The sequence below is a fragment of the Flavobacterium sp. GW821-FHT11G01 genome (assembly GCF_058808175.1).
Genome location: NZ_JBXARK010000006.1, coordinates 1 through 57,671, shown reverse-complemented (window position 1 = coordinate 57,671; position 57,671 = coordinate 1). Strand labels below are relative to the sequence as shown.

Below are 57,671 nucleotides of genomic sequence, written 5' to 3'. Positions count from 1 at the left end.
ACCCAAACGGAGCTAAAAATCCTTTTTCATCTTTAATTTGTTCCCAGGCTTTTTCAAAACCTTTGTCTTTTTGTGGCAAATTAAAATACCACGGAATAAATCCGATAGCTTCTCGCACTTGTGCCAAAGTATCTTTCTCTGTAAACGTTTCAAAGAATTCACTTTTGGTATTCCAAAGTTTTGTTTCTACTAATTTTTGCAATGTATCGGCTTTTGCTTCAAAATAATTTTCTTGTTTCGTATCGCCTTTTAGCTTTGCTATTTTTGCCAAAGCGGTTGCATTTCCAAACATATAACTATTTATTGTCGGACGCGCATTTCTAAATTTTCTGGCACCGCTTAACGATTCTTCCATTCCGTCTTTTACATCAAACTGCCAGAACAAACCATCTTTGCGTTTTCTGTCTCCTTCCCAGGCTGCATATTCTGCTGCCAAATCAGGAAACATATCCACTAAAAACTTATCATCTTTATTTACCAAATAACGATTGTACAACGCATCCGCCGTCCAGCTGCTAAAAGTTCTGAGCTTTTTCATTGGCTTGCCATCATTACCTCTAAACCATAAATGAACGTCTTCCTCTAAATATTGCGGATTGTGAATCCATCTGAACTCATTAATATGATGTCCCAAAGCACAACTAATCATATTGTATTTATCGGCATAAGAACGATCTACTAAAAATTCTGTAATCGCATATCCCTGTGGTGTTTTCTTGATATGTTTACGCGCACTCCACCAACGGAAATAATAGATTTCCTCAAAATTTTGCTGCGGACATTCAAACAACGGGATATTTTTTTCCATCCAAGTCCACGCTGAATCATTCGGAATTGCAAATTTTAAATTCTCATCTTCCATCGTGTTGAAATAATCAACATAATGTTTGTAGTTTTCTTGTTTTAAAATGGCAGCTGTACTTTTAGAATTTGGCATTCCTGATTTGCAACCATTTAAAGTTGTAATCAGGATTATGAAAACTATTATTTTGTATTTGAAATTTTGTAACATGTTTAGAATTATTATTCAAATTTTATTTTTTTACTCTGTTTTTGAATTACCTCCTGCTTTAGCTGGAGGTTCAAATAAATGCATCTTTAAATGGCTTTAGCCAAAATATTTAGTTCGGCTAAAGCCAAAAACTTTTCTCATTTATTTCTCCAGCTAAAGCAGGAGGCTATTCAAATATTATTTTTAGAATTACAAGGTTTTGAAAACTTTACAGGAAACTTTTCTAATTCCCATAAAAAGTATAAGTCTGCCCCGCCTTCATCTGCACATCATATTCATTATACTTTGGCAATACTACTTCCTTCAAATTCGCTTTTTCTGAAATAATCGGCTTTTTCACTTCAACATCATAAAACAACGGATTTAAATTTTTCCCTTTTGCTTTTTTAATTGCTGTTCCTTTTCCGGCAGTTAACGTATTATCCACTTTTAATCTGCAGTTTCCTCCTAATTTTGAATAAATTTTCAACTCAGAAACTTTATTGTTTTTCCACGTCATATCAATCACGAATCCTCCTCTGGATATCAAACCTTTAATACTTCCGTCTTTCCAAACGCTTGGTAAAGCAGGTAATAAATGAATTGCATCTTCCTGGCTTTGCATCAACATTTCGGCAATTCCAGCCGTACATCCAAAGTTACCATCAATTTGAAATGGCTGATGCGCGTCTAACATATTCGGATACGTTCCTCCACCTTTTCTTTGTTCAGCCGTAACCAAATGCAATTGATCCTGCAACAATTTATAAGCGTGATTTCCATCTAATAATCTGGACCACCAACACACTTTCCATCCCATTGACCAACCTGTAGATTCGTCACCTCTATAATTTAATGAGTTCTTTGCGGCTTCAAACAATTCCGGTGTTTTTGTTGGTGAAATTTGGTTACTCGGAAACAAACCGTACAAATGCGAAACGTGTCTGTGTTTGTCTTCAGGGTTGTCCCAATCGGTTTGCCATTCTTGCAACTGACTGTATTTTCCAATTTTCATTGGCGGCATTTTAGCCAAAGCATCTGTTAGTTTTTTATTGAAATTTTCGTCCGGAGCAACCAATTTTGAAGCTTCGATAACATGTGTAAACAAATCAAAAACCAATTGATTGTCCATTGTAGTTCCGGAAGCAATAGTTGCTTTTCCGCTTCCGCCTGCATGTGTGTTTTCAGGTGAAACTGAAGGCACAACTACCAAATAACCTGTGTTTGGATCGACAATCATAAAGTCTAAAAAGAATTCTGCCGCACCTTTCATGATTGGGTAAATTTCTTTTAAATAATTTTTATCACCGGTATATAAATATCTTTCCCATAAATCCTGAGAAACCCACGCACCACCCGTTGGCCACATTCCTGAAGTGGCATTGTCTACGGGAGCTGTAACGCGCCAAATATCTGTGTTATGATGCAAAACCCAACCGTTTGCATTGTACATCGTTTTTGCGGTTTCATGACCCGTAACACTCAACTCTTTTGCCATTTGAATAAAAGGCTCGTGCATTTCTGAAAGATTGGTGACTTCCGCCGGCCAATAATTCATCTCGGCATTAATATTTGTGGTGTATTTACTGTCCCAAGGCGGAGTTACCATATCGTTCCAAATTCCTTGCAAATTGGCTGGTTGTCCGCCAGGCTGTGAACTTGAGATTAAAAGATAACGTCCAAACTGAAAATACAAACTCGCTAACTGCGGATCGAATTGTTTCGAGAAATCCCTGATGCGTTCATTAGTTGGTTTCTTCGCCTCTTCGTTTGTTCCTAAATCAAAAGAAACTCTGTTGAAGAATTTTTGATAATAATCAATGTGATCTTTTTTGATGCTTTCGAAATCTTTAGTTTCGGCTTTCGCCAAATAGCCTTTGCTTTTCGCTACTTCATCTTCTGAAATATCCTGATAATTTTTGAAATTCGTTGCTATCGAAATATAAAGCGTTACCTCATCGGCTTTGTTGATGCTGATGATTCCGTTGCTTGAAGAAACTTCTCCGCCTTTATTTTTCGCTGTTAATCTTCCCTGAAATTTAACTTTCCCTTTTTGATTTTCAAAATTAGTTCCGATTCCCGAAAGCAAGATTTGTTCGCCATCTGAAGCAGCAACTGTTTTATCAATCGGACTATTCATGAAAACATTACAAGTAATTTGTCCCGGTTTATTAGCAGATAATTTCACTGCAATTACCTGATCTGAAAATGCGGTCAAAATTTCTCTCGTAAATTCTACACCATTAACCGTGTATTTTACTTTCGCTGTAGCATTTGCAATATCTAAATCTCTGTAATAATTAGTATATTTTTGATGCCCCGGAAACGAAATATAAACGCTCCCAAAAGTTTGGTATGGCATTCCGTCATTGGTTTGCGACATAATATCCTGCGTCGCCAATTCCTGTGCTTCATCAAATTTTCCATCAAAAATTAATTGACGAACAATTGGTAAAGCTTTTATCGATTTCGAATGTGCATTGCTGTTTGGTGAACCTGCCCAAATGGTTTCTTCATTTAATTGCAAACGTTCTACTGCCGGATCTCCAAAAACCATCGCCCCCAAACGACCATTTCCTAAAGGAAGTGCTTCGTTCCAGATAGCAGCGGGTTTATCGTACCAAAGTTTTAATTCATTATTGGTTTGCGCCATTGCTGTAAGCGAAAAAAGCCCAACACAAATCGCCGTAATTTTAATTTTTAATCTCATGCTTATATTTTTTTTTCGCCACGAATTCACGAATTAACTCTAATTTATCTTTGTGTTTAATTTTTCAAATTTATTTTGTCAATTGTTGAAAATCTGCTCGATCTGCTAAATCTGCTTGAAAAATTACTCTCGCAGATTTAGCAGATTATGGAGATAAAAATCCTTCTAATCATTTTAATCTGTGACAAAATAATTCGTGAATTCGTGGCTATTTTTTAACCTCGTAAATCTTGTTGTTTTTCTCTCCAAACATTTCATATAATTTGTCGATATCTTTCAGCGCATTTTTAGGTAAATTTTCAGCTTTATTACCAAAAACATATAGTTTGTCATAAGGTTCAATTACACAAGTTGACTCGTCGATTTCGCCTTTTGCATTTTTGACTTTATTCAAATCCAAGCCTAAATATTTCGCCATAAACGGATACAATGCCATACGTTTTGAAACTCCAAAATCATGTCCTTCTTTGGCAAAATGAGCGTTTTCTACCAAATCTTTTTTACCGTAAAGTTCATAAGTTCTTTGGATAAAAGGGAATTCCAATTCAGGAACCGCCAATGTCCAGTCTTTTCCATCAGAAACAATCAATTGTGGTTTTGGCGCCATCATCGCAGAGATTTCAGCATTGTTTGTTCCGTTTCCACATAAGTGAATTCCGCGACCGCTTTCGCACGGACATCCACCAGAAAAATGAGATGAAACCATTACCACCGGAGCAGAAACCGTAATTCTATCATCCAAAGCTGCTAAAAACATCGTGTGTGATCCCCCGCCGGAGCCACCGGTTACACCAACGCGCGACATATCTACATTTTTTTGAGTCGATAAATAATCCAATAATCGGATTCCGGTTAAAACCTGTACTGTTGATGCAATACTATTTCTGTGTGTTTGCTCCGGGAATTGCAATAATGATTCTCCCCAGGCAAACAAATCGTAACTTACTACAATGGCACCCATTTTAGCCATAATCGCACAACGGTATTGTTCGTCTTTTCTATATCTTCCGTCTCCAAAATGTCCGTCCGGCGTTAAAATTACCGGTGCTTTTTTATTTAAGGGATACGGTTTGTAGATAGATCCTGTGGCGTAAACTCCAGGCAGAATTTCCAAACCAATATTTTCGATACTGTAATCTTTATAAATTCTTTTTGGCGTTAAAATTGGTTTTGATTTTGGCATTGGTGGCGCTTTGTCCAATCCAAATGACGTTATCATACACCCTTTTATTTCTTTTTTTCTTGCTTCCCATTCTGAAACATTCGAATATAAAGTCGTCAAATAATCTAAACGCTCTCTTCCTTTATCAACCGAAACTTTATGGTTTTCATATTTTCTGATGATATAAGTTCCATCCGGTTGTTTGAAATACATCAATTCAAAAGGCGCTAAAATGTTCGTTAAAGAAATCGCCAGATTGCCCGGCTCGATTCTCCAATCGGCATAATCCAGTTCTTTTCCTTTTAATAAACCTCTGTCATCGTTAATCGTCACGTGAAAAACAGTTTCAATTTTTTTCAGCGTTTCTGAAACTGGCTTTCTAAAGTTTTCATCGGAAGTTATTTGCGCATTTGAAAGTGTCAATGCAAAGATTGAAAGTAGAAGTGCGAGTTTTATGTTCTTTAAATTTTTCATTTTATATATCAAACTTTTTTGAATTGCCTCCTGCTTTAGCTGGAGGAGAATAAATTGTTTTCTAAACTGGCTTTAGCCTAACTTCTTAATTTGGCTAAAGCCTTTTGACTTGTATATTTTAAACTCCAGCTAAAACTGGAGGCTATTCAATTTTATTTTTATCGTTTACAATATCAAGTTGATTAACTATCAACATTTTGACAAATCGCATCTAACATCTTACAACGTACATTCAATTGTATATTTTCCTGAACCTAATTCTAAATTTTTAGCAACTTTTCCGTTTATTCTTATTTCAGTATTTTTCGGAACAGGTAATTTTATTGTTGCCGATGTATTCACCGGAATCTCAACTTTTAAAATCAATTTTTCATCTTTCTTTTCCCAGGCCGAAGCAATATTTCCATAAATGGATTTATAAGTTGCTTTTACAAAAGTCATATCGCCCACCACTTCAGGCTGAATAAAGAAATGTTTGAAACCCGGGTTTTTATCATCTGAAACAATTCCTGCTAAACTTTGGTAAAACCATTCTTCAATTTGTCCCATCATAAAGTGATTCCACGAATTTCCTTTTCGCGGATCCCATTGTTCGGTTAAAGTCGTCAATCCGAATTTAATCTGAAATCCATAACCCGGCGCATCGTAATGATTGTTCATTTTATACATCATTTCATTTTCGCCATTTTGAGCCAAAGCCTGAAATAAATAACGATTTCCAACATCGCCTGTAGTTAATCTGTCACCTTTTGCTTTAATATCATTCAGTAAATTTTGCATTACTGCCGCTTTATATTGCGGTTCAACAATATCCATATAAACCGGAACGGCATTACTAAACTGGCTGTTTGTGCCGTATTGTTTTGTTTCGGGATTGAAGAATTCCTTGTTGAAAGCATTTTTTATATCCGCAGTCAAAGTTTCATATTTCTGAATATCTTCTGTTTTGTTCAACAATTTTGCCGCTTTTGCCACCAAATTTGCTCCATAAAAATAATGTGAAGTGGCAGAAAGTGCAATCGGACTGTTTTTAGAATATCCTGCGGCGTGCGTTCCGTAATCGTACCAATCGCCTAAACCATGCGATACTATATGATCTTTCGCTTTTGTTCCTAAATAATCCACGTAGTTTTTCATCACCGGATAATATTTTTCCAATAAAGAAGCATCTCCATAATATTCATAATACATCCATGGGAGAATTACTCCAGTTACGCCCCATTCCGGTGAATCGGTAAAATCGCCACCAAAAACTACATATTCAGGAACTATTGTCGGAATTAAACCATTCTCTCTTTGTGCATCTGAGATGTTTTGCATTATCGCCGGAATATAACTTTCCAGATTATAATTGAACATTAATCCCGGACCGTTTAAGTGAATCTCTTCTAACCAACCCAATTTTTCGCGTTGTGGACAATCGGTGAAAACACTCTGAAAATTACTTTTTATGGAGTTATTAATCAGTTCATGTGCCTTATTAAAAATTGTATTGGAAGATTCAAAAGTTCCTGCTTCTCCAGCCGAATTGTAAATAAAATTCGATTTTAAATCAACCAGTGTTGGCAAGTTTTGATCTTTGGTTTCTTTATAATTGATATTCTCTATCTGAACATATTGAAAACCGTAATAACTAAATTTTGGCTGCCATTCTTCTACACCTTCGCCTTTTAAAGTATAGTCGTAATAGTATGGTTTTCCGGATCTTCCCTGACCAATTGTTCCGTCGTCGTTCAATCCTTCACCAACCCAAACACGAATCGTTTGTCCTTTTTTTCCTTTTACTTTTATGGTTGGAAATCCGGATAGATTTTGTCCCATATTAAAAACATAAAAGTTGGGTTTCAACGCTTTTACCTCTTTTATGTCATAACGTTTCTGAATCGTAATTGGCGGTGCCGTTTGTGCTCTCAAAACTCCTTTTGGCGCTTCCTGAACCACTATTTTTTTCCAATTTGAATCGTTAAATCCTTTAGAATTCCAGCCTTTTTGTTCTAAGTTGGCATTATAATCTTCACCTCCAAAAATGCTGTTATAGGTAATTGGGCTTTTGCTGTATTTCCAGCTTTGATCTGATTTTATGATTTCTTCGGAGCCGTCTTTGTAAACGATTTTCATTTTGAAGAATAAAGTTGGCGGACCAAAACTCACAAAAAACTTGGTATATCTTTCTGCAAGGGTATTGTACATTCCGTTTCCTAAAAGAACGCCAATTACATTTTCCTCTTTTTGCAATTCAGCAGCTGATAATTCGTAGGTATTATAATTTACGGTTTTGTCGTAATCTGTCCATAAAGGAGCAAATTCACTATTGCCGATTTTTTTTCCGTTTAGAGTCAATTCGTAATGCCCCAAACCTGAAATATAAACTACCGCTTCCTTAATTTCTTTAGCAACATTAAATGATTTTCGAAGCATAATGCTTCTGCGTGATAAAGAATCTGAAGCATTAATTATCGCCTCTTTTTTCTCTCTTTTATAAGTCGCCGAGTGAAAATTTCTGCCTTCCGGCAAATGACTGTCTGCTTTTGTAATCGCCCCAATCCAAATTGGATTTAAGTCTGATTCGTCTGGTGCAATTCTGAAAAAAGCAGTTTTACTCCATTTAGAAATTTTACCTTTTTGATTCCATACTTTAACTTTCCAAAAATATTTGGTTTCCGTTTTTAAAGGGCTTCCGCCATACGAAATCTGTAAATTTTTATTGGAATTAACTCTTCCGCTGTTCCAAATATTACCTTCATCATTTTCTAGTTTTTCTTCAGATGAAGCAACCAAAATCTGATACCCAATTTGTGATGTATTAAATTCTTTTGAAACCAATTGCCAACTTAATCTTGGTTGTTTTTGAATAACAGCCAACGGGTTTTCTGTCATCTCACAAATCAAATGTTCAGCAGCAATCTGCCCATTTGAGATGAAAGTTGTTAGAAGACAAAAGAGAAATAATATGTTTTTGAGAAACTTCACTTTGTAAATTTTAATTGAACCATTAAGACATTAAGTTAAATTAAGCGTTAACTTCTTTATTCTCTAAAATTAAGTTTTATTAAGCATTCCGCTAAATTCTCTTAATCTCTTAATGGTGCAAATTATTATAACTTTTTTGTTACCAATGATTTAATATTAAATACCGCTTCCTGAATTAGTTTGCCTGTATTTGGTAAATCCGTAAAATCTGGTGTGTCTGGCTCTGTATCTGCATTTGGCGTATAACGCTGATCTCCGGTACGGAACATAATGCGCGAAATACCATCAACCGGCGCATAGAATATTTTATTGGTTTCTTTACCGTCATTTACTTTCACCATATACGAACGGGAAGTAACATCTAATTTAACTGTGATCGTATATTCTTTTCCAGCTTCGTATTTTGTAAGTCCGCCAAAACGGGCGCCATTTTTCGCTTTCAATTCTCCATCCGAATCGAATTCTAATCGAATAGCCGGAAGTCCTTGTTTATTTTGGAATTCAATTTGCAATAAACCGTGATTATTTTGTTCCGGTTTAACGGTAAAAGTGGCTTCCATTTTTTGTGCAAACGGAATCACGCGTTCTGCACGGGAATAATCAAAATAATCCTGATCTCTTAATGTTAGCCATTTTACGCCATCTGTTTTCTTTTCCACTTTCGTAGAAGCCCACGATAAATCATAGGTATTCCAGAATTTCAATTCATCGCCATTTGGCAAATCATTAAAAACATCTTTTACATCTTCTTTCACTTCGCTGGTTACAGGAACGGGAATTGAAGCTACCCAAATATCTTCTTTGTTTACACTGTAACTTACCCAAAGTTTTCCGTCAGGCGGAGTTCCATCCGTTTCCGGAATTCCTCGAACGTATTGCGGACCTGCCGATTTGTAGTTTCCACCATAACGCATCGGAGTAATTTCGCCGTGAACCAATAATAAATCTTTGTAATTCAACCCGTCATCACTTGTTGAAATTGCCAATGGCCAACGATATTCTGATGGATTATAAACAGTTGCATAACGATTGTCAGCCGTTTTTTGTCCCCAGATTTTAGCATTACTGTTTACAAAACCCGGCGCTCTTGTTGGCGTATATTGCCATGTTTTTCCATCATCTTTACTGATAGAAGTCAAAGCAAATTTCCATAAACCTACTACGTTTCCGTTTGGTAAATGGTAATAATTGAATGCTTTATATTGTTTTTTTAGCGGAATTAAAGCGTCATCTCTGTCGGCCTCTTCTACCCATTGTTGCATTAATAAGGGTTTCGACATTAATTCATCACAAGCTTTGATAAATTTCTTGTCTTTGCTTTTCGTATAAAATGGAAATGTAGTTGGTATTGGATTTCCGTTTTTATTGTATCTGATAAAATAAACCGGACCATAACTTCCGTCTTTGTAAATTTCTCTAACTACACGGCCAATTCCTTTTCCGTCATTTGGATCATCTTTTTTGTCTAATGCCACTCCGTAATAACCCACCGCCAGCAATCGATTATCTGATGAAACATAAAAACCCATTCGCTGGTGCATTACGGCATCTAAATTTTTGGCCACACCTTCAACACCTTCTTTTTTAAATCCGTCAGGAACGTGGTAAATTGGAAAAAGAACCTGAGGTTTTGTCCATGTTACTCCGTCTTTTGAGGTCATCATAAAAGTTTGTCCCGGCGGAATATGTTCTCCTGATGGGTCGCTTAAATAATGCAAATAGAAAGTATTGTTCCAATACGCCATCATCGGCTGGTGGTTGTAGGTCCAGCCAAAACCATCGGCTTTTTCCGGATGTTCACGGCTTGCACGCATAATTTGTGTTGCGTGAACGCCCACCGCCGGACTCAATTGCCCGTGATGATAATCGACATTAGAAAGTGTTTTACCAACATAACGTACTGTGTCGTTTTGGGCATTTACAACTGTGCAAGTCAATAGAATTGCAGCTGTAGTTATGATGTTGGTTTTTATGTTTTGGAAAGTAATCATTATTTATATTTTTTGTTTCACGCAGATTTGGCAGATTTTAGCTGATCAAAGCAGATTTTTTATCCGATTACATTTAAATAAAAAATCTGCAAAATCTGCTTAAATCAATTTAAATCTGCGTGAAATTTTTCTAACTTTTTTATCTGCTTGATCTGCTAAATCTGCAGGGGAAAAAATTTTACTCTCGCAGATTTAGCTGATTTGGCAGATTTTTTTATTTTTTTATTTTTTTTCAATTAATCCTTTTAAAACTCCTTCGGATATTGTTGTAATCGTTCCGTGTTTATGTCCTTCCGGAAGACTTATTTTTGAAGACACATCTTCAAAATGAACAAAATCTGTTGTGCTTGAAGCTTTATAATTTTTTTCGCCGTAATTATCATAATAAATCAGCCATTCTTTTCCGACTTTTACTACCGTTGGACCTTCTGATAAATGTGCTGTAAAAGGTTCTGAACTTTTTCCGAAAGGTCCTAAAGGCGATTTTCCGAAAGCAACTTTTATATTACGCATTGGTCTGGTATTGTCTTTCAGAACCAAAACATAATCTTTCTTTCCTTTTTTTACAATCACACAATCGATCACGCTAAAACCTGGTTCGTAATATAATTTTGCATCCGAGAAAGTTTTAAAATCCTTCGTTGTCACATAATACATACGGTGATTATTTTTCTCTTCTTCTATTCCTTTTTCGAATCTAAACGGAATTGTAGATGCCCAAATGATAATATATTCTTTTTTGACATCATCATAAAAAATTTCCGGAGCCCAAACATTTACTACTTCCGGTTCGTTTTTCATTACCGGAATATATTCTTGTTTTGACCAATGAATCAAATCCTTAGAACTGGCATATCCAAAACCATTTCCGCCCTTCCAGTCTGTTGTCCAAACCAAATGATACGTTCCGTCAGCTCCTTTTGTGATCGAAGGATCACGCATGATTTTGCTGGTTCCAATTTCTGGTTTTAAAAACGATCCTTCAAGACCTTTCCAATTGTATCCGTCTTCGCTGTAAGCTAAGTATAAACCTTCGGTCGCTGGTTCCCGAAACGAAGTAAAAAGATAAATTTCTTTCTTTTTCTGCGAATAACTTATGGCAAAAATGGAAAGGGTCAGGATGATGAATATTTTTTTCATTTTTTGTTTTTGCTCTCCTGCAAGGTTTTCAAAACCTTGTCGGTGTTATTTTGAATATTGAATACCTACAAGGTTTTGAAAACTTTGCAGGAAGACGAACTTCTTATTCTATTATCGCTTTTTTATCTAAAGCAGCTCCTTTTTTCACAACCGTATTTACATTATTAAATACATTGTTTTTAAGGAAAATATTTTTTGTTTCTTTTCCGTCAGCTTCGATGAAAACATCTGTCGCATTAAATGGAAAATTATTGTTGATCATGATATTCGATGCATTCTCAATTTTGATAACCGGAACTCCTTTTATTGGAGTTGATGAACCTACATTATCTAAAATAAGGTTTTTAGCATCTGAAATTTTGAACGAAGAACCAACTGATGCATTTACTTTTACATCATGGAACTCAATATCTGTTGCCGTGATTACTGTAAAACCTTCTTTACCATCCATATTAATATTCGAGAAAGAAATATTTTGAATTGGCATTTCAGAAATTCCACGAACGAATCCTGCTTTATTTACATTTCCGCCCGTAACATTGCTGATGTGAATGTTTCTGAAAATAGGCGTACGTTCTGTAACCGGCTCTGCTGCATTATCTTTATCATAGAACAAATCCAAAATAATGGCTTCTTCTTTGATGTTTTTCATCACAATATTATCGACACGAATATCTTCTACAACACCGCCACGACCACGTGCTGATTTGATACGGATTCCTCTGTCCGTTCCGTCAAAAACACAATTTGAAATCGTGATTTTTTTGATTCCGCCCGACATTTCACTTCCAATAACAACACCACCGTGACCGCTTAACATGGTACAATTGGTAATTGTTACATTTTCTGTAGCTCTTCCGTATTTACGACCGTCTTCATCTCTGCCCGATTTGATTGTAATACAATCATCTCCAACACTGATATGGCAATTCGAAATATGCACATTGGTGCAGGAAGAAGGATTAATTCCGTCTGTATTTGGCGAATGGGGATTAAAAATTGAAATTCCCGTAACCGTTACGTTATCACAAAATTCAGGGTTAATTGTCCAAAAAGGAGAATTTTGAAACGTTACACCTTCAATCAAAATATTTTTACAACCATAAGCCTGAAAGAAAGAAGGTCTGAAAAACTTTTTATCAATTGTTCTTTTATAATAGTCAGAATAAACGATTCCTTTGTTTTGTTCTTCCCACATTTTTTGATATTTCGTTTGTGGAATAGGTCCTTTTGCTGTTTCAATTCGGTACACTTCATTCCACCACGCTTTTCCTTGTCCGTCGATTACTCCTCTTCCTTTGATGGTGATATTCTCTGCATCTTTGGCATAGAATAATGGTGAAAAAGATTTCATCACCAATCCTTCATAACGCATTTCGACATATGGTAAATAATCATCAAAATTGTCTGAAAATTTCAAAAGTGCACCCGAATCCAAATGAATCGTGATATTACTTTTCAACTTTAAAGCTCCTGTTAAATATTCCCCGGCAGGAAAAAAAATAGTTCCGCCACCATTTTTAGACGCTTTTTCGATAGCATTCTGAATGGCTTCGGTACATTTTATTCCTTTGTTATTTCCGCCTTCATTTAAGATATTCAGCCAGCCGTCGTTTGCGAAAGCGGTGTTGAAACCTGTGATGAAGAATAATAGTATTATAATGTTTTTTATTTTCATAATGTTTTTGGTTTCACGCAGATCTGGCAGATTGCGCGGATTTTTTATTCTCATTTTTGTCATCCTGAGGAACGAAGGATCACACACGTAACTCGACAAGGATTGCGGAATCACTTTGCGAAGTTTCTAGTGTGATCCTTCGTTCCTCAGGATGACAAGATTGTGGTTACTTTGATTCTAAAATCAAAACCCAGTCATTCCCATCTTCTTTTTTATCAGAAGGCTGAAATTCTTTAATTCCTTTATTCTCAAAAGTTCCAATTTTCGTTTTTTGTCCATTTCTTGGATTGTACCAACTTGCCTGAACTTTATCTCCCAAAATTTTACCCATATTTACTTCGATTTTTCTTCCGTTGTAAGTATATAGCAAAGCATATCCTTTTCCTTTTAATGCCGGAATATAATCGTATTTCTCTCCTTGATTGACAACGAATGAAATATCAGGAGTTCCTTCTAAAAATGGAAATTCTAACATCAATTTTTTAATATAAACCATTTCTCCCGCACCCGGCGCATTAATTGCTGATGTCCATAACTCTTTATTTCCGTAAGCTGGTTTGTCACCTTTTCTGAACATCTGCATTACAGCATTATGACCGTAAGTATAACCTGCAGCGCCTGAGAGAACCGACCAATATCCATAACGGCGTACGTCACTTGCTTTCCATTTTGGTTGTAAAGTGTCATGCAAACCATGTGGAATTCCTTCGTATGAAGGTTCTCCGTCAAGAGTTGGTTTTGTTGGTTTTAATTCAAAATCTCTTAAGACAAATTTGTAATTGTCTTCTTTGAAATTCGTTTTCACTGAATCCTGATCGTATCTTCTGTGGCCTGACTGAAACATATTGAAATCTAACCAGCTTGCAGTGTGATAATCATCTGAAGAATCGGTTCTTCCAAAAGGATGAAAAGTCACTAACTGATCTGGATTATTTGTTTTTAATGTACTTCCGATCGCATTCCAGATATCTTTAAATTCATTTCCGTGGGTATCTCCTCCGTTTAACCAGATTACGTTGGTTTTATTTTTATAACGGTTTGCTAAAAACGTTGCATATTCAATTGCCTGTTCTTTGCTAACTTTATTTCCTTTCGAAACATTGGTTCCCCAAACTGGTACCATCGCTAAATAGATTCCGTTTTTGCGCGCTACTTCTAAAGTATAATCTACATGATCCCAGTAATCATATTCCTGGGGATTTTTAAAATTATTTCCGGCTGTGATTAAGGGTTTAGAAACGTCTTCTTTAATTAAAGCAGCATCTCCATAAACATTAATAGCATTTATATTATGCAAAACCATTACCTGAACGACGTTGAATCCCTTTGCTTTTCTGTCTTTAAAATATTTATCTACTCCTGCTCTGTCTAATTTTCCGAAAGTCAGCCAACCGGTATCGCCTAACCAGAAAAATGGTTTTCCATCTTCGGTTACAAAATAATGTTGATTTTTTGAAACTTTAATTTTTGGCAAAGCGCCTTTTTCTGCAGATTGAGAATATCCGCTTTGCGCAGCTAACACTAAACTTAGACCAAGAGCGTATAGATATTTAATTTTCAGATTCATTATGGTTTATTTTGAATTATTTTTTTTGTGTTTGTTAGCCACGAATTCACGAATTATTTTTAATCATACTTAAATCATAATTCGTGAATTCTTGACGAACCACTATTTTATTTTTTTATTACAAAAAGTACTTTTTCTTTGATTTCAGAAGCTGGAATGATAACATTTTTTCCACCTTTCATATTTGCTTTTTTAGTGAAAGTTCCTGTTGCTGCGTTTATTGCGTATACTTCGAAATCTCCTTTGTAAGCTGACAGGTCAATGGCTACTTCTTTTTCATTTTTGATATAAAAAAGATAACTGGTTCCTTTGTTTTCTAATGTCCAGATATTGTCTGAAAAAGTATTTCCTGCAACAAATTTCATATTGGCTAAAGCCGAATAAAATTCCGGAAGTGCGATTTTTGGAATATTAGGCAATGAAGCTCCTGCCATTAAAGCCGGCCATCCAAATCTTGAAGATCCGTCAGTTGAATATAAAACTATTTTTTCAGGATATTTTTCACGGTATTCACGAACGGCACGATACACCTGATCGTCTGTTTCTTTTCCGACTTTTAATTTTCTGGCATGTTGTCTTGGTGCTAAATTTAAACCGCCTTGTGGTGCATACGCAGATCCGTCTTCTTTGTAATACCAATAACGAATATCAATTGCATCTACCGTTTTCGCTCTTTGGGCGTCATTTAAAATAGCATCCTGAACATCTTTTGTAGCACTTAGACCAATGATTCCTTTTTTACCCGTTTCGTCTTTCCATTTTTGTACTTCATCTAACCAAAATTGCATAAAATGAAGCGGTCCTGTATATTCGGCACTTGTCAACTGAATTACATTGCTGTTGTCCTGAAAGTTCTCCAATGATTTACGGATAAATCCCTGATGTAATTTTCTTCTCGCTGGATTTGTAACATCATAAAACTGTTCTGCCATAAAAATACGTTTGTCACCCGCATAAGGTGGTGGTTCCGGAAAACCTGTACTATTGATATTATTTGCCGAACGCCATGGAGAACTTGCCCAATGCGCACCAGCCTCTATAATATTATGCTGAAAATATTGTTGATTGATCAGCAACTGTCCTTTGGTTTCTGCCAAATCAGCAAAAAGAGATAAACGATTCCAATACCAATCATTGAATTTTGTCAAATCGTATTTGCTTAATTGGTCCCAAGCTAAATCCTGACCGCTTCTTGCAAATGGCTGTTCGTAAAATGGTGGCCAAACATCAGCATCAAAACGACGAACTCTTTCGTGATCGTCCATTCTGCGTTCGTACCATAAACCATAATTATGTTCAAGAGCGACCATATTATTGGTGCTTAAATAATCTGAAACATCAGTGATATTATCTGTAAATCCGGTTCCTGTTCTTCCCGGAACAAATCTTGTAACATCTGGTAATGACTTCGAAATATCACTATCTCTCAAACTTCCTCTCCACCAGGGCACACTTAATCTATTTCCGGCAATTACTTTGCCATCATAAGTAAGCCAACCGTTTTGTGTTATTACTTTTTTATCAAAATTATTATTTTGCGCCGAATTAATTTTTAAATCATTAGCATTTTTAAGACCTGAAGCATTAATATCAATTGGATTTGCTTTTGAAACTTCAGCAATCCATTCTACTAAATTCTCTTTTCGCTCAACTGAATTTTTGGTTAATTCCTGTGCTACCGCAACTTCAGGACTTGATGAAGGTTCTGAGCCTAAATCATAAATAAACGGTTTTACCGGAAGTTGGCCCAAACGACTTTCTAATTGTGCATAAAACAAACTTCTCGGACTGATATGACCGTTTACATCTTTCCAATGACCATCACCAGCCATAATTCCGCCCCAGGTTCCAAAAGCCCAGTTTTGTGCTGTTGGCGGACTATAACATTCTATTTTAGATGCTGAAGTTTCCCAGATTACACTATTCGCAGCCGTCCATCCTGCTCCTCTACCGTTTTGTTCTCTGTTGTTATAACTTAAAGCATGACCGTCGACGTAAGTAACATCAAATAATATTCCTGTTGCCCAGCTGCCAATCGCTCCACTATTATTGAAAGGCAAATACGATTCACATTGAATGAAAGCATTTGGACCCGTAGTTCCAAATCCGCCTACAGCAAAATCATGGTAACCATATTCAGAATAACAACGTTGAAACAGCGTTTGCTGGCCTTCGGTATAAAAAGTATGTCGTCTAAAACCTCCAATTTCAGAAATGGGTTCGGTTGCGATACAATCTTCAACTGTAATTTGTTGAGCCGATTTTAATAACGCCACTGCACCACCAGAAAAATGCTTGAAGTTCACTTGTTTCACCCAGGCATTTTTTGTGTTTTCGATGCTAATTCCTAACCATCTGTGTTCTTCGTCTTTTGGTTTTGACTGATCGTAAGTTGATTTCATCAAAATATTTTCGATTCCGATATGCTCAATTCTTCCTGTCCAAGTATACAAAGTTGCTTTTGCAGATCCGTAAGCATCATCTAAAGCCATGGTCAATGGAGCATTTAGTGTTACTTCATTTCCATTGATTTTGGTAACCACTCTGTTCCAGGTAATATCCCAGTCATTTTTTTTCCATCCAACCCAACCGGTTTCTGCTCCAAAGTCATCCATTTTTAACTCCTTAATCCAATTATCGGTTAAAGGTTTAGTAATAATGATTTCGTCAGAAGGTTTTAGTTTAGAAGTATTTTTTAATTGGATTTTTGTTGTTCCAAGTGGTGTGTAAGCGCTATTGAATTCGAAAGTATCTCCTAATTTTTTATCATCAACTCCCAAAATTCTAATTACAGCTTCTCTTTTTAGTCCGGTTCCTAAAAGTATAGTTCCGTTTTCACTGTTTCCGCTTCCGCGTAAAACCACTCCCGATTTTTTAATGAATAAAGTTCCGCCAATTTTAAACGTTCCTTTATCTAAAAGAACGGCACCACGAAAACCTAATTTATTTGGTTTAAGATTACTCACATAATCTATTGCCGCCTGAATTCTTTCAGTGGCATCTTCTTCTTGTTTTGGAACAAAAATTTTATTCTCAATATTCGGAATTGCTTTTTCAGAAGCCATATATCCCGCATAAGAAAAGTCAGGAATTTGATTTCCTTTGCTATCTGCTGTAAAAGAAAGTTTTCCTTCTTTTGTTTTTACGATATCCGGAAATGTGTTTTGTGCTGTTCCATTGTTTGTATTAAAAAACAAAGCGAAACAGAACACAAACAGATTGTTCTTTTGAAGAGAAATTATATTTTTTAGATAAATAAAATTCATTTTTATTTTGACTTTCCTAGAATTTAACGCTTCTTAGATTATTATTTTTTCACAATCTTGTCATTTCGACGAAGGAGAAATCGCACTAGGAACTCCGCATTGCAAATCGCCAATCCTTGTCGAGTTACGCGTGTGATTTCTCCTTCGTCGAAATGACAAACTGTGAACTTATTTTAAGTTTAGATTTTTATAAAGTTGCTTTTCGAGTTTCTCTTTGCTCTTTATTCTATTCTATCTTCTAAATTTACTGCAATAATACTTTTGACAATGTATCCGTATTATTTTCAAATTTTGTCCAATCTACTTTTTTAGTTGGATCGATTCCGTTAAAATATTTTTCAAGATTGGTATAACCATCTCCATTTGAATCTTTATTTGCATCAGTTGCATCGTTCGGATTCAAACCAAATTTCTTTTCCCAAGCATCTGAAATTCCGTCATTATCAGAATCTTTATATGCTTTTCCTTTATATTCCGGATATCCACCAACCTGATTTGGATTGGTAATAATTCCTCTTTTATAGGAATCAGCAGGCAATCTTCTTTTAATAAATTCTTTACCAATTGAATTTTCTAAACCATCTTTAGCCTCAATTTTTCCAGTACGAACTTGTTTAAGTACTCTTTCATCAACAGCATCTCTTTTTGGTAAAGTTGCCCCAACATTCTTTAATACAAATTCATACGCTTCTTCAGCCTTCATAATCGTGATATTTGGCATAGAGAATGCTTTTGGTTGTTTGATACTTTCTAAATATCCTTTCGTTTCTTCGGCGGAAAGATCTTCTAATTGAACACCACCATTCCAGTTGTCTGCCGTAACTTCAGGAGAACCATCAATATAATTTCCTGCAACGTAAGCTCTTCCGTATGTTTTAGGTTTCATATATCCAGATTCCGGTTTTAAAATTCTGTAACGAATAGGCTGATCTGTTGGTGTTATTGGTCCCGGTTTGAAATAATTATTGATGATGTTGAACATCGAACGATAATCACCTCCATCTAAAGAGCGATTCCACCAGTTGAAAATCACATTATTCACAAAATTAAAATCGCCATACATTCCGATAGAAGCATTTCTTGAAATGTTATCGGCCCATAAGTTACGCATAAAAGTACTATTTAATCCACCAATCGTACTTCCAAATGCATGATTGTAAGTATCTAAGCCTTCTGAAGAAATTGTATTTTGAATTGTAATATTACAAGCAGGCAATTTTTCTAGTTTTGATTTATCATTTGCCTGAAACTGGTGTCTGTATAATGAAATATTTTCATCTAATCCCCAGCTTACAGAACAGTGATCTACAATTATATTACCAATAGGATTTCCACCAAGCGCATCATCTCTTCTGGTAACATCAGTTTCTCCTCTGCGGAAACGCATATGTCTGATGATCACGTCATGTGTATCAATTTCTAAAGTTTCTCCTGCAATACAAATTCCATCGCCAGGAGCCGTTTGTCCAGCAATTGTTACGTAAGGCGCACGCATGCTGATACGTTTTTTTAATCTGATAATTCCCGAAACGTTGAATACAATTGTTCTTGCTCCAACTGCTTCGCAAGCTTCTCTGAAAGTTCCTTTTCCGCTATCTTCCAAACTGGTAACAACGAATATTTTTCCACCTCTTCCACCTGGTGTAAAAGCTCCTCCACCTTCAGCTCCTGGAAAAGCAGGAATATCAGCATGAACAAAATCTTTCGGATAAGATGCCCAAGGCAAATACGGACGACCTAATTTGGCTTCAGCCTGAATTACATTATAATTAGAAGTCCAGATTTCAGCCAGTCTTTTTTCTTCATCGGCCAAAATTGCATCGGTCTTATCTTGAAGAGGTTTTGGAATTTCTGGATATTGCGCGTACGCAGATGAAAAGAAAGAACAAAATGACATAATCATCATTGCTCTTTTCAGGGTGGTGTTTTGGAAATTGTTTTTCATGAGGTTAGTCTGAAATTTATAAGTTAGAGTAGTTTGACACTATAATTTATAAAAGGTTTAATTTAAAAATGTTAAAATTACACTTATTAAAAAATTATCTACTATTCCTTCTTTTTATTCTTCTCTCTTTCTTCAACACGTTTGTGCCAATCTGTACTTTCTTTGTTTAAATCGTAACCTTGTTTTGATAAATAATTATTGATTCTTCCTTTGTATTTACCAAACCAGGCATGTTTTTCTTTAGATGAACCACCATCCATCGCATGTTCTCTTGCTTCAACTAAAGCTTTATAAATGTAATCTTTTTGTTCTGCAGTTAAAGCTGGCAACATATCCTGATATCCAGCGTATGTAATTGGCAAAACACCGTATGTCATTCCGTCTTTTACGGCAACAATTTTATCTTCTGATAATTGAGTTCCTAACTTTTTCAAATACGATTTGTGCAGTTTTTCAATAGCTGTATCTGCTTTTGATTTTAGCTTATCAATTTTTTCGTTTTGTTTTTCTTTTGCTAAACTTGTATCTTCTTTTATTTTTTTGATTTCAGCATCTCTTCCATCCTGAATTTCGCTCAAATCTCTAAATTGTTGTGCAATAATATCGGTAACAGCTTTTTCTTTTGCAGGATTTGACAACTCTAATTTAGCTACAATTTTAGAAGCTCTTTCATTGGTTACTTTGATATATTCCGGATCTAAATGTTGTTGTGCGATTCCGTTGAAGAATACCAATAGCAACATCAAAACACTTATATTTAATTTACTTTTTGACATGATTTTTAATTTTGAAATTTCTGTTTGAAAAAAACATTCTTATTTCATAATTTTTATCATGAAATAAGAATGTCATTTAAAACTACTCTTGTAATGGTTTAACTAAAGTTTCCTGATTATTACTTAAATCTTTCCAGTCTACTTTTTTAGTCGGATCGATACCGTTGATGTAATCTTCGATGTTGGTATAACCGTCATTGTTTGAATCTAATTTAGCATCAGCCGGATCATTCGGATTTAAACCATGTTTTTTCTCCCATTTGTCCGGAATACCATCTTTATCAGTATCTACATATGGTTTTCCTTTGTATTCAGGGTATCCACCTACTTGAGAAACATCAGTAATGATACCTTTTTTATAAGAATCCATTGGTAAACGTCTGTGTTCAAACTGAAAGAATTCTTTTTTCTCTAATCCTTTTGCATATTCAGGAACTCCTGTTTTAACCGTTCTAACGATTCTTTCATCTACTTTATCTCTTAATGGTAAAGTTGCTCCAACATTTTTCAATACATATTCATAAGCTTCATCTGCTTTCATGAACGGGTGAAACCATGGCATTGGATAAGGTTTGTCTGATTTCATTTTATCGAAATAACCTTTAGCCTCATCATAAGTCATTAACTCTCCTTTTTTATTTTCAATCTGAACACCACCATCCCAGTTGTCTTTTGATACTTTATCGTTACCAGCAACTATATTTCCACTTACATATGCTCTACCAAAAACCATATAAGGTAATTTGCTTCTTCCTGATTCCGGTTTTAAGATTCTGTAACTAATAGGCTGTGTCAGATCTGTTACCGGTCCTGGTTTGTAATAGTTATTCATAATATTGTAGATAGCCGTATAATCACCACCATCTGTAGATCTGTTGTACCAGTTGTAAACTACATTATTGGCAAAGTTGAAAATACCATTCCATCCAATAGAAGGATTTCTTCCGGCATTGTTCGCCCACATATTTCTAATAAAAGCACAATTTTCTCCTCCTAAAGTACTTCCGAAAGCGTGATTGTAAGTATCTAAAGCTTCTCCGAATAAACTATTTTGGATTGTAATATTTACAGTACCCACTTTTACATCTGGATAACCGGGACCCGGGCTATAAATATGTCTGTACATTGACATGTTTTCATCTAATCCCCAAGTTGCAGAAACGTGATCGATCATAATATTCCCAACTGGATTTCCTCCAATAGCATCGTCACGACGACCTACGAAAGTTTCTCCTCTGCGGAAACGCATATGTCTGATTACAACGTCATGCGTGTTAATCCAAACCGATTCTCCTGCCACACAAATACCATCTCCGGGAGCAGTTTGTCCTGCAATCGTAATGTAAGGTGCACGGATAATCAATGGGCTTTTAATTCTAATAATTCCAGAAACATTGAAAACAATAATTCTGGCTCCACCTTTTTCGCACGCTTCACGTAAAGTTCCAGGTCCGCTGTCTTCTAAGCTTGTAACCGTGTAAATATTTCCGCCACGTCCACCAAAAGTGTACATTCCTCCACCTTCCGCACCAGGGAAAGAAGGAATTTCTGCCTGAGGTAAATCGTTTGGTCTTGATGCCCACGGAATATAAGGTTTGCCGTGTTTGGCTTCTTCCTCGATAATTACAAGCGCTTTTTCCCAAGCCTCGTCAGAACGTTTTTCAGCTTCATCCATAATAACTTTGGATTGTGCCTGAACTTCGGGAGTGATTTTAGGATACTGGGCAAAACATTGGAAACTTCCTAAAAACAATAGGAAAGCAGCCGATAAAGTGAAATTTTTCATACTAATTTTTTATTATGGTAATCTTTTTAAACAAATCACCTGTATTTTTTAGAATACAGGTGAGTGTTTTTATGTTTTAAATAATTTTTTTTGGGGCAAAAATTATTCTTGATAGTTTAAAGTTCCAGGAGCTCCGGAAACATCATTCCATCCTAAAGTTTGAACTAACCATGGGTTTTGAGTTAACGCTGTAGTGTTAAGACCCATTATGTAATAGTTTGGATTAAATTTAATTTTAACCGCAGCACCATTAAAATTATCCAAAGCAGTAGGTAGATCTGTACGGATAAAGTTAGTGTTATAGAAATTAGCCAAAGCTGTCAATTGCGTTTGGAAATTAGCAGCATCCGGATCTACTACAACTGCGGCACGAGCTGCTGCTGTAATTGGATCTGTTGTTGAAGATGCAGCAGTATTTTTGAATTGTAAATAACCACCTGTACGTTGTGTTCCGTTAATTGGAGCTAAGCCTAATTTACTAACTGTACCACCAGTAACACCAGGAAGTGCAGCATTATCATAAAGCATCCAGCGTTGAACATCCCAGTAACGTTTTCCTTCGTAAGCTAACTCTACTCTACGCTCATATAAACAAGCTTCGATCGCAGCATATTTATCTGCCAATGTTCCAATTCCATAATTATTTGTAGAAGGAATACCCACACGGTTTCTGATTCTACCTAAATAAGCGATCGTATTACCAGTTTGCCCAAGAGCTGCATAACATTCAGCAATATTCAACAATAATTCAGCATAGCGATATTCGAAAATATCAGTTCCTGAATATTGGAAATTGGTTACGTTACTCGCTTTTGGATTTGACATTTTTCTAACAAAAGCAGGACTTGATACTAAACTATTTCCATCAGCAAAACCAATTTTTTTAGCTGCATCTACCCAACGATATGTCCAAAGAGTACCATTAGCATTTTCATTGTAAGCCCATTTAACTCCAGAAAAAGCAAATGTTCTGTAAAATCTTGGGTCGCGATTTAAGAAGAAAGTAAAATCATTATAACCATTAGCAGTTGTTGGTCTTGAACCGTTTGCCATTGGGAACATATCAACCATTTCTTTAGGAGCTGTAGTACCTCCACCAACTCCACCCTGACTTGCTAAACGCATTCCTTTTTCCCAGGAATTATTTATAGCTGTTGCTAAAGTACCAGGTCCGCAAAGCTGAACAGCAATTGCTTCTCTACAAGGAGCGTTATCAATTAAGAACATAGCATCCCAATCTTTGATTGAAGATCCGTACAATCCATAACCATCTGCTGTCAATTGAGCTTCTGCTGCTAATCCGGCTTTCAAAGCTGCATCCCAACGCTCATTAGATCCATCCCAGTTTTTATTAAACAATGGACTTGCATACGTTAATAATACACGAGATTTTTGTGCCAAAGCCGCTCCTCTTGTAAAACGTCCATATCCAGATGTAGCGTTCCAGTTTCCAGGTAATAACGTTGCAGCCAAGTCTAAATCTTTCACGATTTGGTCTACTACTTCAGAAACTTTTGCTCTTGGCAATTGAATTGCAGGATTATCTGCTGATGCATCCTGAACACTTGTTACAATAGGAACTCCACCGTAAGTACGCATTAAGTCAAAATATTGCATAGCACGCATGTATAACATTTGTCCTTTTGCCTGATCACGGTATGTTTTATCAAGATTAGCTCCTTTTACATCAATATTCTCAAGGAAATCATTACATTCTCTAATTCTATTGTATGGAGTATTGTTAATACCAGTTCCAATTTTAAGACCATAGTAACCACTAGCATCAGCTGAGTTAACAAAAGTTTTGTTTGGATTAATAAGATCTTGTGTACCTCCCAGCTCTTCAGTCATTTTAGTATAGGTATCTGTAAAAGATCCAACTACCGCAGCTGTAGGTGATTTATAAGCATTATAAAAATCATAGTATTGATTCGCAATGTACGCTTCTACACGCTCCTGACTTTGATAGAAAGTATCATCATAAAGACCATAATTTTTCTTGTCTTTTAGAAAGTCATCACTACATGAAACACTTAAAACAAGTATAAGTGCAGCAGTTATATATAAATTAAATTTTGTTTTCATAATTGACATTAAATTAAAATTAGAATGATATGTTGAAATTAAGCGACCATGTTCTTAGTGTAGGGTAGCCCACAGAAGAGTTGTCATACATATTACGATAATGATCAGGATACGGATTGTATAAGTCCCAAAGATTATTACCAGTTACACCTAATGTTATACTTGATATTTTAGTATCTGCAAAAACTTGTTTAGGAATATCATACCCTACAGATAAATTTCTAACAAAACAACGGAAAGTGTTTAGTTGCCAAAAATCTGAAGGACTTGACATATAAGACCATTGTGCTAAATTAGGATATTTTCCGTTCGGGTTATCTTCTCCGTACATATCATTCCAAAAACTTTCGTGTGCCCACATATTAGCTGCAGAAGAAGTTCCCTGATTTACAAGATCTACAAAAGTAGCTCCTCCCCAAGAAGTTGCGATTTGAGTTCTGAAATAGAAACCTTTAGTTTTTACACCTAAATTAGTAGTAAATCCATATGTTCTACTGCTATTCGCTAATTTCACATAATCAAGATCTTTTGCAATTTGTCCATCTGCCGGAGCAAGAGTTCCATCAGGATTAAGTTGTCCTGCTACGTCTTGATAAGCCAATGAACCTTTTCTCATTCCTGCCATAGTAGTTATTCCTAAATAGTTTGGAGTTCCTCCAACAGCTGCTGCATTTGCAGTAAGGTAATTCCAGTAGTTAGCAACATCAGCATCTGTACGTAAAATACCGTCACCTGTAGATGTTTCTTTCCATGTTTTGAATCCCCAAACTGGGTTAAATCCTACTGATTGTCCCACTCTGGTTGCGTTATTAGATGGAACAACATTTCCCTGATCAGGATATTTTTTTACTTCATTATTAGCATAGCTAAAATTCACTCCAATATCGTAGCTAACTTTGCCCGCTATTTTATCATTCCAGGTAAGGCTGAACTCAGATCCCCAAGCATCAACAGCACCGTAATTTTGTTCTGCAAAGGCTCCACCAATTGAAATTGGCACACCAGCAGCACTACTCATATCAGTCAACATATTTGTAGTTTTGTCATAATAGAAATCTGCTGTAAACTGTAATCTGTTTTTCAAAACATTGATATCAAAACCAAGATTGTTTTTTACTGTAGAATCCCATGTTGCATCCCTGTTTGGTGTTACTCTAGGAGTTAAACCAGCACCATTATTTCCTCCACCGGCTGTAACACTACTTCCAAATTGAGTTCCTTTGTCCACAATAACATCATAGTATTGAACCCATTTCCAGTATTGAAGGTTGTCTTTACCGGTTTTACCAATTGAGTAACGGATTTTGAAGAAATCAACCCACGATACATTATCAGCAAACCAAGATTCTTTAGACATTACCCAACCCACTTGTAGTGATGGGAAATATCCCCAGTAATGTTCCGGAGCGAACTTTGTAGAAGCATCACTACGGAAAAGTAATTGTGCTAAATATTTTTGTTTGTAGCTATAGTTAACACGTCCAAAATAAGAAAGTGTTCCTCCTTCAATTTTAGTTGCTGTACTATTAGATGGACTTAATGTTCCAGCTGTAGCATAATTTCCTAAATAATCTTTACCTGTACTTTCATATGCTAATCTAGTACTTGTGTTATATGTTTCAGACATTTCTCCTCCAACCATCGCACCAATTTGGTGGTCTCCAAAAGTTCTGTCATAATTGATCAAAAAGTCGCCCTGAGTATTTTTACTATCACTATTATTGTAGTAAACTCTTGAGTTTCTTACGTTAGTTTCGATCACGTAATCGCTATCAGGAGCTGAACTAGCAAGGTGGCGATCTATTAAAGTATAACTTTTAATTCTTGCTAAATCGTATGGCAACTGAATTTGTTCTGTATAATTAGAAGCTTGAGTTCTTGAGAAAGTCCCTTTGAAAGACAGTCCTTTAACTGCTTCTAATTTATAATTCAACGAAGCATTAACATTATATGAATAATCATCACTTATTTGGTGTGAACCGTTGTCTAAGTTAGCAAAATAGTTCCATCCCGCAATTGTAGTATTGGCATTTGCACTTCCTAAGTTTCTGTCATTACGTGGAAATGGAGACATAAAATATTCTTTTCCACCAACTGTTGTTTGCCAAGGCACATATTTTGGCATGTGTAATAAAAATCCGTAATCTGCCTGTTCTCCACCAGCAGCAGAAGCAAAACTTCCATCACTAATATTTGCTGATGCTTTTGTAAACGTTTTATCAACAGTTCCTGAATTTCCAGAAACAGATGCAGAGAAATCTAAATTCTTTGCAATTTTTGCATTAATTCCTGTACGGAAATTCCATTTATCATATTTCTGATATCCCATGTTTGCATCCTGAGTAAAATAAGTTGCTCCGGCAAAATAAGTAATATCATCACTACCTCCACTTACATTGAAGGAATGTTTTTGTTGGATAGCTGGTTTCCATGCTTCTTTTAACCAATCATAATCCAAACCTTTCATTTGTTCCAATTCGGCTGCAGAAAAAAGATTCGAATTAGGAGATGAACCATTTACAGTTCCTGAAGAAGTTAAATATCTGTTATTGAAAACCCCAAACTCATAAGCATTCATTACTTTACTATGGCTTACAGCATCATTAACAGCGAACTGGCTATTGTACGTAAATTTTGCTTTACCTGCTTTTCCTCTTTTCGTTTTTACAACGATAGCACCTTGTGAGGCACGAGAACCATAAATGGCTGCAGATGCATCTTTTAAAACCGTGATACTTTCAACCTCTGAAGCATCTAATCTATTAAAAGTCTCTAATGTTGGCTTACCTGAAAGTGGATCAACCTGAATCATATCATCGATAATTACCAATGGTATAGTTGAGTTTCCATCTTTTGAAAAACCAAAAGATTGACGGATTTGGATACTTCCTGCATCTCCAGGACGACCAGAACCACTAGTAACAGCAAGTCCAGGAACCAATCCTTTTAATGCGTCAGATAAGTTAGTTACCGGTAAATCCAATAAATCATCTGGTTTAATAGTTGCAATAGCACCTGTAAGTTCTTTTTTCTTCTGAGTACCATAACCTACAACCACAATGTTTTCTAACTGATTAGAATCTGATTGCATTCTAAAATCAACCTTAGTACGTCCTGCCAAAGGAATTTCGGCTTTTTTCATACCAATGTAAGAGAAAACTAATGTTGCACCAGCTCTTACTTTAATTTTATACTGTCCATCAAAACCGGTGGTAACAGTATTCTTTGACGATTTTTCAGTTACGTTAACTCCCGGAAGTAATCCTCCTAAATCATCTGTAATAGTTCCTGTAATTGTTACATCACTTGAGCTTTGAGCTGAAGCCAAAATACTCATCAGCATAAACAAAAGAAAACTACATCTCTTTATAAGCGTTTGTTTCATAAATGTTTTGTTTTGGTTAGTCATTATTTTAGTTAGTTAGTTTTGATAAAAAATGCATCCTAAATTTAAATTAACTTCTCTTGTTTTTAAATGTTAAAAATACATTTATTTATTTGTGATCCAAAAATATAACGATTGCGGAGTTCAACCGTCCTGTGCTGTCCTGTTTTATTTTTATTATTCTAAAAAAAGCTTTTAAAAAAAACCATATCAACAAAAAAAAGAAAGAAAAAATATACAGAAATCAAAAAATAAGGAAAAGGTTTGAATATTCAGAAATAACAAAACCGATTTTAATGGAAAATTCGAAAATTATCTAATAAAAACATTTATTACCTGATTAATTCGCAAATCGAATATTATTTTAGATCTGTTATTGAAGCAATTAGCCTCATTTTTTACAAATATAATTCTTGTAAAAATGAAAAAAAGGCATTTATCCGAATAAAAAACTTACAGATTAAAAGTGACTATTTTTCCAGATAGTTTGCTAAATTCAGACAAAAATTTAACATTTTTTCTGATCAATCAAAGTGAAATCTTACAAAGTTTTTATTCGACTACGCACAAAATGCGATTAATGTGACATCCAAACCGTCATTTCTCCTGCACCATGATTTCCCCAGGCGAAATATGGAATCAATTTTAAATTATATTCCTGACTTTTTTTAGCCGATAGCGGTTGATACAATTTTTTATTCCACGATCCATCATTATTCAAAAACGAGGTGGCATTTATTGTTAGTAATTTTCTATTATTTAATTCTGTAAAACTTGTTGTAAATTTAGAATTTGCGTTTAAAAGCACTTCATTAATACTAGTATTTGCAGGAAGCTGATCTGATTCTAAACAATAAACAATTGGTCCTCTTTTTACCGCAACTTGATTTTTAACTTCTTCTACTAATGGATTTGCCTGCATTAATTCGATCGGCATCGGTATATTCAATTCGATTACATCTCCTTTTTTCCATTTTTGATTTACTTTTGAATAGGTTCCTGACGCCACTTCTGCGTCTATTTTTTTTCCATTAATTGAAATTACAGCATCCTGACTCCATCCCGGAATTCGCAACAAGAAAGATTGCGCTTCTTTTGGAGCCTTTACAATTTTTAATGTAATTTTTCCATCCCAAGGATAATTGGTTTGTTGTTCAATTTCAATTTTATCACCGTTTGTCAAGGTCGTTTTTAAAGTGTTGCTTCCATATAAATTAACATACAAACCTTCTTTTGAAATACTGTAGGCATAATTATTAACCTCAGCAATGGTTCTCGTTACATTCGGGGCACAGCAATTTGACAATGCAATATATCCTTCACGCTGTTTGCTCCATCTTTGTTTAAAAGGCAAATCTTTAGAAACATTCAACGGGTTATTATAACAGAATTTCGTTCCTTCTAAACTCATTCCGGATAAGACACTGTTATAAAGCGCGAGCTCCACAATATCAGCATATTTTGCATCTCCGGTAATTTGCAGCATTCGCCAATTCCATAAAACGTTTCCAATATTAGCACAAGTTTCAGTGTGCGCTGTAGCATTTGGCAACTGAAAAGGTCTGCCATATGCCTGATGAATTTTCTGAACATCAGTTGGATTATAGGATGTTCCATCCGGAGAAACGCCGTCGTACAAAGCACCGCAAGCTCCGGTAATGTACATTTTTCTATACGTCACATCATCCCAAATTGATTCCAGATTGTCTAATAATTTCTTTTCTCCGGTTTCTGCATATAAATCGGCGACTCCTGCATATAGATAATTTGCTCTTACGGCATGACCCATTGCAGTGGTTTGCTGTCTAAACGGAATTCTGTCCTGATTATCATCGGTTCCATCATTTGTGGTTCCTCTGATATCAATTAAATTATTCGCTAATTCTAAATATTTCGGATTTTTAGTGGTACGATACATCTCCACAATCCCCATATAATGAGAAGGACAAATCGCATTTCGGGCCAATTCCGGTGAGGCTTTTTTGTAGAAATCATATAAATAATCTGCTACACCTTTTGCAATATCCAAAAAGTTCGTTTTTCCTGTGGCACGGTAATGTACACACGCGGCTGTCATCAAATGCCCCATGTTGTATTTCTCAAAACCCAGCTGTTTTTTTACTTCTTCAGGACCCAACGTTCCCCAACGCTCATCAATCAAAACTGGTGTATGAATATAACCGTCTTTACGCTGTACTTTTGCAAATAACGCAATGGCCTTATCCATTTCAGCATCTAATTTTTTGTCTTTGGTTACGGCATAAGTAGCTGCCATTCCTTCAAAAATTTTATAAAAATCACCATCGTGAAAAGAAGGTCCTTTAAAAACTCCTTTTTCCTGACCAGCTGCAATTTCAAAATTTTTATAAGCATGCGAAATCGAATCGTTATGATACAAATCCCACATGTAAGGCAATGTATTTCTGGTTTCAACATCAAATTGTTCTTTCCAAAAACCATCAGTCCATTTCACATCTTCTAAACTTACACTTTGCAATTTAGAATACGGACTATTTGAATTGGCAACCAAACCTTTGTTCTGAGCTATAATTGCCGTTGAAAAAAGTAGAGATGACAATAAAATGATATTCTTTTTCATTTTTGATATTTTTATTTTGCATAAAATCTGCTAAGTCTGTGCGTTTAATTTTTCACGCAGATTTAGCAGATTTTTTGAGATTGATTTGTATTAAAAAGATCAGTGCAGATCTGCTTAAATCCGCGTAATCTGCGTGCAATATTTTTTCACGCAGATATAGCAGATTTTTTTATTCTTTTATTTTACAAAGAAATTTATGGTACGGCTCATTGAATCTCCATCGGCATCTTTAACCGTGATGACAACTGAAGCAAATCCTTTTTCGATAGCCGTAAATTGAATGTCTTTTCCTTTTAAAACTACTTTTCCATTTTTAAGATCTGAGAAAGTATAAACCGGCGTTTTCTCATATCCTTTAAAATAATCAGCTGCCGATAATTCTTTATTCTCTCCTGAATTGATGAAAAAATGAGGTTGTGCCATCCAGTCTAAATACTCGTCTAATTGTGTAAAACCGTCTTTATCGGCATCTAGATTCGTATCAGCAAAATCTCCTGTTTTCGAATTTTCATTTAACCCTTTTGCTGCTTCCCACCAATTTGGTAATCCGTCATGATCAGTATCCCAATCTGAAGCTCTTTTTTCACTTGCATATTCACCTAAATCTCCCAAATCTTTTTCAGAATCGATCATTCCGCCTAAACCGCTTTTACTTCCTTTATAAGTAAAAGTTCCTTTTAAAGTTTCCTGAATAATTCGGTTATCGTGTTTGTCAAAAAATGGTTCACTTGCTCCAACATCCGAAAGGACATTTTTATAAGCTGCTTCAGCACTTTCTGTTTTTACATAAGATTCAAAGAATGGTTTATCAACAAAAGTTTCGTACTGCACAATTTCATTATGCGAAATGGTAGCCGTTCTGCCTTTCTCCTGAGTTTTCTCATCAAAATAGCCTTGCATGATATTTCCGGTAAAATAATAACGTTGCATACCTTTTCCAACTCCTTCATGTTGTGCATTCAATGCATAAAAATACTTGGTTGAAGCTCCTGGCTTATAGTAATTATTTACAAAGTTAACTTCATTTGCACCTCCGTCAGTGGTTCTTTGTCCCCAGTTGTAAACGACATTATTTCTGATGTCCAGTCTTCCTGTATAATAGCCATCTCCGTTTAAACCTCCACCAATACTCCAGTTTCTTCCGTAGTTATGTGCCAATAAATTATGGTGAAAACTACCCACATCACCACCAATAGTAGCAGCAAATCCGTGCATTTTACCCACTTCATATTTATCATGTCCTGCCACATTTAATGCTTCAGAAATTAAAGTACGTTGCAATGTAATGTTGTGTGCACCGCGCGAGCTAAAAGATTCATCGATGGTCCAGCTGATAGAACAGTGGTCAATAATACTATTATTGGCACCTGTAAGTCCCATTCCGTCATATGTTTTTCCACTTCCAATCCTAACTTTCAAAAATCGGATTATACCATCATTTCCAGTCAAACCAACTGGTGCTTTACTAATCGTAATTCCTTCACCTGGTGCAGTTTGTCCTGCAATTGTAATATACGGATTATTTACTACCAAACGATCTGTTAATTTAATATTTCCTGAAACATTAAATACAATAGTTTTTGGACCAGTTCCTTCGTTTACAGCAGCGCGAAAACTTCCGGGACCGCTATCCTCTAAATTAGTTACCTCTACTACTCTTCCGCCTCTTCCTCCTACGGCAAAACGTCCGTATCCTTCAGCTCCAGGAAAAGCCAATTGTGCAGGTTTGAATGACCAAACTGTTCCTAAAGTTGTATTTCCTTTTGCATCGACTTCATCAACACGCCAGTAATACGTTGTTAAACTATATAAATCTGTAACAGCAAATTTAGTATCGGTTTGTTTTCCTTTAAATTCTGGTGATTTGTCAGTTGCAGTTGTGACAGCATTTTTATTTGTTCCGAAATATAATTTATGGGCAACAGCCTCTTTTGAAGCTTCCCAATTCATTATAAATTTATCACCTAAAACAACATGTTCGTCTCCATTTTCGGGTTTTGGAGAATGAGATTGTTTTTTAAGATTTGGTGTGTCAATTTCAAATCCGTTGATGACCATTTGCTGAATTAAATTGACATCTTTCGAATCTAATTCAAAACGAATCACAACATTTTTACCGGCCTGAGCATTAAATTCAATGTAAGCCGTTGCTGCTTCGATAGTCGAAGTCGCTCTATTAGTAGAAGTTACGGTTTCGACCAATTTATTGTTTACAAATATTTTTACCGGAGCAAATGATTTTCCTTCAATCTTATCAAAAGTATTATGAAAAGTAAGTAACGAATGTTGTCCCGCTTTTAATCCGCTTATTGTAAGTTCTAAATTTTTATCGGTTACCAAACCGTCACTTGTTAATCGGCTGTAAAATGGTGCATTCATTCCGACTTTAAACCATTTCGATGAAAAATTTCCTTTTAATTTGAATTTTACATTATTAAAAGATTTCTCTGCTTCGGTTTGTTCTGTAATTGGCCATGAACTATAATTCGGGTCACTTACTTCTTCAACTCTTCTTCCTGAAAAATCGAAATCGACTTTTACGATTTGTTTTTCAGCTGTTTTCCCAGCTGATTGTGCTTGTCCGTTTGTTGTCAAAAGCATCGACAAAACAGCAGCGCTTATTAATTTCTTTATCATTGTGATTGGTAATAGTTAGTTAGTCTAATTTTTTCTTTTCTTCTATTGAAATCCCTAACAGATTTATAATGTCTTTTTCTCTTTCCTGAGGAACCACTTTAATAATTTTTGTAATTCCGTTTTGAAGCTCGGCTTCTATAATAGTATTTTGAGTTGCGTGTAATTTAAAATGTACATTCCACGATTTTGGCCAAGCCGGAAAAAGATAAATTTTGCCGTTGACTTCCTGCAAAAGCATTTCCTGCATACCTATCATACCTGCACCACCCCAATTATGATCCGGAACCCAGTCGAAACCCGGACCCCAAAATGCTGGAAATCGTCGCCCGGAATCACTCATTTTTAAGAGATTATATTTTGCAGCTTCTTCGGTTAAACCTAAACTTGCGGCAAAAATATTATCTTGTTTCCATCCAATATGACTTCTGAATTTAATAGCATCAGCATCGTATTTCCAGGTATTCAAAGCGGTTTCTAAATCGGGTTTTCCAATGCCGTAAATTCCCCATGGAAAAACCGGATACAGTTGTGGTACTTCAGAATTATTTATTCTTTCCCACGATTTTGCAGGAATTAATACTTTATGATTTTCGATTGTACCAAAATTCAAAGGCGGAATTCGGGTCTGAAAACCTTTTAAATATGCTACCTCTTCTTTTGATAATTGTGCCGATGAAAGATTTAAAAGCTTTTCTGTTACAACTTGCAAAGCCGCAATAGTGCTATTAGAATTATTCGCCATTTTGTACGTTTCGGCACCTGAACCTGGAAATAAAATTAATTTTCCATTTCCGTCCAATGCTTTTCTACCTCTTTGTTTGGCCAGATATTGATAATGTTCATCAAAAAAGCGAAGGCAACTTACAATAAATGAATTGTATTTTTGAATGTCTTCTTTTGCAAACTCCTTTTGTTGCAACATCATTTGACAGAATTCAAAAACCGTATCCCATTCATATTCAAGCCACGCATTATATTCCATTCCCGGATCGTAATCTGCGGGACGTTTCCATTCGTATTCTGCCGGATTTGGCAAGCCAAAATTTTCTAATTGCTCTGTAAAAGCGGCTCCGTTATGATTCCAGTATACTTTGCTTCTTAATTCTGCATTTTTTTGGAGACTTAAATAATAATCCAATTGCGATTTCATCATATCAAAATCGCCACTTTTTAGCATCGGAAAATAAACCAGTCTTTGATTTTGAGCGGTCATGGTTCCTCCACCCCAATTTCTGAAATCGGGTGTGAAATTTAAATCTGGATTCGTATAAACCGGATCAACTGTAAATAATCCGCCATTGAATTTTGTTGGATATTTTCCGTAAGCGTTGCATCCCAACATATATCGAAACAGTTGATAATTTTTTCCGATTTGATAAACCGAATCCTTTTCAGCATTTGTTTTTTGAGTATAAATAAAACTGCGGTTCCAGAAATTATTCCACCAGTTGATGGTATTTTTTTCTGCTTTTTTGGAGTTGATTTTATAATCTGAAATTTGATCCTTTAAACCATTTTCCCAAGAAGTTTGTTGGGAAGATTGATTGGTATATAAATGAATTTGAAGATTTTGTTTTTTGGATGGTTTTACACTTGAAAGTGAATAACCTTTAAAATCGGTATCCTGATATCTTCCTGAATACGTTCCGTCCGATTTCAAATTATTTCCCATCATGAATCCGCCAAAAGTAAGATTTGCCAATGGATTCATCATTTGGTCTTTAACCGATTCCATTTTTTGTTGTTTTACAGCAACATCAAAAACGGTTTGCGCTCTATTTCTGTGATAAAATTTTATGCCATTATTTTCAACTGAAACTGAATCTTTAAAAGTAAAAATTTCTCCCTGAGGCGCCCATTTATAAGAATTGGCATTATTTGCTTTTCCTTTCGAAGGACGATTGATGTGACGCCAGCTTTCATAAGAAGCTGTCATTTTTAAAGGAGTTTTACTTTCTAAATCCAAATGAATTACGGGTTTAAAAACATCAACCCAAAGTTTGATTTTGGTATTATTTTGAGCGATTGCAATATAACCGTCTTTTAAAACCAATTCCTGACGAAAACCTTCATTATTCTTAAATGGATTTGGCGTTAAAGTAACTTTTACGCGACCTAATTTTAGTAATGTATTATGTTCATCGAAAGTTCCGCTGCGCGAAAAATAAAAATATAAGTCTCCTTTTTCTACCCAAACATTCAAACCAATATCACCGCCACCTAAAGGCATTGATTCTGATGAATTATTACTTTGTGTATTCCAAACCGGATTGTAATTTTCGAGCACAGGAGTTTGCGCTTTGACCAAAAGCATTGAAAAGAGAAAAAATAAAATTATTGTATTTTTCACACTTATTTTTTTAGACGTAAAATTACTTAAAAATGGAGTTCCATTTTATATTAACTATTTTTTTATAATCCGAAATGTTCTTTGTTTAAGGAAAGACCTGACGGCTGTTAGTAACCGTCAGGTTTAATCCAAATCTTTAACTAATCAAGTAATAACTTAAATGAACTGATTAGACTATATAAATTATAAAAGGTTTAATCGACTACCACTCATCTGTTCGAAAAGAGGAAACTGGCAAACCTCCGGCACTAAACAATTCTGCTTTTGCAAAGTCTTTAAACAAGTAACGAACCGCGACTGGCTTGGCCACTTTATCTGAAGTTAAAACTACTGATTTTCTGCGAACTACAGTTTTTGCAGGGTAAAATATTTTGTCTTCTCCGGCCAATTCAAAACCGGTTACTTCTTTCTCATACGATGTAATTCCGTTCGCAACATCATCAAAAGAAATTGTTACCGAATTATCTTTTATTTCCATTGATTTGTATTTCGGACTTTCAAATTCGAAACCTTCTATGCCATAAGTTCTCGCCAAAGCCTGATATGCCAAACGACTTCCACCCTTTTCTTTATCCATTGGGTGAATGCTATTTTCTTCCCCAATATCCATTAAAACCGCCATTGCTGAATTCGGAATTTCCTTTGTAGCTTTCAATTGTGCTTCTCTCAAATATGCCGAATTGTATTTGTTGTCTACATAATCTTTTGGATGAAATGATGCATAATTGAACGGCGCAATCTGAGCATAATAAAAAGGGAAATCTCCTTGTTTCCACAATGTTCTCCAACTGTTTACCATTTTTTTCATCAGTTCTTTATATTCAGAAGCTCTTTCATAATTTGATTCGCCTTGATACCAAATACAACCTTTAATTCCGTAACCAATTACAGGCGAAAGCATTCCGTTAAATAAAGTAGTCGGAACACGATTTGGATCTTTTGCCAATTCTTCTTTTGTCGTCGGAATTTTAGCGCTTGCAAAATCTTTCAACATTTCCTGATTCATCCACGCTTCCATGCTTGAACCACCGTATGAAACATGAATCAATCCCACTGGAACATCTAAAACTTCCTGTAAAAGTGATCCAAAATACCAGGCCGTTGCACTGAAATTTGAAGTTGATTTTGGAGAAGCAACTTCCCATTTTCCTTCAAAATCAGTTAATGGTTCTAAAACTGTTGCACGCGGAACTGTGATCAGACGAATGTTTTTATTGGTTGATCTTACAATAATATTATTTCCATTTGTTACGGGTTGTCCCTGAAAACCCTTCAAAGGCATTTCCATGTTCGATTGTCCCGAACACAACCAAACTTCACCAATCAGAACATTTTTTACCATAACTTTTTCTGTTCCTTCTGTAACTTCAATTGTAAATGGCCCTCCGGCAACTGGAGTTTGTAATTCCACTTTCCATTTTCCTGAATTATCCGCTTTTGCTTTATAGATTTTAGAATTCCATGACGTTTTTATAGTCAGGTTTCCATTCTTTTCTGCCCAGCCCCACATTGGTGCGTTTGACTTTTGCTGTAACATCATATTGTCTGTAAACAAAGCCGGCAATTTGATTTTTGCATTGATTTGGAAACTTGCCAAAAGCAATGTTATTATTACAAGAGTGTGTTTAATATTCTTCATTTTCAATATTTTTTTCCGCCACGAATTCACGAATTTTTTGAATCTTTATCCACAATCATTCGTGAATTCGTGGCTATTTTTCTTTTATTTTTTTTCTTTTACAATCGTAACCGGTCCTAACAATCCCGCTTTCAATAATATTCCTTCCTGTAATCTAAAAGGTGCTGTTGTCCAGGTTAATCTTTGTTCTTTTGGTAATTTCTCATCACCAATTAATCTATTTGCCCAAGTATTTGTCACTTTAATTTCTATGGTGTTTTTTCCTTTTTTCAAAGCTTCAGAAATAGCTGCTTTGTATGGAAATGTCCAGATTGTTCCGCAGTTGATTCCGTTTACGGTTACCTCAGTAATGTTGGCAATTGTTCCTAAATCAAGCCAGAATTTCTCGTTGATTTTTCCATTCCAGATGAAATCCTTTTTATAAACTGCTGTTCCTGAATAATATTTAATTTGATCATTTGTAGAAGTGCTCCAGTCAAAAAGTTTATTCGTTTTCACCATTTCTTTTGGTCCGTGAAATTCAGGATCGAATTGTATTTCCCAATTTTCATCTAAAGTCTGAACTGTTTCTAAAACAGCATAATTTTGTTTTTTATTTGAAAACGTTTCTTTGGTTTCTTCTTTAAAAATAACAAAACAAGATTCGTTCGCTTCTAATACAATCGGAATACTAGTTCTTCCGTTTTCTATTTTCCAATCAGACAAAACAGTCGTTTTATCCGTTACAGGATTATATAATTCCGGTGTTTTTCCGCTTACGCGAAAGGAAGCTTCAAAATTTCTTTTTTCTCCTTTTTGATTCGAAAGAAAATAGATTTCTTCTTTATTTGATTTTCGGTGCGTCCATGCAATAGTTTCCGAATCGGCTCTGTTTAATTTCGGAAAATAAAGATCTTGTTCAATTCCGATTGAAGTAAAATCATTTCCTAAATAGGGCAATTTAATAATTGTTCCTTTTCCGATTTTCCATGAAGATGAATTCGATTCATTATTCCAGATTTCATCAATAACATTCTGCCATTTTTTATGATCTTCATCAGAATGCATTCCGGGTTGTAAATCTGGTTTTTCATCAATAAAGATTGTTGCTCCATTTTTTATTAGTTCCAATATTTTTTCGGCTGCAGCCAAAGAAATCATTTTATTCGGCGCCATTTTATGACTTCCCGGAAACAATAAAGCACCGTATTCGATTCCGCCACCAAAAGATATTTTTCCGTTTTCGACTTTGGCGTTATTGATTAAAACATCAGCATTAAACGAATCATATTGATAACCATTTAATGGATTTATCCATTGCGATAAATCGGTATTATTTTTAGAATAAGTAACTTCTTTTGGCATTTTTGTCGTTGGCTGTCCATCATTTTCCAAACGTATTTTTTCACTTTCCAGTCTTTCCTTTCCAAACACATTCGGAATAAAAGGCACCAAACGATCCGGTACGAAAGAGCGGGACGGAAAATCTTCACCAATAAAAACAGCTAAATCAATAACCGGTTTTCCTTTTTGCAACTGCAATTGTACTCTTTGACAATATTCAAACCAGGCTTTACCGGGTTTCCACCAGGTTTGGTCTCTTTGAAAAAAACTTCCGATATCGTCTAAAGTCATTCCCGGTTTTCTGTCAGTCCACGGATTATGCACAAAAACATGATAAAACAATCGGTTAATTCCTAAAGCATAATTACGATCAGCGGTTGTTTTTAAATTCCCCGGATGTTCATCCCAATCCATTCTCAAGGCTGTGAAAGATTCGGCCTGAATAATATCTTTTCCATAAATATGTCCGCCTGAAATGGCATCTATCATATCAAAAGGTTTATCGTGCGTTGGGCTTTTTAACCAAAATTCTCCACTCGGATAATCGACATATTTAAAATGCAGTAACGCATCGCTGGTTACCACAGGCGCAACATTTTCCGAACTTAATTTGATCTTATTTTCTTTGGCAATTTGGGCAACGGTTCCGTAGAAATTGTCAGCTACTAATTCGGCAATAGTTTTGCGAACATCGTATAAAACTTTTTCTGAAACATCGGCGCTTTCAATTGGAATTCCAGCTATAACAGGCAAATAATCTACCAAATTATAACCACGTCTTTTTTGAAATTCAGCCTGAAAAACAGAAGACCAGTTTTGGCTTCCGCATTCCCAACTATCAAAATGTAGTATTTCTAAGGTTTTTGCAGCCAAATCAGGTCCGATTGTACGAATCATTTCGCCAAACCAATGATCGAGCTGAAAGCGAATTAATTCAGGATTAAATTTGTCAACTTCTAAACCTTTTCCAGCTCCGCCGGTAGCATTTTCATGTCCGGTTGAAGTGTGTCCCATTCGAATAATTTTCCATTTTCCTTTGGGTGCTTTCCAATTCAAATTTCCATTTGCATCAACTAAATTTGAAATATTAATGATTTCTGATTTTTTGAAAGACTCTGTATTCGGAATCTGTTTTGCAGAAGTTTCCGGACTCAAACGCCAGATTGCTCCTGATTTTCCTTCGTAATTATCAATCAATGCCTGATTCGAAAGGGTGATTTTACTCACTTTTAAATTCTGCTTCCATTTTGCAAAATCCAAATCCTCGGCACCTGGTTCCGTTCCGGCCGGATCGTAAACAAATCTGAAATATTTTGCAGTTACCGGCTGAATCGCATGAGTGTGCGCATAATCCATATCTTGCCAGCCGTGACGAGGCGCGATCATTCTTTCGTGGAATGTAAAATTAACTCCGTCATTGCTCACCTCAACAATTAAACGTTGCGCCTGAAAATCTCTTCCTTTCGTTTCAATTGTGATTGATTTGCAGGTAAAAGGTTTTTCAAATTCATATTGAATCCAGCCTTTTTCAGCAAATTTGAAATTATCCTCTTTTTTAGCATCAGCCAAAAATGAAGCGTCTGTATTATTTGAAGTGGTAACTTTTGGTAATTGTAATTGAGAATTCGTTTGATATTCTTTTATCGGAATAGCAAAAGTCGCAATGTCTTTATAATAATCTTTGTAATGTTCGGGAACTGGTAATTTTGAAGTTATCGTTTTTCCTCCCGCAATTTCAGTTGTTGACCAAACAATTTTTTGCATCGACATTTCTGGTGTAATCCACGGCCCGCCAGCTACGGCAAAACCATCGGCTCCATGAAAAGCCATTTTTAATCCTAATCGATTAGCTTCTTGAAAAGCCCAATGGATCATGTCCCAAAATTCCGGGCTCAATTGCAAAACCGGCGGATTTATTAATGGTGGATTTGCCGGACCTTTTATGGTCATTAAATAGGCGCCAGCAATTCCTGCTTGCTTCATTGCTTCTAAATCGGCTGTAATTCCTGCTTTAGAATAAGCCGATTTCATCCAATACCAATATACCCAGGGTTTTGAGGATTCGATTGTAGGTTGAAACTCTGTTGTTTCTTTTTTATGAAGTTCCTGTGCGGAAACGAATCCCGCAAAAAGTAACAAAAGGACAGTCGAAAGTCGAAAGTCGATTTTAAAAAGAAAAAATTGTTTTTTTTGAAACATTGCTAATCCCGCTTTTATAAATCCGCGAGATCTGCGAGATCTGCGAGAAAAATTAACTCTCGCAGATCTCGCAGATTTGGCAGATTATTTTAATGTTTTTTGTCTAATATTTAAACTTTTTCAAACTTTCTTCCAATCCATTTTTTGTTGCTGAAAACGGAACCAGATAAAAACTATATTGATAATCTCCTGATTTAATTTGATATTTTTCCAAAGGCTGCGCAACTGCTGTCCAACTGTCATTTCCTCCAACTCCCATCTGAATCAAATCAATATTTACCGTTAAAAATCCCGGGTCTTTTAAATCAAAAGTATGTTTGGCGGCACTTAAATTTTCTTGTGTATAAGGCCACGCGCTCATGCTTAAAACTTTTTTATCATCGACAACTAATAAACCTTTATTCTTTTGAGGTGTTGTAAAAGCCATCCATCTTACTTCGGTTCTGTTGGCGTTTTCCTGAGGTTTTACATAATGTTCCAGAAAATCATTAATTGGCAACGAATATTTTCCAACGAAAGATCCAAAACTTCTGTCGATATAATTTTCTAATTCACCTTTTCCGTACCACGAAATTTGATCAAATTTTCTCTGAACGCCCATTTGCATTCCGATTTTTGGAATGTTTGGTAATTTGTTTGTGGCTTTCAAATTGTAATCCACTTTTATAATTCCGTTTTCATTGATTTTATAAACGACTTGTACTTGCGCGCTGTCTTTGATGATTTCGTAATCACTTGTAATTATGGTTCCATCAATTGCGATTGCCATTTTTGTATTCACCAATTTTGGTTTTGCCTGATACCATGGCTTTAAGACTTTATGCGATTTCCATCCTCTTTTATCATTGTCTGTAAGCGGCCTCACAAAATTAGGCAACAACGGAGCAAAAACCTGTTCTTCACCATTAAATACATACGAATTCAACGCTCCGTTTGTTTTACTGATATTGATGTCGAAATTTTTTCCTTTGATTTTAAAATCTGAATCGGTTTCTGTGGTTTTAAATTTCGAATCTTTTTCATTTTTAAAATCGAGTACAACATCTGATTTTTTCAACAGAAATTGATCTTCCGCGACAGCGTAACCTTTAGAAGCCCAAAGTTTTTCTTTTGAAAGTTCAAATTTGATATTCAGAAAATATTCGGCATCCTTTTTCAATTTTGGCAAATATTGTTTTACATCTAAAACCGTAGATTGTCCCGCCTCTAAATTGAAAGATTTTAGAATTTGAGTTTTGATAACATTTCCGTTTTCCAATATTTGTAAAACCGGAATATAATCTGCCAAAGATTTAACTGCCTGACGATTTTTTATTTCTAACTGAAAATTATCTTTTAACGTGCTTGTCGCCGGCTGATAAATCCATTTATTTTCATAAATTGAACCTTTTGGTTTTCCGTTAGAATCTACAATTCCTTTTGTATTGAAATTTCCATCGTGGTATTTTTCACCAAAATCTCCTCCGTGCGCAAAAAATTCCTGACCCGTTGCCGGATCTTTTTTTACTAATCCCTGATCTTTAAATTCCCAGATACAACCTCCGATAACTCTTGGAAGCGAACGGAATTCATCCCATAATTCTTTTAAATTTCCAACTGAATTTCCCATTGCATGAGAATATTCCACAAAAATAATTGGTCGCGTATCTTTCTTTTGATCCACCAAAAATTTAGGTGTAAAAACGCCCGGATAAAAACGACTCACCATATCAACATACGGTTCATCTTGCGGATTTTCAAATCGATAAGCATGATCGATTGTTTTAGGATATCTCGGATCAAGCGGATCGATATACCCTTCTAATCTCGGATTTCCCTGCGCCGGTTCGTAGTGCACTGGGCGCGTAATATCAAAATCATGAACCCAACCCGACATTGCGGCGTGATTTGGTCCTTTTCCACCTTCGTTTCCTAAACTCCAGAAAACTACAGACGGATGATTTTTATCTCTTTCGACCATTCTGGTCATGCGCTCTAAATACGCATTCGTCCATTTTGGATCGTTACTTAATTTCCCGCCAATTCCATGTGTTTCCTGATTCGCTTCGTCCATAACCATAATTCCGTATTGATCGCATAACTCATAAAAATAAGGATCATTTGGATAATGGCTGGTTCTGATAAAATTGAAATTGAATTTTTTAATCGTCGTAATATCTTGTTTGATATCGTCTCTATTTACCGCTTTTCCTTTTGTCGGATGCTGATCGTGACGGTTTACTCCATAAACATAAGTTTCTTTTCCGTTGATGAGCATTTTTCCGTTTTCCTTTGAAAATTCGATAGACCGGAAACCAACTTTACAGCTTTTAGCTTCTGTAATATTTCCGTTGGCATCTTTTATTGACATTACCAAAGTGTACAAATTAGGTTCTTCAGAACTCCATTTTTTTGGATTACTGATGTTTTCCTTAAACATTCCAAAACGCACATTATCCAAACGAGGATAGCTTTCGTTAATCATATCGATAACCGGTTTTTGAAGCGGTTCTTTGAATAAAGCCACATTATTGGCATCGTATAATTGTGCCTGAAACGTATAATCTTTGATTTTTTCGCCAGTTAAATTTTCAACTTTTGATCGTAATTGAAAAGAAGCATCTTTGTACTCCTTGTCTAATTTGGTTTGATAAAAGAAATCCTGAATGCGCAATTTTGGTTCGGCCATAATGAAAACTTCACGCTGGATTCCGCTTACGCGCCAGTGATCCTGATCTTCAAGATACGAACCATCTGTCCAACGAATTACCTGTACCGAAACTACATTTTCTCCTTCTTTCAAATAAGGCGTAATATCAAATTCTGAAGGTAAACAACTGTCTTCTCCATAACCTAAAAATTCGCCATTCAACCAAACCTGAAAACCAGAACTTACTCCGCCAAAATGCAAAGTAATCGTCATATCTTTCCAGTTTTCCGGAACTGTAAAAGTGCGTTGATAAGAACCAACACCATTATAATCTTTAGGAATAAAAGGCGGATTTATTGGTCGAAACGGATAAACCGCACTTTTGTAAATTGGAATATCATAGCCTTTTAATTCCCAGTTGGATGGCACTTCAATTTTGTTCCAGCCGGAAACTCTTCCTTTATAAAAATCTTTTGAAGCTTCTTTTAGATTTGATGCATATTTAAAGTCCCAATCGCCAGTAAGCATTTTTAATCGGCTTTTGGTTCTGTCTCCTTTTAGGGCATCTTCAACATTTGCGTACGAATACGCTGTTGCTCGTGATGGTTGTCTGTTGATACTTGTTATTGTTGGATCTTCCCATGGAGCGTATTCGTATTTTTTTGGAACTTCGGGAATTCCCGCAGGTTCTCCGGTAACGGATTGTGCATGCGTTGCGTAAGATGTGAATAGTAAAATGTAAAATGTGTAGGTTAAAAATCTAAACCTGAAAATTGGATTGTTATATTTTGATTTTGACCTGAACATTGATTTTATATTTTGTTTCATTATTATTAATTCAATTATCCCTACGGGACATAAATGCCTATTATTTGTTTTTCTACCGACCAGTGTCTCCTAACGGAGTCATCATTTTTGACACGAAAAATGTTGTTTTTTATTTTTTGAGTAAGAGTATTAACGTATTTCATAACTCATAATTCATAACTATTTCTTCTGCTTTTTCTCTGGCGGTGCTACGAAATTCATTTCGCTTTTTCCTAAATCTTTAGAAGTTGCGATTGCAATTCCTCTTTGTTCTGCTTTATTAACGGCGCAATAAAAGTGATAAACAACTCCATTGTATTTTACCACAAATGATTTATGTGCAAACATATCGTCATAAGGTTCAGATGATTTGATTAAATCTTCCCCTTTCCAGTCGGTCCAGTTTACCAAATCATTCGAAACGGCAAAACGGTTAAATGCACCTTGATTCCAACCCGTCCAAAAAGCTCCAAAATAGAACATTACCCAAGTATCATTAATACGTTGAATATAGGCATCTCCTGAAATTCCTTTATGATGATTTATTAATGGTTTATTGCCATAACGCTTCCATGTTTTCATGTCGTTTGACACAGCCATAGCAATACGCTCAGCACCTTTAGCCGGATTTATACTATCGCCACGGGCATTATAATACATTATAAAATTGTGTCCTGTCAATTTATCTTTATCACGAATCACACTGTTTTTGTACATCGTACTATTATCCCACCATTTAGCATCTTTGTCTTTTGGAGATAAAACAGGTTTTTCTAATCTTTGAAATTCGTGCGCTTTTGTTGGCGATTCTTTGGTGTAAGCCATTCCAATTGACAAAACACCGGCTTCGTAACCTTTGCTGTCTCCGCCAAAATAACTCATCCAATATTTGTCATCGTATTTTTCCCATTCGTAGCTTCCGCCCCAGGTTGGATCTTGTAATGCAATATATCCTGCCTTTTGATTGACATCCCAATGTTGTTCGTTTTCTGAGAAAGACATTACTTTTCCTAAATGTTTCCAATGCAATAAATCATCGCTTTCTGCTAACCAGGTTTCATAACCTCTTCCACCGTAAATCAAATACGTCATGAACCATTTTCCGTCTTTTCTAAAAACACTCGGACAATCCATTTTATAAGAGTTGTCTGTTGGCACCATCACCAAACCGTATTTATAAGGCGTTTTGATTTCGTTATAAATCTCCTGCATTACGGTTTCGTTGATTTCTCTTTTTTTATATTTTTGAGTGGCACAACTGCTTATCAAAAGAGTTGTAATGGCAATAAATAGGTATCTAAGTTTCATTTTTTTTTGGTTTTGGCCACGAAGGCGCTAAGGCACTAAGTTTTCTTATTTCCTTTGCGACTCTGCGACTTTGCGTGATTATTTGACCAGCTTGGGATTAATTTCACGCAAAGTCGCAGAGTCGCAAAATTTTTCTATATTCTATTCTCTATATTCTATTCTCTATATTCTATTCTCTTTGTTCTTGACTCTTTCCTCTTGGCTCTATTTCAACTCTTTCAATCGGGATTCCATCACATCTTTATTCAATTTTACCTTTACCATTCCTGTAGGGTGAAATCTTCTCTTCAAATCGATTGCGTTATACACTATTGTGTAAACATCGTTTCCTTCCGGGATTAAACACAAAGGCGTTCTCATAATATCCCACCATTTATCTACTTTGGTTTCGATTGGTAAATAATGAGCTTCTGACCAATTAACACCATCTGCTGATAATGAATACGCAATCATATTCGGTAAATGGTGTCCCCAGCCGTCTGGGCCTCCATCGAAAATGGCGATGTACATTCCGTTTGGTAATTGACTTACGATTGGATTTTCAACAAACTGCGGATGCATTGTCTTAATTGGTTCCAAACCTTTGTTCATTCTAAACCAAGGTCCCTCTAAACTTTTTGATTCGGCTAAAGCCACAAACCAGCCTTTTCCTGATTTTTTTGGATAATCTGCCCATGAATTAAACGGATACGCACCGCTGTAAAATCCGAACCATTTATCACCAACTTGGTATGGAAAAAATGAAGCAACACCCTGACGTCCTTCCCAAGGCTGAGAATCTAATCCTGGTTCCATAATAATTCCCATATCTTTATATGGACCGCCAATTCCGTTGATTCCTTCAACCGTCGATTCGCATCGCCAGATTCTTCCAAAAGAATGATTCGGTTCTATAGTTTTACTAACGGTATACGCCAAATAATAGCCGTACCATTTGTTTGCCTTTTCGTTAAAAACCGGCATATACGACCAAATTGCCGCACGACGATCATTCATTGGATTATCGTCTTCGGTTACGGCGTACGTTCCGCTTGCCTGATAAATCGTTGATTCTCTTTTCCAGTGAATGGCATCTTTACTAGTCCAGTGACCAATTCGGGTTTTTACACGATCGTAATAATAATCTACTCCTTTTTCTCCCGCTCTTTCTGTTGGAAACATATGATACGTATCGCCAACTTTCACCACGCGGCCACCTTCAAAACCTCCCTGAATTCCTTCCGTTCCCGGCATTCCTTCATCAATAACGGCTTTGTTTTCTCCGCCGATAATTTCGAAAAGTGGTTTTTCATCTGAAAATCCTTCGACTATAAAAGTTGGATTCCAAAGTTTTCCATCTGGAAGTGCTGCGTTTCTAAATTCTAATTTTTGAGAATCTTTTACAACTCCTAAAACAGCAAATAAACCTTTTCCGAAGTTTATTGTTTGAGTTCCTTTTGAAACAGAAACTGCATAAATATTTACAGGAGGCAAACCTGTTATTGTCAATCCATTTTCCAAAACTAATCTGGCTTTCGCCGAATTATTAAATTGAAGATAGTCTGCGTTTTCTTTTTCCTGAAAAACTCCAATTATTACCTGAACATTTTCTTTAAATTTTAATTGTAATGGAGCATTTGTTCCGTTTTTATATTGATCCAAAGGAAGTTCTACGCCTGTTAATCCTTGTAATTCGGGAGCAAGTCTGACAATATTATGCTTGCTTCCAGAAAAAACATGAGCATATTGTGTTGTTTTGAAAGTTTTGTAATTTGATTTTACAACTTCAAAAGATGCAGGTTTCCAAGTTTGATTTTGTGCATTTATTGAAAATTGAAAGCATACCAAAAACATCAGTAGAAAAACTGCTTTTACTTTGAAATTGTATTTTGTGTTTTTTGAAAACATTGTTTTTTATTTTTTACTTTTTGTCATTTCGACCGAAGGGAGAAATCACACTAGAAATTCCGCAATCATAATCGACAATCTTTGTGGTTACGCGTGTGATTTCTCCCTTCGGTCGAAATGACAAACTGGACGTTTACAAACTAATCACTAATTACTAAGGACTAATTACTAAGAACTGAGGACTTAAAGCACTTTATAACTTACTTTATATTCCACATTCGGTTTTACAATCAACTGATATTTATTTTTCGCTAATTCAGTAATTGTTCCAGAGTTTGTTTTTGGTTTGCCTGAACTTTCGAAAATTAATTTTCCTTCACCTTCTCCTGCTTTTACTTTAATTTCTTTCGTACTGCAATACAATGCTACTTCACTATTTGGTGTTGGAACTTTTCCTTCCATCCATTGTAATCCACCTAAATTGGGTTTGATTTCATATTCTGAATATCCCGGAGCCGTTGGCTTTACACCCAAATAATATTTTCCTAGCAAATAAATTGGACTAGAACCCCAAGCATGGCAAAGACTTTTTCCATAAGGGCGTCCATACATCGCTAAATGTTCTGTTCCTTTTTTGGTTGGATTGTATTCTTCCCAGAAAGAAGTTGCTCCTTCATTCAGCATTCCGCCCCAATAGTCTTTCATTTCTTTCAACACATAATTTTGTTCTCCCATAGCACACAATGCTTCCAACTCGTAAAAACGCATATACGGTGTTGTAATTTGAAGAATATCTTTATTGAGCAACACCTTCTTTTTTATACTTTGTTTTTGTTCTTCATTAAAATAATTAAAAAAAATACCGAACATATTAGCGTATCTGGTTACAATGTCCTGCATTTTACCGTCTATACGCTGGTGCTTCATAACGTTTTCTTTTTTATCCCAAAAGACATCAAATAATTTAGTTTTTAAATCATCCGCTAATTTTTGATATTGTTTTTGGTCTTCATTTTCACCTGCAATTTTAGCACTAACTGCCATGGCTTCTAAGCTTCTCGCTAAAAGCATTTGCTCAAAACTGACCTCACCGGTTTTTGGTAATCCGTTTGCCCAGTCAATAAAAACCCAATCGCCTTCTAATGGTTCCAGAAAACCGTTTTTGTTTCTTCTTTTTAAACAGAATTCCATAAGTGATTTCATTCTTGGATAAAAAGTTTTGATAAATTTCGTATCGCCCGTGTGTAAATAGTAATCGTAAACACCCACAAACCAATACAGCGAATAATCCATTATGATATTAATATGGGCCGTCACAGGTTCTTTACCACGAAGCGCTAACAGCGTTCGTTCAACAGAAGCCGAATCAAAGAATAAATAATAATTCATTAAATAACTTTGATAAGCATCGCCAGACCAAACCCAACGGTCGCGTTTAATTCCGTCTATAAAAAATTCGCGAGATGTTAAATGCATCGTGTAAGCCGAAACGTCCCAAATTTTATTCAATTGTTCATCTGATGACTTAAATGCACCACGATAATCTAATGGCAAATATTCGTAAAGCATCGAGATTGAATCGTATTTTACTGTTGAATCTGCTTGTATCTGAACATAGCGGAATGCTTTTGAACCATTATGTGTATAAGTTTCAGATTGTTTTCCATCAAAAGATAAATGATCTAGGGTTTCGCATTTGGCAGAATCCAGCGCTTCCTCACGAGATTCACCATAATAAAGTGCTACTTTTCCTTTTCCTTTTAAACCGTGAATTTTAATATAGCCGAAAGTCTCTTTACCAAAATCTACCAACTCACCAGCTCCTGTCTTTTCTGTTTTTTTTGCGTTCAAAGGTTTGGTTGTTAGTTTAAACCCGGAAGGCTTATTCTCTGTTGAATAAAAATTCCAGGAACCAACCGGAACCCAAGGCGTACCGGATTGTTGTGCTTTTCCAGCTTCATCAATCCAAAGTTTGTCTTCATTGGTGACCTTCCAGGATGGATCCGATTTAACATATTTACCAGCAATATAAATAGCCGGCAACACTTCCTGATTGTATACTTTAAATGAAATTTTGTGTTTCCCGGCAGGAATTTTTATTGATTTTGGTTGCCCGTAAACCTGAACACCATCTAAAAGCAATTGAAAAGATCCTTCTGAGTAGATTTTTGCCTCGTCTGGTTCTGGAATATCAACTTCTGTTTGAAAAGTTACCAGGGCATAAGGACTGTAATATTGCCAAAGCGGTGGAAATACTGCTTCGCGTTCTGTACGTCTTACTTGCATTTTATTGCTTAACCAAACTTCAAAATCACCTGGATACCAGATCCATGTCGCTTCTTTTGATTTTTCTTGTGCGAATAGGGCACTAGAAGAAAATAAAACACCGAAAACAAGGAAAATTTTAAAAAGTAAAAAGCGGTTTAGCATAGTTAGTTTATTTTGGGACTAAAGATAAGTGTTATTTTTACATTTCACAACCTGTAGTGTCATGTTTAACAGCTTGATTTAACTTAAAATCTGTATTGAAGATAATTTAATGCGTATTTTTTTATACAATTTATCAAATTTTAATTGATTATTGATTGAAGTCGTAATTTGTTGTCAGATTTATCGGTCAATTCACCTTAGAATTGTACAACAAAAAAAATGCCTCAATAATATTGAGGCACTTAAAAAATTATCTTGAAGTTAGGTATTCTAACAAAACACTAAAAGAATGCTATTCGATTAAGATAAAACCAAGTCATCACTTGTTAGTTTTACTTTTGGTTTACCCAATTTTATCACAGCTTCCTTTATCTTTATTTGGTCTTCTTTTGAAAGGAAAACCGGTATTAATACAGCTATTTCTATTTTTAATAATCGATTTATGATAATTAAATCTTTTAAAGTAAATGGTTTAATTCCATTCATAAGCTCTGACATATGCGTCTTGCTTTTATGACCTAAAATGGAGCCCAGATTTTCCTGAGTTAATTCAAATTCTTTGAGTTTTTTTCTGATTGCTTGTTTTCTATTTTCCAGAAATATCCTTTCTAATTCAGCTATCTGTTCAGCTTTATCACTTTCTAAAAGTTTAACATCATCAATTTTCTCGACATCACTCCATTCTGCATTTTCATATTTTTCAATTATATCACGCAGTTTCGTTCTTAGGTTTTTAAAATGAAAATCTTCCTTAGCAAGAAGCCTAAGTTTCCTGTCAGCAATAAGGGCTCTGTCATAATCCAATTCATTGGTGATGATACCCTTTTCTATTATTTTTTCTATGTCAAATTGTGTTTTCATTATTCGATATAACTGTTTTTTCTCAACCACTTTTCAATAGTTAGTTTATTATTTTTAAATGTCGATTCATATTCCTGATGAGTGCCACACCAAACAATTGTAGCTTCTCCATCATTATCAAATTCAATCAATATAAGTGTTCTATGGATATTAATATTAAAAAAATAAAATCCATTATTATGGACACAATCTGCATCAGTTCGAATGTCATCGATACTTTGCTCGCTAGGATTAAACCTTTCCAAATCAGTGATTAACTTATCAATTTCACCACATAGTTTTTTGTTCCCGATATTTTTCTTTTTAATTTTTAAAATTGTCTTCTTCCCAATAATTCTCATAACAATGACTTTGCAAATATAATTAAAAGTTCTGATATAAACCGAACTTTTATTGTTGACTTTTCTATCAACTCAAAACTTATTTCTATCAAATTTATAAAAATTTACTTACAATTTAAAAACAGCTTATCATTCAATTTAATTGCAAACAAAAAACGCTTTCTTAAAAAAGAAAGCGTTCATGATATGTGATATTAAATAAAATCTAATTTCCATTAAAAATAAAATACAAACTCAAAATTACGATTCCAAGAAGCGCAAACAATAATTTGACTTTCTTACTAGTCTTTGGAATATCAGTTTCATCTGAAAAATTAATCTCAGGATTTTTATCTGCTAATGAAATAATAATTGCGGCTACTAATAATGTCGCAAAAATGTAAAATGAGATCAATAAAAAGTGTGGCCAAACTGGGTATTTATCGGCAGGGAAAATCCATAAATATAAAACGCCAACAAATAAACTAAAGGCTGAACCCCAGGATAAAGTTGCGTTTACTGCTTTTTTTGTAGTACGTTTCCAGAAAATACTCAACAGGAAAACAACAGATAATGAAGGCGCTAAAAATCCTAAAACGGCCTGAAAAATATTAAATAAATTTTGTCCTTTTATATTGTCAATCGCAACGGCAATCAAAATGGCGAATAAACATCCGGCCGCAATTGTGATACGACCTATTTTAATTTGTTCTTTAATAGTCGCCGTGGGGTTGATTTTCTTTACATAAATATCATTGGTAAAAACAGTACTTAAGGCATTTAAGGAAGAACCAATTGTTCCTACCAAAACCGCAATCATAACACAAATCACCAAACCGTTCATTCCACTTGGGAATAAATTAGTCACCATTGTCATATAAGCCAAATCTGAATTTTTACCTAATTCCGGATATAAAACATAACACAGAATTCCAGGTAAAATAAACAAAGGCAACGCCAGTACTTTCAGCCAGCCAATGAAATTTACTCCCAATTGTCCGTGCTCTAAATTTTTTGCTCCTAAAACACTCTGCACCATCGACTGATCGGTGCAGAAAAAAGCAACTGCCGCAACCGGATATCCCAACAAAATAGCCGGCCACGGATAATGTGCGTCGCTTGCGGGTTGCACTAAATTCCAAAAATTAGAAGGTGTTTTTGCTATTAAGGCGCTAATTCCTCCCACTTTTTGTAATCCTAAATAAGATAAGGTAAGCGAAACCACAATTAATAAAATCATCTGAAAAACATTCACTTTTGCAATGGCTTTCAATCCTCCTGCGAAAGTAAAAATTCCGGAAAAAATCACTAAAACAGTAACGCTTTGCCACATCGGAATTCCAAGAATCTGACGTACCAAAATTCCTCCGCTAAATAATCCTAACGATAACCAACTTACCAAAATTTTCACCAAAGCGTACCAAGCCAAAATATTTTGTGTGCTGTCGCCATAACGTTTTCCCATGTATTCCGGCATGGTACTGACTTTGCTCGCAATATAACGCGGTGCAAAAACCATGGCCAAAAGCAATAAGAAAACAAAAGCATACCACTCAAAATTTCCGGCTACAATTCCGGTTGCGTAACCAATACTTGCAAAAGCCAATAAGGAGGACGGACCAACATTGGTTCCCCACATATTAAACCCAATGCTGTACCATCTAAGTGAATTTCCGGCAAGAAAAAGAGTTTCATTTTTCTTGCTTTGTTTCATACTTACGACGTAACCAATAATTAATAAGGCTACTAAATAAACGGCAACAATGATAAAATCTAAGGTTGTTAACTTATCGTAGATACTGTTCATAGCTCATATTCTTTTAAAACATCAGCTATTTTAACTGGCATTCCGGTTTGTAAAGATTTGTCCATCGCCTGTAATAAAGCCACGGTTCCGATACCTTCTTTCATGTCCGGATAGGCTGTGAAATTTTGTTCGATACTATCGACAAAATATTCCAGATAATTTTGATATTCTCCTGCGTGATGGCTTTGTCCTTCAAAACGGAAATAATGTTTTAAGGTGGCATCGCCCCAGGTTATTACTTTTTCTTCACCAATTTTGTCTGTAATAGCGTAACGCAATTCGTGATAATCGGCCTGACTTGCGCCTTCGGTCGCTCTTAGAATTGTGCTCATTCCGCTATCTCTTTGAGCCGGTTGTGTAGGTGAGGTATACACACCGCTTACTCTGGCAATTCTTCCATCAGTTGCTTTGAAGATAAAGTGCATGGTATCTTCATTTTTTAAACCAGCGACGCTTCCATTGCTGCTGATCATTCCGTAACCCATAACTTCTTCAATATTGGGTAAATACCATCTGATAAAATCTACGGGATGACTTAAACCTCCGTAAAGCCATTTGAACGATTGCAATAACGACCATTCTTTTTCTAAAAACCATCTGTGATCTGCGTGATAATGCGCTTCGATGGTAATTAAATCGCCAATTAATCCCGCTTCAAAATCATTTCTTTGCCTTTTTGCCGGTTCAAAAAATCTTGAACTTTGACCTATGAAAACTTTCTTTCCGGTTTTCTCGCTCAAGGCTAATAGCTCTTTGGCGTCAGCAAGATTATCGATAAAAGGTTTGGTACACACTACATGTTTTCCGTGAAGTAAAGCTTGTTTTACATGATCAGCATGAAGATGGTCTGGCGTATAAATAGCAATAATATCAATTGCGCTGTCATTTAATAAATCAGCATAATCTGTTGTATAAGAATGAAAATCAAATTCTTTTGCTCTTTGTTTACACAAGTCTTCGTTTCTGTCGCATACTTTTACCAGCTCTAATTTCGAGCTTTTTAAAGCTGCCGACATTGTGCTACGACCTTCTCCAAGTCCTAAAATGGCAATTTTTAACATTTTTGTTATTGGTTTAAATTATTTTCCGCCACGAATTCACGAATTTATTTTCCTTCAAATCTTCTTTTAATATTCCTATAATGCAATTCGCATTAATAAAAATATTAGCTCAACGATTAGTAACATTCGTGAATTCGTGGCCTTTTATTAATTTATTTTATTTAAGAAAATCCAGGTTTCATTAGGTTTTGCGCCTTCGATTCCGGTTTGATATTTTTTCATTAGGGCATTCCAATCGTCTACACGTGGATTATTTTCTGTTGTTTTCGGATTTAGTTTATCCAGATTTTCACCTTTTGGAATACTGATCACTAGCATTAATTGTCTTCCGTTTTTGAAAACCTGTAATTGCTGAAAATCTGCATTACAGAATCCTTTTGCAATTTCAGGCCATTTTTCAAATTGAGTTGTGTGATATGCTACATATTCTTTTTGCAATTTTTCATCTTCCACCAAATTGGCTGTTAAAACAATATTTTCCCATTCTGATGCCAGTTTTGAATCTTTACATCTTTCAAAATTTTGGAAATCATAAATCGGATTTTCATAAATTTTTATTTGTGCCGATGGATAAGCGAGAGCCAACTTCTTTTTCGTTCTTTCCGGTTGGTTCATTTTTCCATAAATCACCAGATGATTTTTCCATTGATACAAAGATTCTCCCACAATTCGGAAACCTTTTATAGTCGATTTTACTTTTTCAATATCAAAATCAGAACCTGTCATTTCGATCGCAACCGATTTTGGCAATTCCTGTAAACCCCAAGCTTCATCCATTATGGCTTCTTTGGTTAAAGCAATATATGGCGCTCTGATTCCTGCAGCTTCTTTTATTTTAGTGCTGACATACGGATTGTTATTTTCCCAAATATTGCCTTCCGGACCGTTATTGTTTTTCAGAATTTTCTCTGTTGCAATCCAGTTATTTTTGATAGTAAAACCCTGACTTCCTTCATCTGTATACAAATACAACCACAAAAACGGATCGTGCGCGTAGGGACTATTATACACTTTATCAATATAATTTTCTTCTATTCGGCTATTTGGCTGAGAAGAAAGCGTGTAAATTCCGGAAACATCATGAAGATGTTTGGCATAATGATGAATTTTGTTGGCTAAGATTTTGTTGTTTTCCATCACATTTTTAGTGTGCGTCCAACCCCAACCCATTGAAATTCCGCTATATGCCACATCCGAAATTTCGTTGTGTTCAATTGTAAGATTTTTGACAAAACCGGCTGCAATTCCTAAACATCCCCAATCTTCATTGGCAACATTTGTAATTAAATTGTCCGCAATTACTTCATCGGAACAAATTTCTCTTTCGTCTTTTATCACTAAAGGTAAATGCGCTTCGAAAGCTTCTTCAGAAAAAACACCGATACTTATAGCATTTCCGCCAATATCTTTAAATAAATTTCCTTTGATGGTATTGTGATTTGTGCCTTTATTCAAGTCTAATCCTGTTGAAGATAAATGTTCAAAACGACAAGATTCGAATTGATTATTGTGTGCATAATTCACTTCTACAGCCGCTCTTGGTCGACCAACCCAACCTTGATTTTCCAGATTCGCCTGATTTGGAGTTCCCGGAATTTTTAGTTTGTAAGCGTCTAATAAATACATTCCCGCCTGCAACGGAACGTGACCTTGTTGCGAAGGACGAAGCCAGTTGCTGTATTGAAATGAAATTCCTTTGAAATTAAAATGATGAACGGGAGAATCAATTGTTCCTTTCATCTCCACCAAGTTTTCCAGAACGGGAACGGTTACTTTTGCAGAAATTAGATCTTCACCTTGTCTTGGAATATAATAGATTTTGGCATTTTTTTTATCCAAAAACCATTCTCCTGGTTCGTTCAACATGGAAATTCCGTTGTTTAAAAAGAAAGCTGAATTTCCGTTATTTTTTGAAATCCAAGGCGCTGGCCAGGGATGCTCACTTTGGATGCGACTTTCTGGTTGTTCAAAAGAAAGTCGGGCACTGTCTTTTTGAACTTCAATATTTTTGATACGAAGATTGGCTGTTGACCACCATTGAATGATAAACATTTCCATTCCGGGTTCGTACTTTATAGCTTTATCTTTAAATGGAATCCAGCAAGTTTCTGTCGCCGCATCCCAGGAAAGAATACGATCCATTTGGTTTCCGGCTGTACTTTTGGCTCTCACCGCTTTTTTTCCGTTCACCCATAATTGACGATAATTGATGATTTCGCCTGCTTTTTGAGGTGCATCGGCTACCCAGATATTTGCTTTTTTTTGTCCGTTTATAGTTGCACCTTTTTTCCAGTTTTTAATTTCCAATCCTCCGCTGATTATTGGTTTTGCATTTGCATCCGCTTCAATTGTAGTTGGACTTTCGGGAGTTCCTGAATCTTCTGGTCTTACGAATAAAGGTTCGTTTAGATAATACGTTCCGTCTGTTACGATAATATGAATTCCGTCTTTAATCGATGGATCTTTCAAACGACGTAATTCTCTGGCTTTTCTCATCGCCATGTGCACAGTCGCTAACGGACTTGCTTTTGTTCCTGGATTTGAATCTTTTCCATTGGTTGAAACCCAAATCTCGGCTGCTGTTGCTGAAAAGACAGAACAGATGATGAAAAAAAGGATAAGTACTTTATTACGAGTAGGTAAACGCATTTTATATTTTTACTTTTAATAATGCTTAAATATAATTCAGAATGTAAATTTTCTTAGTAAAAAACTGATATTCTAAACAATTTTAACATTTTATACAATAATTAGGCACCAATTTAAAGTAACCCTAAAATATAAGTATCCTGTACCCTCCTGCTATCTGTTAAAATAAGTGTATTTTTTACACATTATTAATTTTTTCAACAAAAACAAATAATTTGAGGCAGGAATCAACTCTTAAAAACTGTGGAAATCTGCATCACAGATGATTTTTTTACCACAGAGAACGCTAAGTTTTTTTATTCCTTATCTTTAGAAAAAAACACAAAGTTCACAAAGCTAAATCAAAATATAGCTTTGTGAACTTTGTGTTTTTTACAAGTATTCCCAGATAAATTTTTGTGTTCTCTGTGGTAAAAAATAATTATAAAAAAATAACGTCCGAGGGCTGTCGGACGTTAAATTCACAAAAAACCACTTTTGCTTAAACAAACTTAAAAAAAACTATTTTTATCTATAGAAGCCCATTGATACTCCGCCGTCTACATTCAGGGCATTTCCTGTCGATTTACTCAACAAGCCTCCTGTAAATGCAAAACATGCATTGGCAATATCATCAGGCAATATGATTTCGTTTAATAGTGTGCGTTTCGCGTAGTAAGCCGGCAGTTCCTCTACCGTAATACCATACGCTTTGGCACGACCTTCTGCCCAGCCTCCAGACCAAATGTTTGAGTCTGAGATAACGGCATCAGGGTTTACCGTGTTCACACGGATTTTATCTGCTCCCAATTCCGCTGCCATTAGGCGTGTTAAATGGGCCTGTGCTGCTTTGGCCGATCCATATCCGGGATTGTTCGGTCCTGCAACAACAGCATTCTTCGATACAATGTTTACAATGTCTCCACCAAAACCTTGTTTTCTCATTACTTCGATTCCGGCTTTCGATACAATAAATTGTCCTTTTACCAAAATGTCATATAATCTGTCCCATTCTTCAAGGGTATGTTCAGCAATAGATTTTGAGATACTGATTCCGGCATTGTTCACCACAATATCCACGCCTCCAAAAGCAAGACAAGCTTCGTCCAGTGCTTTCTCTGTGCTTTTTTCATCCGTTACATTCAGTAATGTACTTGACACGGCATCTTTTCCGAATGACTTGATAAAGTCTTTGGTAGCTTCTTCGAGTCTTTCTTCGTTGATGTCGTTGATCACCACACAGGCACCTTCCTGAGCGAACTTTTTGGCAATTGCTTTTCCAATTCCTCCGGCTGATCCGGTGATAAGGGCAACTCTTCC

The 57,671-nt window shown here is 35.6% G+C and carries 29 protein-coding genes (1 of these 29 running past the window's edge); all 29 read right to left on the bottom strand.

Translation table 11 applies throughout. The annotated features are described in order from the left end of the window. Positions 1-1,012 carry the 5' portion of an MGH1-like glycoside hydrolase domain-containing protein gene (locus AC1RRN_RS12285; protein WP_492967583.1) on the bottom strand. 551 nt of this gene lie to the left of the window's left edge, so 1,012 of the gene's 1,563 nt are visible here — the first part of the coding sequence; it begins with the start codon at positions 1,010-1,012; its stop codon lies beyond the left edge, outside the window. Positions 1,013-1,235: 223 nt separating this feature from the next. After that, positions 1,236-3,701, bottom strand: coding sequence for a glycoside hydrolase family 95 protein (locus tag AC1RRN_RS12280; RefSeq protein ID WP_492967582.1), 2,466 nt, complete (start codon positions 3,699-3,701; stop codon positions 1,236-1,238). A 208-nt stretch (positions 3,702-3,909) separates the two neighbouring features. Continuing rightward, a complete protein-coding gene (locus tag AC1RRN_RS12275; RefSeq protein ID WP_492967581.1) occupies positions 3,910-5,337 on the bottom strand; it encodes an alpha/beta hydrolase family protein in 1,428 nt (475 codons plus the stop codon). Positions 5,338-5,556: 219 nt separating this feature from the next. Further along, entirely contained in the window at positions 5,557-8,307 is a 2,751-nt protein-coding gene (locus tag AC1RRN_RS12270) for a glycoside hydrolase family 78 protein (protein ID WP_492967580.1), read from the bottom strand. A gap of 125 nt (positions 8,308-8,432) precedes the next feature. Next, positions 8,433-10,298: a six-hairpin glycosidase gene (locus AC1RRN_RS12265; RefSeq protein ID WP_492967579.1), complete on the bottom strand. Its 1,866-nt coding sequence runs from the start codon at positions 10,296-10,298 to the stop codon at positions 8,433-8,435. A gap of 222 nt (positions 10,299-10,520) precedes the next feature. Next, on the bottom strand, positions 10,521-11,438 hold the full coding sequence (locus AC1RRN_RS12260; RefSeq protein ID WP_492967578.1) for a glycoside hydrolase family 43 protein: 918 nt from the start codon (positions 11,436-11,438) through the stop codon (positions 10,521-10,523). Positions 11,439-11,541: 103 nt separating this feature from the next. After that, positions 11,542-13,116, bottom strand: a complete 1,575-nt coding sequence (locus AC1RRN_RS12255) for a glycoside hydrolase family 28 protein (RefSeq protein WP_492967577.1) — start codon at positions 13,114-13,116, stop codon at positions 11,542-11,544. 166 nt (positions 13,117-13,282) lie between these two features. Then, positions 13,283-14,683, bottom strand: coding sequence for a glycoside hydrolase family 140 protein (locus AC1RRN_RS12250; protein ID WP_492967576.1), 1,401 nt, complete (start codon positions 14,681-14,683; stop codon positions 13,283-13,285). Positions 14,684-14,790: 107 nt separating this feature from the next. Then, entirely contained in the window at positions 14,791-17,949 is a 3,159-nt protein-coding gene (locus AC1RRN_RS12245) for a DUF6298 domain-containing protein (protein WP_492967575.1), read from the bottom strand. A 244-nt stretch (positions 17,950-18,193) separates the two neighbouring features. Further along, positions 18,194-19,894 (bottom strand): polysaccharide lyase, encoded by a 1,701-nt coding sequence (locus AC1RRN_RS12240; RefSeq protein ID WP_492967574.1) that lies wholly within the window; start codon positions 19,892-19,894, stop codon positions 18,194-18,196. Positions 19,895-19,995: 101 nt separating this feature from the next. Then, positions 19,996-20,670 (bottom strand): DUF3826 domain-containing protein, encoded by a 675-nt coding sequence (locus AC1RRN_RS12235; protein ID WP_492967573.1) that lies wholly within the window; start codon positions 20,668-20,670, stop codon positions 19,996-19,998. A gap of 82 nt (positions 20,671-20,752) precedes the next feature. Next, the gene (locus AC1RRN_RS12230) at positions 20,753-22,456 is read right to left on the bottom strand and encodes a polysaccharide lyase (protein WP_492967572.1); all 1,704 of its coding nucleotides are present in this window, start codon (positions 22,454-22,456) and stop codon (positions 20,753-20,755) included. Positions 22,457-22,558: 102 nt separating this feature from the next. After that, entirely contained in the window at positions 22,559-24,541 is a 1,983-nt protein-coding gene (locus tag AC1RRN_RS12225) for a RagB/SusD family nutrient uptake outer membrane protein (protein WP_492967571.1), read from the bottom strand. 19 nt (positions 24,542-24,560) lie between these two features. Then, complete coding sequence (locus tag AC1RRN_RS12220; protein ID WP_492967570.1) at positions 24,561-27,926, bottom strand: SusC/RagA family TonB-linked outer membrane protein; 3,366 nt, start codon at positions 27,924-27,926, stop codon at positions 24,561-24,563. A 577-nt stretch (positions 27,927-28,503) separates the two neighbouring features. Next, positions 28,504-30,525, bottom strand: coding sequence for an aceric acid hydrolase (locus AC1RRN_RS12215; protein WP_492967569.1), 2,022 nt, complete (start codon positions 30,523-30,525; stop codon positions 28,504-28,506). A 177-nt stretch (positions 30,526-30,702) separates the two neighbouring features. After that, complete coding sequence (locus AC1RRN_RS12210) at positions 30,703-33,162, bottom strand: pectate lyase family protein (protein ID WP_492967568.1); 2,460 nt, start codon at positions 33,160-33,162, stop codon at positions 30,703-30,705. A 19-nt stretch (positions 33,163-33,181) separates the two neighbouring features. Then, positions 33,182-35,512 carry a DUF5703 domain-containing protein gene (locus AC1RRN_RS12205; RefSeq protein ID WP_492967567.1) on the bottom strand — a complete coding sequence of 777 codons (2,331 nt, stop codon included), beginning with the start codon at positions 35,510-35,512 and terminating at the stop codon, positions 33,182-33,184. Between the two features lie 202 nt (positions 35,513-35,714). Further along, a complete protein-coding gene (locus AC1RRN_RS12200; protein WP_492967566.1) occupies positions 35,715-37,151 on the bottom strand; it encodes a sialate O-acetylesterase in 1,437 nt (478 codons plus the stop codon). An 84-nt stretch (positions 37,152-37,235) separates the two neighbouring features. After that, a complete protein-coding gene (locus AC1RRN_RS12195) occupies positions 37,236-40,673 on the bottom strand; it encodes a glycosyl hydrolase (protein ID WP_492967565.1) in 3,438 nt (1,145 codons plus the stop codon). A 103-nt stretch (positions 40,674-40,776) separates the two neighbouring features. After that, positions 40,777-44,109 (bottom strand): glycoside hydrolase family 2 TIM barrel-domain containing protein, encoded by a 3,333-nt coding sequence (locus AC1RRN_RS12190; RefSeq protein ID WP_492967564.1) that lies wholly within the window; start codon positions 44,107-44,109, stop codon positions 40,777-40,779. A gap of 180 nt (positions 44,110-44,289) precedes the next feature. Next, positions 44,290-45,417, bottom strand: a complete 1,128-nt coding sequence (locus tag AC1RRN_RS12185) for a glycoside hydrolase family protein (RefSeq protein WP_492967563.1) — start codon at positions 45,415-45,417, stop codon at positions 44,290-44,292. A gap of 204 nt (positions 45,418-45,621) precedes the next feature. After that, complete coding sequence (locus tag AC1RRN_RS12180; RefSeq protein ID WP_492967562.1) at positions 45,622-47,304, bottom strand: glycoside hydrolase family protein; 1,683 nt, start codon at positions 47,302-47,304, stop codon at positions 45,622-45,624. 183 nt (positions 47,305-47,487) lie between these two features. Then, on the bottom strand, positions 47,488-49,674 hold the full coding sequence (locus tag AC1RRN_RS12175; RefSeq protein ID WP_492967561.1) for an alpha-L-rhamnosidase-related protein: 2,187 nt from the start codon (positions 49,672-49,674) through the stop codon (positions 47,488-47,490). Between the two features lie 300 nt (positions 49,675-49,974). Beyond that, complete coding sequence (locus AC1RRN_RS12170; protein ID WP_492967560.1) at positions 49,975-50,535, bottom strand: helix-turn-helix domain-containing protein; 561 nt, start codon at positions 50,533-50,535, stop codon at positions 49,975-49,977. After that, entirely contained in the window at positions 50,535-50,876 is a 342-nt protein-coding gene (locus AC1RRN_RS12165) for a type II toxin-antitoxin system HigB family toxin (protein WP_492967559.1), read from the bottom strand. Before AC1RRN_RS12165 ends, AC1RRN_RS12170 begins: the two co-directional genes overlap by 1 nt. Positions 50,877-51,081: 205 nt before the next feature. Then, a complete protein-coding gene (locus AC1RRN_RS12160; RefSeq protein ID WP_492967558.1) occupies positions 51,082-52,662 on the bottom strand; it encodes a sodium:solute symporter in 1,581 nt (526 codons plus the stop codon). Then, positions 52,659-53,723 carry a Gfo/Idh/MocA family protein gene (locus tag AC1RRN_RS12155; RefSeq protein WP_492967557.1) on the bottom strand — a complete coding sequence of 355 codons (1,065 nt, stop codon included), beginning with the start codon at positions 53,721-53,723 and terminating at the stop codon, positions 52,659-52,661. The genes AC1RRN_RS12160 and AC1RRN_RS12155 overlap by 4 nt, the downstream gene beginning before the upstream one ends. Positions 53,724-53,870: 147 nt before the next feature. Continuing rightward, entirely contained in the window at positions 53,871-56,372 is a 2,502-nt protein-coding gene (locus AC1RRN_RS12150; RefSeq protein WP_492967556.1) for an L-rhamnose mutarotase, read from the bottom strand. A gap of 507 nt (positions 56,373-56,879) precedes the next feature. Next, the coding region (locus AC1RRN_RS12145; RefSeq protein ID WP_492967555.1) for an SDR family oxidoreductase at positions 56,880-57,671 on the bottom strand (792 nt) is incomplete at its 5' end.

Excerpts from the sequence above, each read along its gene's own strand:
- AC1RRN_RS12245 (WP_492967575.1), bottom strand. The coding sequence starts at position 17,949 with ATGAATTTTATTTATCTAAAAAATATAATTTCTCTTCAAAAGAACAAT.
- AC1RRN_RS12275 (WP_492967581.1), bottom strand. The coding sequence starts at position 5,337 with ATGAAAAATTTAAAGAACATAAAACTCGCACTTCTACTTTCAATCTTT.
- AC1RRN_RS12185 (WP_492967563.1), bottom strand. The coding sequence starts at position 45,417 with ATGAAACTTAGATACCTATTTATTGCCATTACAACTCTTTTGATAAGC.
- AC1RRN_RS12160 (WP_492967558.1), bottom strand. The coding sequence starts at position 52,662 with ATGAACAGTATCTACGATAAGTTAACAACCTTAGATTTTATCATTGTT.
- AC1RRN_RS12165 (WP_492967559.1), bottom strand. The coding sequence starts at position 50,876 with ATGAGAATTATTGGGAAGAAGACAATTTTAAAAATTAAAAAGAAAAAT.
- AC1RRN_RS12180 (WP_492967562.1), bottom strand. The coding sequence starts at position 47,304 with ATGTTTTCAAAAAACACAAAATACAATTTCAAAGTAAAAGCAGTTTTT.
- AC1RRN_RS12215 (WP_492967569.1), bottom strand. The coding sequence starts at position 30,525 with ATGAAAAAGAATATCATTTTATTGTCATCTCTACTTTTTTCAACGGCA.
- AC1RRN_RS12195 (WP_492967565.1), bottom strand. The coding sequence starts at position 40,673 with ATGTTTCAAAAAAAACAATTTTTTCTTTTTAAAATCGACTTTCGACTT.
- AC1RRN_RS12200 (WP_492967566.1), bottom strand. The coding sequence starts at position 37,151 with ATGAAGAATATTAAACACACTCTTGTAATAATAACATTGCTTTTGGCA.
- AC1RRN_RS12230 (WP_492967572.1), bottom strand. The coding sequence starts at position 22,456 with ATGAAAAATTTCACTTTATCGGCTGCTTTCCTATTGTTTTTAGGAAGT.
- AC1RRN_RS12220 (WP_492967570.1), bottom strand. The coding sequence starts at position 27,926 with ATGAAACAAACGCTTATAAAGAGATGTAGTTTTCTTTTGTTTATGCTG.
- AC1RRN_RS12265 (WP_492967579.1), bottom strand. The coding sequence starts at position 10,298 with ATGATTACTTTCCAAAACATAAAAACCAACATCATAACTACAGCTGCA.
- AC1RRN_RS12155 (WP_492967557.1), bottom strand. The coding sequence starts at position 53,723 with ATGTTAAAAATTGCCATTTTAGGACTTGGAGAAGGTCGTAGCACAATG.
- AC1RRN_RS12280 (WP_492967582.1), bottom strand. The coding sequence starts at position 3,701 with ATGAGATTAAAAATTAAAATTACGGCGATTTGTGTTGGGCTTTTTTCG.
- AC1RRN_RS12170 (WP_492967560.1), bottom strand. The coding sequence starts at position 50,535 with ATGAAAACACAATTTGACATAGAAAAAATAATAGAAAAGGGTATCATC.
- AC1RRN_RS12175 (WP_492967561.1), bottom strand. The coding sequence starts at position 49,674 with ATGCTAAACCGCTTTTTACTTTTTAAAATTTTCCTTGTTTTCGGTGTT.
- AC1RRN_RS12190 (WP_492967564.1), bottom strand. The coding sequence starts at position 44,109 with ATGTTCAGGTCAAAATCAAAATATAACAATCCAATTTTCAGGTTTAGA.
- AC1RRN_RS12255 (WP_492967577.1), bottom strand. The coding sequence starts at position 13,116 with ATGAAAATAAAAAACATTATAATACTATTATTCTTCATCACAGGTTTC.
- AC1RRN_RS12225 (WP_492967571.1), bottom strand. The coding sequence starts at position 24,541 with ATGAAAACAAAATTTAATTTATATATAACTGCTGCACTTATACTTGTT.
- AC1RRN_RS12150 (WP_492967556.1), bottom strand. The coding sequence starts at position 56,372 with ATGCGTTTACCTACTCGTAATAAAGTACTTATCCTTTTTTTCATCATC.
- AC1RRN_RS12235 (WP_492967573.1), bottom strand. The coding sequence starts at position 20,670 with ATGTCAAAAAGTAAATTAAATATAAGTGTTTTGATGTTGCTATTGGTA.
- AC1RRN_RS12260 (WP_492967578.1), bottom strand. The coding sequence starts at position 11,438 with ATGAAAAAAATATTCATCATCCTGACCCTTTCCATTTTTGCCATAAGT.
- AC1RRN_RS12250 (WP_492967576.1), bottom strand. The coding sequence starts at position 14,683 with ATGAATCTGAAAATTAAATATCTATACGCTCTTGGTCTAAGTTTAGTG.
- AC1RRN_RS12210 (WP_492967568.1), bottom strand. The coding sequence starts at position 33,162 with ATGATAAAGAAATTAATAAGCGCTGCTGTTTTGTCGATGCTTTTGACA.
- AC1RRN_RS12240 (WP_492967574.1), bottom strand. The coding sequence starts at position 19,894 with ATGAAAAACAATTTCCAAAACACCACCCTGAAAAGAGCAATGATGATT.